This window comes from Mesobacillus maritimus, from assembly GCF_044803185.1.
Taxonomy (GTDB): Bacteria; Bacillota; Bacilli; order Bacillales; family Cytobacillaceae; genus Mesobacillus_B; species Mesobacillus_B maritimus_B.
Genome location: NZ_CP085225.1, coordinates 980,416 through 1,038,086 on the forward strand (window position 1 = coordinate 980,416; position 57,671 = coordinate 1,038,086).

Sequence of the window (57,671 nt, forward strand, 5' to 3'; positions counted from 1 at the left end):
CCGATTATCATCGCATCAAATGGGGGAGAAAACCCGGGAAATGCGATGATTGGGGCAATCGCAGTAGGGATTACGTACGGAATTGTATCATTAATCATCTGGAAAGCGGGGTACAAATGGCTAATGCGGCTTTTACCGCCAATAGTAGTCGCACCGGTCATTATGGTTATAGGTTTAGGCCTTGCGGGAACAGCAGTTGACATGGCTATGAATGTTAATGGAGAGTATAATTTCTTGCATTTCTCCGCAGCACTGGTTACTTTATTCTCAGCAATCATCTTTACGGTTTATTTCAAAAATATCTTAAGTGCTATGCCTGTCCTGTTAGGATTAATTATTGGTTATATCTACTCTAGTTTAATCGGAATCGTCGACTTCACTGCTGTCAATGAAGCTAAGTGGTTTGCGATGCCAGAGTTCTTAATTCCAGGCATTCATTATGAGTTTAATATTACCTCAACCATTTTACTAGCAATGGTGCCGATTGTTTTCGTAACAATATCCGAGCATATTGGTCACCAATTAGTACTAGGAAGAATCGTGAACAGAAATTATATTAAAGATCCAGGGCTTCACCGTTCGATTTTAGCAGATGGGTTAGGAACTTTTATCAGTGCATTTATGGGTGGACCACCAAAAACAACTTATGGTGAAAACATCGGTGTTCTCGCAATTACCAGAGTTTACTCAGTATATGTCATCTTAGGTGCAGCTGTGATTGCGATTCTATTCTCCTTTATCGGAAAGGCGATGGCATTAATCCAGACGATACCAACGGCTGTACTTGGAGGAATCTCCATCCTTTTATTCGGAATCATTGCCTCTAGTGGATTACGGATGTTGGTTGAACAGAATATCGATTTTGGGAATAATAGAAACTTGGTCATTTCATCCGTCATCTTAGTTATTGGGATCGGTGGGGCCGCATTAAAGGTAACAGAAGCATTTTCTATCGAGGGGATGGCACTTGCAGCAATTATCGGGGTCATTCTAAATATAGTGTTACCAGGAAGAGAAAAAGTAACTGACGAAGAGTTTGAAAACAACTAAAACTATAACACCTTTTAATGAAGTCCAGAGAGATTTGCAAGGGTGGGTAAATGAGTTAGCTCTATTTAACTGTAAAAGAGTGTATCTTTTACATGGCTAGCTATCCCTTAAACACCCTGACCTTGTTCAGGGTGTTTTTTTTAGAAGGCTATGGTAAAGGTACATTGTTGATTTTTCACACGTTGATTGGAGCGGAAGGCACGAAGACTCCTGCGGGAGTACGGGGCAGGGGAGCCCCCCCAGGCGCTCAAAGCGCCGAGGAGGCTCCCCGGCACGCCCGCGGAAAGCGAAGTGCCTGGAGCGGAAATCAACATTCATGTGAAACAGAGCCTTTTTAGAAAGTCAGAAGCAATAAGGGATGAGATTAGATATTTTAACCAAAGGGGGCTTTTACGAATGAACCATTTGTTAACTACGACAGCATTAACCATTGAGGAAATCAATGACATCCTAGAGGATGCACAGAGGTTCTCAACAGGAGAGATATGGCAACCAAAGAAACAAACATTTGTAGCTAATTTATTCTTTGAACCTAGTACTCGTACAAAGTCTAGTTTTTACATGGCCGAGAGAAAGCTTGGATTAGATGTAATCCCCTTTGAAACCGAAACATCAAGTGTTCAAAAGGGAGAAACCCTTTATGATACGGTGCGAACACTAGAGGCAATTGGACTTGATGCCGTGGTTATTCGCCATCATGAGGATCAATATTTTGATGAATTAGTAGGGAAAATTAATATTCCGATTTTAAATGCGGGAGATGGCTGTGGACATCATCCGACTCAATCTCTTCTAGATTTATATACGATAAAATCTGAGTTCGGACACTTTCGCGAACTTAAGGTGGCCATCATCGGTGATCTTCGACATAGCCGGGTAGCAAGGTCAAATGCCGATGTCTTGCAAAGATTGGGAGCAGAAGTGGTATTTTCTGGACCAGAAGAATGGTTCGATGAGAACTTACTGAAATATGGGCGTTATCAGCCTGTCGATGAGGCAATGGAAACTGCAGATGTTGTGATGTTGTTACGTATCCAACATGAGCGCCACGAAAACGGAGGGCGCGATTTTTCTGGTCAGTACCACCAAGCCTTTGGCTTGACTGTTGAACGAGAAAGAAGAATGAAACCTAGAAGTATCATTATGCATCCTGCACCAGTCAATCGGGATGTTGAAATTGCTGATTGTTTGGTAGAGTGTGAGCGGTCGAGAATCTTTCAACAAATGGAAAATGGAGTTTATGTTCGGATGGCTGTTTTAAAGAGATCAATCATTCAAGGGGGAGTTAACCATGTCAATCATCATCAAAAATGGTCTGTTGCTAACTAATGAAGGGGAATTAAGAAAAGCTGAGCTTTATATAGCGGATGGAAAAATCAAAGAAATCAATGACGAAATTACCGAAACTGCAGATGAAACGATTGATGCAAACGGAAAAATTATTGCACCAGGTTTTGTAGACCTTCATGTTCATCTCCGTGAACCAGGAGGCGAAAAGAAAGAAACAATTGCCACCGGAACGATGGCAGCAGCAAAAGGTGGTTTTACAACCGTTGCAGCGATGCCTAATACTAGACCGGTTCCTGATTCTAAAGAACAGCTTGAAAAGATTCAGGAGAGAATCAAGGAAACCGCAGCAGTAAGGGTTCTGCCATATGCCTCCATTACGGTTCGAGAATTAGGGCAGGAATTAACGGATTTTGAAGGGTTGAAAGAAGCAGGTGCATTTGCTTTTACTGATGATGGTGTAGGAATCCAAGAAGCTGGAATGATGCTAAAAGCGATGAAGAAGGCAGCGGCATTAGATATGGCCATCGTAGCACACTGCGAAGACAACACTTTAATCAATCAAGGCTCTCTCCATGAAGGAAAGAAATCAGCAGAATTAGGTATTAATGGAATCCCTTCCGCATGTGAAAGTGTACATATTGCGCGGGACGTACTTCTTGCTGAAGCAGCAGATTGTCATTATCATGTTTGCCACATCAGTACAAAAGAGTCGGTTCGAACAGTTCGGGATGCGAAACGCCATGGCATTCATGTAACAGCAGAGCTTACTCCTCATCATTTATTACTTAATGAAGAACATATAACAGGAAATGACGCTAATTTTAAAATGAATCCTCCATTACGAAGCAAGGAAGATCATCAAGCTTTAATTGAAGGTCTTTTAGACGGCACGATCGACTTCATTGCGACTGACCATGCTCCCCATACTAGTCAAGAAAAGGCGGAGGGGATTGAGTTAGCTCCTTTTGGGATTGTCGGTCTCGAGACAGCTTTTCCACTTTTATATACAGAAATGGTTGAAAAAGGCATCCTGACTCTAAAGCAATTGATTGATTTCTTAACCGTTAAACCGGCAGAAGCATTTGGTCTACCTTATGGAAAAATAGCTGTAGGCGAAATGGCAGACTTAGTTCTTTTGGATCTTACTCACGAAGAAAAGATTGACCCGGCAACATTTTTATCAAAAGGAAATAACACTCCGTTTGCAGGTTGGAACTGCAAGGGATGGCCAGTAATGACGATAGCTTCCGGTAAAATTGTTTGGAGCAAAGAGGAGGTAACAGCATGAAGAGACAGTTAATTCTTGAAGATGGCACGGTATTTAAAGGGGTAGGCTTTGGCAGTGAAAAGATGGTAACTGGAGAAGTGGTGTTTAACACGGGGATGACAGGTTACCAAGAAATTCTTTCCGACCCATCTTACTGTGGTCAGATTGTGACGCTTACCTACCCTCTAGTTGGGAACTATGGAATAAACAGAGATGATTTTGAATCAATTAACCCAGCTTTTGCTGCTTTTGTTGTAAAAGAAGTGGCAGACTTCCCTTCTAATTGGAGAAGTGAATTAAGTCTTGATGAATATATGAAAATGAAAAACATCCCTGGCATTTCCGGAGTGGATACGAGAAAATTGACAAAAATCATTCGTCAACATGGGGCACTAAGAGGGGCCATTTGTAGTGGAGACGAGAACCCATTGGAAATGGTTGAAAAATTGCGGGCCACTAAGCTACGTACTGACCAAGTAAAGCAAGTTTCAACAAAGAGTGCGTTCCCTTGTCCTGGAAGGGGGCATCGAATTGTCCTTGTTGATTTTGGAATGAAGCACGGAATCCTTCGTGAGTTAAATGACCGTGGCTGTGATGTGGTCGTCGTTCCTTATCAAACAACTGCGGAAGAAGTCTTAGCTTTGAGTCCAGATGGAATCATGCTTTCGAATGGACCTGGGGATCCAAAGGATGTTCCAGAAGCAATTGACATGATCAAAGGAGTACTCGGAAAAGTGCCAATGTTCGGGATATGTTTAGGGCATCAACTATTCGCCTTAGCTTGTGGAGCTGATACAGAGAAAATGAAGTTTGGTCACCGCGGTTCGAACCACCCAGTGAAAGATTTGAAGACAGGTAAAGTAGCACTTACTTCACAAAATCACGGTTATACGGTTGAAGAAAACTCAATTGCTGGAACTGAATTAGTCATTACGCATATCGCATTAAATGATGGAACCGTTGAAGGACTTAAGCATAAAAAAGCAGCAGCTTTTACCGTTCAATACCACCCAGAGGCTTCACCTGGTCCGGAAGATGCAAATGGATTGTTTGATGAGTTTTTAAGTTTAGTAGAATCAGTAAAACAGGAGGATACAAATTATGCCAAAGCGTAAAGACGTCAAAAGTATTCTAGTCATCGGATCTGGTCCAATTGTCATTGGTCAGGCTGCGGAATTTGATTATGCAGGAACGCAAGCTTGTATCGCCCTTAGAGAAGAAGGCTACAAAGTGATTCTAGTGAACTCAAATCCGGCAACGATTATGACAGATACAGAAGTTGCAGATGTCGTTTATATTGAACCGATTACACTCGAATTTGTTAGTCGCATTATTCGTAAAGAACGTCCAGATGCCTTATTGCCAACACTAGGGGGGCAAACGGGTTTGAATATGGCAGTAGAACTTGCAAGATCTGGGATTTTAGAAGAATGTGAGGTTGAAATCCTTGGTACGAAGCTTGAAGCGATTGAGCAAGCAGAGGACCGTGAACTTTTCCGTAATCTAATGAACGAATTAGGACAGCCAGTTCCAGAGAGTGAAATAATTCATAATCTTGAAGAGGCCTATCGTTTTGTTGAACAAGTAGGCTATCCAGTTATTGTGCGCCCTGCCTATACGCTTGGAGGTACAGGAGGCGGGATTTGTAGCAACGAGGAAGAACTTATTGAAATCGTAACAAGTGGGTTGAAATACAGTCCTGTTACTCAATGCCTGCTTGAAAAGAGTATTGCTGGGTATAAAGAAATCGAATATGAAGTCATGCGCGATGCAAACGACAATGCGATTGTCGTCTGTAATATGGAAAACTTTGACCCAGTTGGGATTCATACGGGAGACTCTATTGTTGTCGCGCCGAGTCAGACTTTGAGTGACCGCGAATATCAACTGCTACGTAATGCGTCTTTAAAAATTATCCGTGCACTAAAGATTGAAGGCGGCTGTAATGTTCAGCTTGCACTCGATCCGGATAGCTTTAACTACTACGTGATTGAAGTAAATCCGAGGGTAAGCCGTTCCTCAGCGCTAGCTTCAAAGGCAACAGGATATCCAATCGCGAAGTTAGCAGCAAAAATTGCCGTGGGACTTACACTTGATGAAATGATTAACCCTGTAACTGGAAGCTCTTATGCTTGTTTCGAACCTGCCCTCGACTATATCGTGACAAAAATTCCACGCTGGCCGTTTGACAAGTTTGAATCTGCGAACCGAAAGCTGGGCACGCAAATGAAGGCAACAGGAGAAGTAATGGCGATTGGCCGGACATTTGAAGAATCGCTATTAAAAGCAATCCGTTCACTTGAGGCTGGCATTTACCACTTTGAGTTGAAGGACAATGTCAATTTCAATGATAATCTAATTGAAAAAAGAATTCGTAAAGCTGGTGACGAGCGCTTATTTTATATCAGTGAAGCTCTTCGGCGCGGCGTAACGATTGAAACCATTCATGAATGGAGCAAGATTGACCTTTGGTTCCTTCATAAATTAAATAAAATGATTCAATTTGAAGAGAACTTGAAGCAACAACCATTTGAGGCTGAAATCGGAAGAAAAGCGAAAGAATTAGGTTTTTCTGATAAAGCACTTGCAACCATTTGGAGTTCTGATGAAAAGACGGTTTATCAATGGAGAAAAAGTACAGAAATCATTCCGGTGTTTAAAATGGTCGACACGTGTGCGGCAGAGTTTGAATCACAAACCCCTTATTTCTATAGCACGTATGAAGAAGAAAATGAATCAATTAAAACAGATCGTGAAAGTGTAATCGTTCTTGGATCGGGACCAATCCGAATTGGTCAAGGGGTTGAGTTCGACTACGCGACTGTCCATTGTGTAAAGGCCATTAAAGAAGCGGGTTATGAAGCCATTATTATCAACAATAATCCAGAGACCGTATCAACTGATTTCAGCATTTCTGACAAGCTTTATTTTGAACCACTGACTGTAGAAGATGTCATGAATATTGTCGACCTCGAACAGCCAAAAGGTGTCGTTGTCCAGTTTGGCGGACAGACCGCGATTAACCTTGCGGAGGGGCTATCGGACTTAGGGGTTCAGATTTTAGGTACATCCCTAGAAGCTGTAGATCGTGCTGAAAACCGTGATAAGTTTGAGCAGGCAATGCTTGAACTTGATATCCCACAGCCAATGGGGAAAACGGCTATGTCTGTTGAGCAGGCAGTTTTAATAGCGACAGAAATTGGCTATCCAGTTCTTGTTCGTCCATCCTACGTGCTGGGCGGCCGCGCAATGGAAATTGTCTATAAGGAAGAAGAGCTTCTCCACTATATGGAAAATGCTGTGAAAGTGAATCCTGAACATCCCGTTCTCGTAGACCGCTATTTAACTGGAAAAGAAATCGAAGTTGATGCCATTTGTGACGGGGAAACAGTTGTTATCCCAGGAATCATGGAACATATCGAGCGTGCAGGTGTTCACTCTGGGGATTCCATTGCGGTGTATCCACCACAAAGTTTAACTGCTGAAGTAAAGACAAAGTTAATCGACTATACGAAGAGACTGGCAAAAGGGTTGAACATTGTCGGGCTTCTCAACATTCAGTTTGTTGTATCAAAAGGGGAAGTATTTGTTCTAGAAGTGAATCCTCGCTCAAGCAGGACCGTTCCTTTCTTGAGTAAGATTACCCATGTTCCAATGGCAAGCATTGCCACAAAAGTAATTTTAGGTCAAACGCTACAACAACAAGGCTATGAAACGGGCCTTGTACCTGAGCAAGAAGGAGTCTATGTTAAGGTACCTGTGTTTTCGTTCGAGAAACTAAGAAGAGTGGATATTACCTTAGGACCTGAAATGAAATCAACTGGAGAGGTAATGGGGAAAGACATTACCCTTGAAAAGGCTCTATATAAGGGAATGATTGCTGCCGGAATGAAGTTTAAAGAATATGGCACTGTGCTTCTAACCATTGCTGATAAAGATAAGGAAGAAGCGTTGTCTTTGGCAAAACGTTTTGCAGATATTGGCTACCAGCTTGTAGCGACGAGCGGGACAGCAAGTTACCTAGAATCAGCTGGTGTCAAAGTGAAAACGGTCGGGAAGATTGGTTCTGAAGGGCCTGATTTAATTGACCAAATCCGTGGAGGAAAAGCACAACTTGTCATAAACACATTGACGAGAGGGAAACAGCCAGAACGAGACGGCTTCAAAATTCGTAGAGAATCTGTGGAGAATGGTGTACCATGTCTTACTTCCCTTGATACTGCAGAAGCAATTTTAAGAGTCTTAGAATCTATGACCTTCTCTGCAGGAGCACTTATTTCTCCGGCTTCTAGAAAAGATGGTGTTTTAGTATGAAAAAAGAACTTTGTGAGGTAGTCAGCCATTTTCCTATTGCAGACTCCATCTACGAACTAACACTATCAGGTTCTATGGTTGAGGAAATGAATGAACCAGGTCAATTCGTCCATATAAAGGTCTCGAGTGGCCTTGATCCAATGCTTAGAAGACCCATATCGATTGCGTCTATAAATAAAGAACAAAATGAATTCACGATTATTTACCGTAAGCAGGGGAGGGGAACCTCCCTTCTTGCTGAGAAGAAGCAGGGGGAGCTTATTGATGTTTTAGGGCCACTAGGCCACGGCTTCCCTGTTGAACAGGCAGGAACCGGCGCAACCGCCATTCTTGTCGGCGGAGGAATTGGGGTTCCTCCACTTTATGAATTAGCCAAACAGCTAGTGAATAAAGGGGTAAAGGTTATCAGTATCCTCGGCTTCCAAAATGAAAGTGCTGTTTTCTATGAGTCTAGGTTTTCTGAATTAGGTGAGACCTATATTGCAACAGCGGACGGTTCATATGGAACAAAAGGTTTTGTAACGGACGTAATTAGTACCCAGAATATTAGTGGGGATATCCTCTATTCTTGCGGGCCAACGCCGATGCTAAGAGCCATTGAGACGGCTTCCTATGCGCCAAAAGTATATCTTTCATTAGAAGAGCGAATGGGCTGCGGAATTGGTGCATGTTTCGCTTGTGTATGCCATGTGAAGGATGATCCAGATGGTCATACTTATAAAAAAGTTTGCAGCGACGGACCGGTCTTCCGTGCTGGGGAGGTGGCGATATGAGATCATTAACAGTAGAGCTACCTGGTTTATCTTTGAAAAATCCAGTAATGCCTGCTTCAGGTTGCTTTGGATTCGGGAAAGAATACAGTCAATTATTTGATTTAAATGTGCTTGGCTCGATTATGGTCAAGGCAACCACACCAGAGCCTCGTTTTGGAAATCCAACACCTCGTGTAGCGGAAACACCAGGCGGAATGCTGAATGCGATTGGTTTGCAAAATCCTGGTCTTGAAAAGGTCGTGACGGAAGAGCTTCCTTGGTTAGAAAGGTTTGATGTGCCGATTATTGCCAATGTGGCTGGCTCCACGGAGGAAGACTATGTACGAGTGGCTGAGCGAATTTCTCAAGCTCCGAATGTGCATGCGCTAGAATTGAATATTTCTTGCCCGAACGTGAAAACAGGCGGAATTGCTTTCGGTACGGATCCAGAAATGGCGAAGGAGTTAACGAAAAAAGTAAAAGCTGTCTCCAAAGTACCGGTTTATGTAAAGCTTTCACCGAATGTCACTGATATTGTTAAAATTGCCAAAGCTGTGGAAACTGGCGGTGCGGACGGATTGACCATGATTAACACCTTAGTTGGGATGAGAATAGACCTTCAATCAGCGAAACCGATTCTTTCCAACCGTACAGGTGGACTATCTGGCGCAGCTGTAAAGCCTGTGGCTCTTCGCATGATTTATGAAGTCAGTCAACAAGTGGATTTACCGATTATTGGGATGGGTGGCATTCAATCAGCGGAAGATGTCATCGAATTCTTTTATGCAGGAGCAAGTGCAGTTGCTGTTGGTACACAGAACTTTGTTGACCCATTTGTTTGTCCGACCATCATCGAGGAGCTTCCGGTACTACTAGAAAAGCTAGGATTCGACCATATTTCTGAATGTACAGGAAGGAGCTGGAAGAAACATGAAAAACTCGCTTATCATCGCGCTTGATTTCTCAGATAAACAGCAAGTCGTAAATTTCTTGCAGCCTTTTAAACACGAAAAGTTAATGGTAAAAGTAGGGATGGAACTGTTCTATGCTGAAGGTCCTGCCATTGTTCAATCTATTAAAGAAGCTGGTCATGATATTTTCCTGGATTTGAAGCTTCATGATATTCCGAACACTGTAAAAGGTGGAATGAAAAGTTTAGCAAGGCTTGGAGTAGATATGGTGAATGTCCATGCTGCAGGCGGTCGTGAAATGATGGAAGCAGCTCTCGAGGGACTTGAATCTGGGATTATTGCCGGTGTGAAACGGCCGTATTGTATCGCAGTCACTCAGCTTACAAGTACATCAGAAAACCAAATGCAAACGGAGCAATTAATTGGAGTTCCACTTCAGGAGTCCGTTCTACACTACGCAGAGCTTACAAAACAGGCGGGGCTTGATGGAGTTGTTTGCTCTGCTCAAGAGGCGGGATTGATTCTCTCAAGTATTGGAAAAGACTTCTTAACCGTTAGTCCTGGTATTCGTCCAGCAGGAAATGTCGTCGGTGATCAAAAACGTGTAGCAACTCCTCAATTTGCTAGGGAGCAGGGAGTCTCCGCAATCGTGGTTGGTCGACCAATCACTCTAGCCGAAAACCCTATAGAAAGCTACGTATCAATCAAACAAGAATGGGAAGGTGTTTTATTATGAAAAAAGAGATTGCAGGCAGCCTATTAGAAATTGGAGCTGTATCATTAAAGCCAAATGAGCCATTCACTTGGTCATCAGGTTTGCAATCCCCGATTTATTGTGATAATCGTCTTACTCTTTCTTATCCGGAGGTTCGTGGGAAAATTGCTGAAGGGTTGCAAGGACTAATCGAGGAGCATTTTCCTAGGGCTGAAGTTGTGGCTGGGACCGCTACGGCTGGGATTCCACATGCAGCTTGGGTGAGCGAAAGAATGTACTTGCCAATGTGCTATGTTCGGTCTAAAGCAAAAGGCCATGGGAAAGGAAATCAAATTGAGGGAAAAGTGAAACCAGGTCAAAAGGTCGTTGTAGTTGAGGACCTGATTTCTACTGGTGGTAGTGTCATTAATGCAGTGGAAGCGTTACGCGAAGCAGGTTGTGAGGTTCTTGGAGCAGTTGCCATTTTCACCTATGAGCTTGAAAAAGGGGAAGAATTGCTTCGTGAAGCCGGAGTTGAAGTCCACTCATTAACCAACTTTACAACGTTAGCGGAAGTGGCGCGTGAGCGTGATGAAATTTCTGCAGAAGATTTAGCGAACCTCGCAGCTTGGCGTAAGAACCCAGCAGAGTGGGGACTTGTGAAAGAGAAGAAGTAATCACCCAAGGAAATGAGATGCATCAAGAAGGCAAGTTTTGTCCATGACAGGTAGTCTCCATGAAGCTTTCATGATGACCAAAATGTCGTTTGACAATCGAAAATGGTCTCCATGAAGCTTTCATGATGACCAAAATGTCGTTTGACAATCGAAAATGGTCTCCATGAAGCTTTCAAGATGACCAAAATGATGTTTGATAACCGAAATCGGTCTCCATGAAGCTTTCATGATGACCAAAATGTCGTTTGATAATCGAAAATGGTCTCCATGAAGCTTTCAAGATGACCAAAATGTTGTTTGATAACCGAAATCGGTCTCCATGAAGCTTTCATGATGACCAAAATGTCGTTTGACAATCGAAAATAGTCTCCATGAAGCTTTCATGATGCCAAAATGTAGTTTGATAATCGAAAATGGTCTCCATGAAGCTTTCAAGATGACCAAAATGTCGTTTGACAATCGAAAACGGTCTCCATGAAGCTTTCATGATGACCAAAATGTCGTTTGACAATCGAAAATGGTCTCCATGAAGCTTTCATGATGACCAAAATTACCCACCACAAAGGTAAACTCTCAAGGACATTTCTAGCATACCGAAAGGGAGAAGTACTCTCAAGGTCATTGGAAGAAGCATGAAGGAGAATATTGTCCATTACGACTGCTCTAATAAACATTTGGAGTTTAGCATACATGTTTGACCTCTAGGTCCCTACTGGATAGGCTAAACAGCCCCCGAATGGAAAACAAAAAGACTTAGTTCTGAAAAATAGAACTAAGTCTTTTTGGTAGGCTCTTTTCTCAAACTTTGTTTTTTTTTCTTACACGGAATAAACAACACCAACAGTGATAATGAGTTATAATAGATTTATAAATTATATAGGTTGGTGTTTATTTATGCGTACTAAAAACCGGTTAAATCCAATCGAGTCTATCTATTATAGTCCTGAAATTATAAATTGCCCTAACTGCGGCACGAAATTAACTTATTGTCATCCTGTTTGGCGAAAAACCATCTCTACTCTAAAAGGGGAATTTAAAGTTATCAATCTGGGTTATCGCTGTGAAAATAACGCTTGTGAAAACAATACTGTTTACCGTTCTGCAGAAGCAGAACGGCTTAGTATGAAACACATCACCTATGGCATGGATGTCATTGCACACATTGGACACTTGCGCTTCAAAGAACATAAAACCCGTTCGGAAATCGCCACTATCCTGTCTGAGAAGCAGGTGAAAATATCTGAAAGGCAAGTTCAAAAACTGTACGAACGATACGCCTTACTTCTTAGATCAGCAATTCAGGATAATATGAAAGATACTCTGAACGAAGTGGTTGAACAAAACGGTGGTCTTATCTTATCCATTGATGGTGTTCAACCTGAAAAAGGAAATGAAACATTGTATGTCATACGAGAGGTCTTAAGTGGCACCATTTTGGCAGCACACAATTTAAAGAGCAGCGCCTCTCAAGAATTGATTGGAATCATTCAACCAATCCTTGATTGGGGATACCCTATCATAGGTTTTATCAGTGATGGCCAACAGTCGATCCGTTTAGCAATTGAGAAAATAGCACCTGACATTCCTTATCAATATTGTCAGTTCCATTACTTCAAAGATATCGCGAAACCATTGGTAGAAAAGGACCGAAAGTTAAAGACAAACATCAAAAAGAAGTTAAGGGGAATCCGAGAAATCGAAAGAAAAATAGAAGAATCACCTTCAGGATTGGAAGAAGAAATCGCGAGTGATTATGTCGCAGCGATTCGATCCGTCCTTTTGGAAGATGGAAAGCCACCGTTTGAATTGCCAGGTACCCGAGTTTTTGAGCGAACAAAATCAATCAAGGACTCGATTGAAAAATGCCTGGATAAAAAAGGGGACTCCTCTACTTAAAAAGTTGTTCAGAATAGTCAGTAATGTTGATAACTATAAAACGGATTATCAGCTCATAAAACGATGGGACCGACGTTTTAAACGGATTGCCACAATCATGGAACCTTCTGAAAATAAATCAAGTTCTTGGGTTGAATCTAGGTTGAGAAGATATTTGATCCAAATAGAAAAAGAACTAAACCGTGAAGATGATTTAGCCTTTGTGGACAATCTGATGAGATATAGTAAAGGATTTTGGAAAGGTCTCTTTACATTTTATGATTTCCCACTCTTGCCAAGGACAAATAATGATCTTGAACTTTTCTTTAGAAGAACAAAGGTAAGGCATCGTAGGATTACAGGTAGCCGAACTTGGAATCGTTACATTGTTCGTCATGGCGAAAATATCGTATTCGTTGAAAATGTTAAAAATGAGCAGGATGGACTGCAAAAGATTAAGAGTGCCACCTATTCTGCTTATAAAAAGGAATCCAAAAAATGGGATAGTAGAATATATGAGCACACAAAACAGAGACGGTTTAAACAGGACCCAGATGCATATTTAAACATTATTGAAAGCAAATGGAAACGGCACAACTAACCAATTGTGTTAGTTATGCCGCGTAAGTTTTTTTTAGCTGATAAGGTTAAGGCTTATTAATTCTTCAATGCCAGCACAAGATCTTCATCTGGTGTTACATACACCGTTTGTTGTTGCTCATATATAACAAAACCAGGTTTTGCGCCTGAAGGCTTTTTCACATGCCGCACCTTGGTGAAATCAACGGGCACTGAGCTAGAGCTGCGTGCTTTACTATAATAAGCAGCAATGGTTGCTGCTTCAAGAATGGTTTTGTCAGCAGGCTCTTTGCTCCGTATCACGACATGTGATCCTGGAATGTCTTTTGTATGCAACCAAATATCATCTCGAGCGGCAGCCTTGTTTGTCAGATAGTCATTTTGCTTGTTATTTTTCCCAACAAGAATTTCTGTTCCATCTGATGAGGTATACCGTTCAAGGACGACTTTCATTACCTGATTTTTCTTATTCCCGCGCTTTTGTCTTTGCCTAATATACCCGCCTTCAACCAATTCATCTCTAATTTCTTGGATGTCCTTAGGGGAAGCGGCTTCAACCTGTTGTTGCAGCCCTTCAAAATAGGTGACTTCTTCCCTTGCATGAATGATTTGTTGCTCAACAATTTTCAGGGCGTTTTTGGCTTTTTGATATCGAGTGAAATATTTTTGGGCATTTTCAGAAGGTGTTTTTCTCGCATCCAGCGGAATGGTTATGTTTGAACTGTCCTCAGAATAATAATTTAAAACACTAACTTCTTTCATCCCTTTTTCGACAGCATAAAGGTTTGCCGTTAATAATTCTCCATACAGCTGGTATTGATCTGCATTTTGAGCTTCTACTAGAGTGCGCTCAAGCTTTATAATCTTTTTCTCATTTTTTTCTTTTTCGTTTAAAATAAACCGCTCTAAGTCGTTGGATTGTTGTTTTACGCGATCTCGTTCTGCTTTTCCAAAATAGTACCGGTCAAGTAATTCCCCAGTTGATTCAAAAACGCGCGCTTCTTCACTTAAGTGCTTAAGCGGAAATAGGTAAAAGAATTCCTTGCCCTTAAAGGTAGTAATAGCAGGCTGATAGTGATGCTTTTTAACATCATTCATTAAAGCTAAAAAGGCCTTCGGGAGGGTTGACCGATTCGCGAGTCCTGCCTGATATAAGATTTCCTTAGCCATAAGTGGAGAGATTCCTGCAAAATGCTGAACAAGCTGTTTATCCAGGAGACCAGCATTGAAATCTATATGACGTAAAATTTCTTGCTCATCTATCTCAAATGGATTTTTCTTATCCTGAGCAGGAGGCATGATGTATTCTTGTCCAGGTTGAATGGCCCGGTGTGTGTTAACAGCAAAGGAAACATGCTTAATGCTGTCTAGAATCATATTTCGCCCTTTGTCAACAAGGACGATATTGCTATGTCGGCCCATAATTTCCACGATAAGTTGTTTATAAGAAAGGTCGCCAATTTCATTTCGCCCTTTTACTTCAAACACGATCATTCTGTCGAGCCCTACTTGATGAATATCCTCAATGATATAGCCTTCAAGATGTTTTCTTAGCAACATGCAAAACATTGGTGGCTCACTTGGATTATCATATTGGTCGTTTGTTAACTGTACCCTAGCATAGCTAGGATGAGCGGAAAGGAGGACTTTGTGGTTGACTCCACCAGCTCGAATGACCATGATGATTTCATTTTTGAAGGGTTGGTGTATTTTATTCACACGTCCACCTTTTAACAGTGTGGACAGTTCGTTCGTCACGGCTCTGGTAAATAATCCGTCAAATGACATCGGCAAAACATCCTTTTCATTTTCTTCTCTATCATAATAGCATTTTTTTGGACAGGGCTGAATAAGCTTTCACTATAGATTACGACAGATATGAACAGTCGCTGAAAGGGGAAGTGAGTTGGCCCGATGAAGTTCCATGAAATGAATGAGAAAGAGATTGTAGAAGTCCTAAACACTGATTTTACAGAAGGACTTACAGAAAAGGAAGTAAAGAATAGGCAAAAGCAGCACGGGCTTAATGCACTAGAGGAAGGGGAAAAACCCTCCGCATTACTTCTGTTTTTTAATCAATTTAAGGATTTTATGGTTTTAGTTTTACTGGGAGCCACTTTGATTTCTGGTCTTCTTGGAGAAGTGGTAGATGCGATTGCTATTATTGCAATTGTAGTAATCAATGCATTCCTGGGCTTCTTTCAGGAGCGAAAAGCAGAAAAATCACTAGATGCGCTCAAGGAACTTTCTGCACCACAGGTGATGGTGTTAAGAGATGGAAGTTGGGTTAAAGTCCTATCTAAGGAGGTAGTCCCAGGAGATATTATAAAATTTTCCTCGGGTGACCGAATTGGTGCGGATGTTAGATTGATTGAATCAAATAGCTTGGAAATTGAAGAATCTGCTTTGACTGGAGAATCGGTTCCAGTGCCAAAGTATACAGGTAAATTAAGTATTGCGGATCCTGGTATTGGTGATATGGAAAACATGGCCTTTATGGGAACACTCATAACAAGAGGGAACGGAGTCGGTGTCGTTGTCGGCACAGGGATGAAAACAGCTATGGGCCAAATTGCTGGTTTGCTTCAATCGGCAGAAACAATGGAAACCCCACTCCAACGAAGACTTGAGCAGCTTGGGAAGATTCTGATTACCGTTGCGTTGTTCCTTACTGTACTTGTTGTCGGTGTCGGGGTCTTACAGGGGCATGACTTATATACAATGTTCCTTGCTGGGGTATCCCTTGCTGTGGCAGCGATTCCCGAAGGATTGCCAGCTATCGTAACTGTTGCGTTGTCGCTTGGTGTGCAGAGGATGATTAAGCAAAAAGCCATTGTTCGTAAGTTACCAGCCGTCGAAACACTGGGATGCGCCTCGGTCATTTGTTCAGACAAAACAGGTACGTTAACACAAAATAAGATGACTGTTACCCATGCTTGGAGTGGTGGGAAAACTTGGACAATTGATGGTGTTGGCTATAATCCAAGGGGAGAATTTTACTCCGAGGAAAGAACCGTAAATCCTAATTCGGTAAAACCACTTCAACAGCTCCTGACATTTGGAATGTTATGTAATCATGCGGAGCTCATTGAGAAAGAACAGGAATATGTCGTAGATGGAGATCCGACGGAAGGTGCTCTCTTGGTTGCAGCAATGAAAGCAGGAATAACACGTTCAGGATTACTGAAGAACCAATTTGAGATTGTAAATGAATTTCCTTTTGACTCACAGCGTAAGATGATGAGCATCATCGTCAAAGATAAACATGGTCGTCAGTTTGTCGTAACAAAAGGTGCTCCAGATGTATTGATTGGCTTAAGTCGTTCGATTCTATGGGATGACCGACAGCAACATTTAACCAAAGAACTGTCGGAGAAGGTACAAGTCTCGATTGATGGTCTCGCCGAAAAGGCTTTAAGGACGATTGCCATTGCCTTTAAACCACTACCAGCTAATACGGTGGTACTAAGCGAGAAGGAAGCAGAACGGGATTTAACCTTTATTGGGCTTCAAGGGATGATCGACCCGCCAAGACCTGAAGTTAGAAATGCCGTCAAGGAATGCCGTGATGCAGGAATTAAAACAGTGATGATCACAGGCGACCACCTCATAACAGCTAAGGCGATTGCGACTGAGCTTGGCATCCTTACAAAGGGGAGTCGTGTAATGGATGGAGCTACGCTATCTAGTTTATCTGTGGAAGAATTAGAAGAGGTAGTCGAGGAAGTATCCGTTTTTGCTCGTGTTTCACCAGAACATAAATTGAAGATTGTAAAAGCTCTACAAAATAAAGGACATGTTGTGGCAATGACAGGGGATGGCGTAAATGATGCCCCTGCGATTAAGGCGGCTGACATTGGTGTAGCCATGGGAATCACCGGAACGGATGTTGCCAAAGAAGCTTCCTCACTTGTTTTATTGGATGATAACTTTGCGACGATTAAGGCTGCGATTAAAGAAGGTAGAAACATCTACGAGAATATTCGAAAGTTCATCCGATATCTTCTTGCTTCGAACGTTGGTGAAATTCTGGTCATGTTGTTTGCGATGCTTCTAGCATTGCCGTTGCCACTCGTCCCCATTCAAATCCTTTGGGTAAACCTTGTGACAGATGGTTTGCCAGCAATGGCACTTGGACTAGACCAACCAGAGGATGATGTCATGAAACGAGGGCCTCGTCATCCGAAAGAAGGAGTGTTTGCAAGAGGTTTAGGTTGGAAGGTTGTTTCTCGTGGATTCCTAATTGGGATAGCAACGCTGATTGCGTTTATGACAATCTATTACCGAAATCCTGATGATTTGGCCTATGCACAAACTATTGCCTTCGCAACTCTAGTTTTAGCACAGTTAATTCATGTGTTTGATTGCCGAAGTGAAAAGTCAATCTTTGCACGCAATCCTTTTGGCAATAAGTATCTTGTTTGGGCCGTTATTTCGTCATTAGTTCTTGTTTTAGGGGTCATCTACTACCCACCGCTTCAGCCAATTTTCCATACAGTCTCCATTATTCCGAGGGACTGGTTGCTAATCATTGGAATGGCTTCTTTACCGACTTTTTTACTAGCTGGATCATTTTTAGCAAGTAAAACAAAGAAGAATATGATATAATCCGTAAGGTAATAGAGATCTCTCTATTGCCTTTCTTTTTTACCTTGGAAGGTTATACATAATGAGGAATTACTAGTATAGGAATAAACGACTCTAAGAGAATGGATGTGTTCTGGATGGTCGTAAGCATGACCGGCTTTGGTCGAGGCAAGGCGGAAGCAGAGCAGGTTGGGGTAACGGTAGAAATTAAAACGGTTAACCATCGCTTTTGTGAATTCCATATTCGCATGCCAAACCAACTTTTAAAGATTGAAGCCAACTTAAAAAAAAGCCTCGCCAACCATATAAAGAGAGGGAGAGTTGAGGTTTATGTAACGCTTGATGGTCAAGCGGCTGTCAACCGAGGAGTTAAGATTGACTGGGAGCTTCTCGATCAATATTTCGGCTACATAACTGAGGTTAAAGATAAATACGGTCTTTCGGGTGAGGTAACACTGAGTGAATTGGTTAACAGACTAGAGCTAATTCAAATTGAAGAGAAAGAAACAGAAAATGAATTTATTGAATCCCTTGTTTTACAAGCACTATCACTAGCTATTGATGAACTTGTACAAATGCGAATTCGTGAAGGGAAAGCTCTTGAATTAGATGTGAAAGGGAATATTGAACGTCTAGAAGCTCGAACCCAGCAAGTTAAGCAATTTGCTCCTATTGTGGTTGAGCAGTATCGCGATAGGCTTACGAAGAAAATGGACGAATTCATAGGTGGCCAACTAGAGGAAACTCGGATATTAACGGAAGTAGCAATCTTTGCTGATAAGGCTGATATAAATGAAGAGCTTACGAGGCTAGAAAGCCATATCGAACAGTTCTATAAAATCCTTCAGCTTAATGAACCAATTGGCAGAAAGCTTGATTTCTTAGTTCAAGAAATGAATCGAGAAATTAATACCATTGGTTCTAAGGCAAACGATTCAAAGATTGCCATGGAGGTTGTAGAAATGAAGAGTTTGCTTGAAAAGGTTAAAGAACAGGTTCAAAATATCGAATAGAGTTTAGGAAGCTATGTACAAGGGCAAAATACAAAAATGATGAGTGGGGGAACATCATGGGAATCAAGCTTATTAATATCGGTTTTGGCAATATTGTATCGGCTAATAGAATTATTTCGATTGTAAGTCCAGAATCCGCGCCAATTAAACGAATTATCCAAGATGCCCGAGATAGAGGCTCGTTAATTGATGCAACCTACGGACGGCGTACACGTGCCGTGATTGTAATGGATAGTGATCATGTTATTCTTTCCGCAGTTCAGCCTGAGACAGTGGCTGCGCGCTTAAATGACCGTGATGATATAACGGATGAAGGGTAGGATTTTATAAATGCAAGAAAAAGGATTATTGATCGTTCTTTCTGGTCCATCAGGTGTTGGAAAAGGAACGGTTCGAAAAGAAATCTTTTCCCAACCAGATACCGCTTTTGAGTACTCGGTTTCAGCAACAACGAGGAAACCTAGGGAAGGGGAATTGGATGGCGTCGATTATTTCTTTAAAACAAGAGAAGCATTTGAGGAAATGATTGAAAACGATCAGTTGCTTGAATATGCAGAATACGTAGGCAATTATTATGGCACTCCTGTTGATTATGTGCGAAAGACGCTCGATGAAGGCAAGGATGTCTTCCTAGAAATTGAAGTTCAGGGTGCTGGCCAAGTTCGTAGAAAGTTTCCAGAGGGGTTGTTTATATTCCTAGCACCACCGAGCCTTTCCGAATTAGAGAATCGGATCGTCACTAGAGGAACAGAAACCGAAGACCTCATTAAAGGACGAATGAAAGCAGCCCGTGAAGAATTGGAAATGATGGAACTATATGATTATGTGGTCGAAAATGATAAAGTGGAATTAGCGTGTGAGCGTGTAAAATCCATCGTCGTTGCCGAGCACTGTCGTAGAGAACGAGTTCAGTATCGTTATAAAAAAATGTTGGAGGTTGATTGATTTGCTTTATCCATCCATAGATTCACTATTGACAAAGATTGATTCAAAATACTCATTGGTATCCGTTGCAGCAAAGCGTGCGAGAAACATGCAAATTCAACAAAACAGCTTGCTTGATAAATATGTTTCTCACAAGTTTGTCGGCAAAGCCCTTGAAGAAATTCATGCCGAAAAGCTTCACTTTAAAACAACAGCTGGTCAGGAAGACACATATGCAGCCAAATAACAACCTACTCTAGGTTGTTATTTTTATTTTACGAGGTAAATGATAATAAATTTAAGAAATTAACCAGTTTTAATTGATGAAAAAATAAACATCTTCAATCATAATGAAACTAGAAGTCAAGTTAGCTATTGGGGGTACTATGAATGCTGAACGGGAAAAAAGTCTTGCTATGTGTGACCGGGGGAATTGCTGTCTACAAGGCGGCCGCGCTTACGAGCAAATTGACCCAAGCCGGTGCAGAAGTAAAAATCATTTTAAGTGAATCTGCTGCAAAATTTGTCACGCCTCTAACCTTTCAAGCGATGTCTCGTAATGAGGTTTATACAGATACATTTGATGAAAAGAATCCAAAGGTCATCGCCCATATCGATTTAGCTGATTGGGCCGATTTCATTCTCGTTGCCCCGGCAACAGCGAATACGATTGGAAAACTCGCGAATGGAATCGCTGATAATATGATAACTACCATTCTCCTTGCAGCAACCTGTCCAGTTTGGATTGCTCCTGCCATGAATGTACATATGTACGATCACCCTGCAGTTATTAAAAATATGAAGGTACTTTCTAGTTTCGGCTATCAATTCATTGAACCTGGGGAAGGGTATCTTGCCTGTGGATATGTTGGGAAAGGCAGGCTAGAGGAACCTGAAACCATTGTGGAATTGCTCCAGGAAAAACTTAAACCTGTTCAAACACCATTAGCTGGAAAAACGATTGTGATCACAGCAGGTCCAACTAGGGAAAAAATCGATCCTGTCCGTTTTTTAACCAATCACTCAACAGGAAAGATGGGGTATGCGATTGCGGCTGAAGCAAGGAGATTAGGTGCAAAGGTCTGTTTGGTAAGCGGACCAGTCACGCTAACGCCTCCGGCGGGTGTGGAGACTACTAACGTAGAAAGCGCCGAAGATATGTATCAAGCCGTTGTTGAAAAGTTTAATGATGCTGATGTTGTCATTAAAACAGCGGCGGTCGCAGATTATCGTCCAAAAAAGACCTATGATAGCAAGATGAAGAAGCAAGAAGGTGGACAAAGCCTTGAACTAGAGCGAACTAAGGATATTTTATTTGAACTTGGGCAGAAGAAGAAGCATCAGCTATTAATTGGATTTGCAGCTGAAACCGATCAGGTAGAAGAATATGCTCGTAAAAAATTAATCAAAAAAAACGCCGACATGATTGTGGCCAACAATGTCAAACAGGAAGGTGCAGGATTCGGAACAGATACCAATATTGTCACCATTTTCAAAAAGGATGGGAGTCAGGTGAACCTCCCATTAATGACGAAAACAGAGGTGGCCACCTATTTGTTGAATGAGGTAGCGAATCAACTTAAGAAGGAAGAGTTGAAATGAGAATTGCCAGTGTCATTGTAGATGTACCGGCAAAACAGACAGACAAAACGTTTGATTATCTTGTACCTGAACATTTTGAAAATGTAATCGTTCCAGGGGTTCGAGTGAATGTTCCGTTTGGCCCCCGTAATATTCAGGGCTTTGTCACGGACCTGAAAACAGAATCAGATTTTAAAAAGCTAAAAGCAATCGTTGAACCGCTTGACTTAACGCCGGTATTAAATAAAGAGTTGCTAACTCTCGGTGATTGGTTAACAGAGCATACGCTTTGTTATAAAATTTCCGCTTTTCAAGTAATGCTTCCAGCTGCTTTAAAAGCAAAATACGAAAAAAAAGTGGTTTTGGCTGCACCTGCTAGATGGGAAGAGCTTCAAGAGGAAACCAAGTCATTGTTTCTTGGCGGGAAGGAAGCAACATGGCAAGAGGTCGTTGATAGAGGGTTTGTTTCAATTTTAAAACAAGAAGCCGAGAGAGGTTTTGTTGAGGTTGCTTACCATGTAAAGGATCGAGTTCGAAAAAAAAAGTTAAAACATATCCAGTCTCTTTTGAATCGTCAGCAGCTTACATCTGAAATGGAGAATCTATCCTTGCAAGCTAAAGGGCAGAAGCAGGTATTAGAATTTTTCCTCGACCACACAGGACCTATTGAATTGAAGACCTTATTGGGAGATACAGGTGTTTCACAAGCATCTGTGAAAGCGTTGGTGAAAAAGGGAATCCTAAGTGAGGAGTACATGGAGGTTTACCGTGATCCATATGCGGAAAGAGAGTTTAAGCGTCAAGGGCCCTTACCCCTTACTGCTGCTCAAGAAAAGGCGATAATGCCAATCCTCTCTTCTATCGAAGATGAACGTCATGAAGTTTTTTTACTCTATGGCGTTACCGGGAGTGGCAAGACAGAAGTTTATCTGCAGTCCATTCAAAAGGTCCTTGAAAAAGGAGAAGAAGCAATCGTCCTTGTACCTGAAATCGCGCTAACTCCGCAAATGGTCAAGCGGTTTAAAGAACGGTTCGGGGACTTGGTCGCAGTCATGCACAGTGGGCTTTCTGCAGGTGAAAAGTATGATGAATGGAGAAAAATTCAGCGACGTGAGGTCAAGGTCGTTGTGGGCGCACGTTCGGCGATTTTTGCTCCTTTTGAGAATCTTGGAATTATCATCATTGATGAAGAGCATGAAACAAGTTATAAGCAGGAGGAAAATCCCCGATACCATGCGAGAGATGTTGCGATTAAACGGGCCGCTACTCATCGTTGCCCAGTAGTCCTCGGGAGTGCTACACCTTCACTTGAGTCCTTTGCGAGGGCTCAAAAAGAAGTATATACCTTGCTTAACCTTCCATTCCGAATGAATGAACAGCCGTTGCCTTCTGTTGAAATTGTCGATATGAGGGAAGAATTGCGCGAAGGAAACAGGTCAATGTTTTCACGTGTGCTATTTGAAAAACTTCAAGATCGGCTTGAAAAGGGCGAACAAACCGTTCTATTTCTAAATAAAAGAGGGCACTCCTCATTTGTCATGTGTAGGGATTGCGGATTTGTGGTGAACTGTCCGAATTGCGATATCACCCTTACCTATCATCGTTATCAAGAGCTTATGAAATGTCATTATTGTGGCCATGAAGAACGGGTACCAACGATTTGTCCAGAATGTAACAGCGAGCATATTCGCTATTTCGGGACAGGTACGCAAAAAGTTGAGGAAGAGCTCACAAAGCTACTACCTGAGGCTCGTGTCATCCGAATGGATGTAGATACAACTGGACGAAAGGGATCGCACGAAAAGCTGTTAAACGCATTTCAAGAAGGGGAGGCAGACATTTTATTAGGAACGCAAATGATTGCCAAGGGGCTGGATTTTCCAAATATTACTCTTGTTGGGGTTCTGAGCGCTGATACCATGCTCCATTTGCCAGATTTGCGCTCTTCAGAAAAAACGTTTCAGCTTTTAACTCAAGTGAGTGGGCGGGCCGGTCGGCATGAGCTACCTGGCGAAGTGGTGATTCAAACGTACACACCAGAACATTATAGTATTGAACTAGCAGGTACTCAGGATTATGATCGTTTTTACAATCAGGAGATGGTGGCAAGGAAAATCCATAAGTACCCACCCTTCTATTATCTTACACTTGTAACGGTTAGCCATGAAGAGCTGATGAAGGCTGTTTCCGTAACGGAAAAAATCACCCGCTTTGTGACCGCTAGGCTATCCCAGGAGGCTGTTGTCCTTGGACCTGTTGCTTCGCCTATCCCTAGGATCAAAAATAGATATCGCTATCAATGTTTGATAAAATACAAAAAGGAACCAGAGCTAAAAACAGCTTTAAAAGCCATTCTTGATCATTACCAGCAGGAAACCGCAACTGGAAGTCTGCAAATTTCAATGGATTTAAATCCGTATATTTTAATGTAATAAGGCTGACTTCGTAAAGATTGTTGTTAAAATTGTAAAAATCTTAAAGCCGATTTTTACTACCTAAAGCCGATTTTAACGCAAGGTAAGCTATTTTGTACGTTATAGTAAGTTTGCAAGCTCTTTTCTCATAATTAAAAACAATTTTGCAGTGAAACGAAGCTTCATCCCTCCTATTTTGGCTCGAAAAGCAACCAAGTTTGAGAAAAGAGCCTAATGTAATAGTATGGGATTCATTTGTTTTGTGGAAATATGAAAGATGAAGGCAAGTAATTGAATATTGGAGGAACAAAATTGGCAATTCGTAAGATAGTAACCCATCCAGCAGAGATTTTGGAACAGGAATGTAAACCAGTAACCCAATTTGATAAAAAGCTAGGGAAACTCCTGGATGATATGTATGAAACAATGATTGAATTTGATGGAGTAGGGCTAGCTGCCCCACAAATTAATATAGATAAACAAATTGCGATTGTTGATGTGGATGATCATCACGGAACAATCGAATTGATTAATCCGGAAATTACAGAAAGTACTGGAAATCAAACAGGCCCAGAAGGCTGTCTGAGTTTTCCGGGGCTTTTTGGTGAAGTGACTAGAGCCTTTAAAATTAAAGTACGTGCCCAAAATCGAAAAGGGAAATACTATGAAATGGAAGCTGAAGATTTTTTAGCGAGAGCCATTCAACATGAAATCGATCACCTCCATGGCATTTTGTTCACTTCTAAAGTCAGCAAATACTTAGATGAAAAAGAATTAGAGGAGTTGAACAAAGAATGACCAAAATCGTATTTATGGGTACCCCTGATTTTTCAGTCCCTGTCTTGCAGCAGCTTATCCAGGATGGTTATGAAGTGATTGCTGTCGTAACTCAACCTGATCGCCCGGTTGGACGGAAGAAAGTGTTGACTCCCCCACCAGTAAAAGTGGAAGCAGTAAAACAGGGGATTCCTGTCTTTCAGCCAGAAAAAATTCGACAGAAAGACGAGTTGGAAAAGATTTTATCATTAAAGCCAGACCTTGTTGTCACAGCGGCTTTTGGGCAAATTTTACCAAAGGAACTACTTGAGGCTCCAAAGTTTGGTTGTATTAACGTTCATGCTTCCCTTCTACCTGAACTCCGTGGTGGAGCACCGATTCACTATGCGATTATCAATGGTCATGAGAAAACAGGGATTACGATTATGTACATGGCCGAAAAACTAGATGCCGGTGATATTTTAACACGGGTAGAGGTTCAGATTGAAGAGAACGATAATGTTGGAACCCTTCATGACAAATTAAGTAAAGCTGGAGCACAGCTATTGTCCGAAACTGTCCCCAAGCTTTTAAATGGTGAACTTACTCCTATAAAGCAGAACGATGATGAAGCGACCTTTGCATGGAATATCAAACGCGAGCAGGAGAAAATTGATTGGAGCAAAGATGGTGAAGAGATTTACAATCACGTAAGGGGGATGAATCCTTGGCCGGTAGCGTACAGTACTCTTAACGGATCTGTTTTAAAAATCTGGAAAACAGAAAAACTAAAAGTATCTGTTGGTGCAGAGCCGGGCACAATCCTTTCGATAGAAGATGACGGATTTGTGGTCGCTAGTGGGAATGATATAGGTATTAAAGTTATAGAGCTTCAACCTGCCGGAAAAAAACGGATGGATGCAGGACAATTTCTCCGTGGGGCCGGTTCTCAGATTGAAGCTGGTATGAAGTTAGGAGAGAGTCATGGCCAGTAAAAAAAATGTTCGGGAGGTTGCACTTTACCTTCTGGAAAGCATTGAAAAGAATCAAGCCTATAGCAATCTTTTGCTCAATGATTCGATTGAAAAAAATAAAATAGATAAGAAAGATATTGGGCTGTTGACGGAACTTGTTTACGGAACACTACAACGTAAACTGACCCTCGATTATTTTTTAAAGCCCTTTATTAAAAACAGTCGGAAACTAGAAGGCTGGGTTTTACAGTTATTGCGGTTGACCTTATATCAAATGGTGTATTTAGATCGGATCCCCGAAAGGGCAGCTATCTATGAAGCCGTTGAAATTGCTAAGCGTCGTGGCCATAAAGGGATCGCCGGTGTTGTGAACGGGGTGTTAAGGAGTGTTCAAAGGGAAGGACTTCCTTCATTGGAATCCATTGAAGACCCTAGTGAAAGACTGGCAATTGAAACAAGCCATCCTGAATGGCTTGTCAAAAGATGGGTCAGTCAGTTAGGCTTGGAAAAGACAAGAGAAATGTGTGAACTGAATTTGACTGCACCATTGCAAACTGCGAGGGTGAATGTGACGAGAATCTCAGTGGAGGAATGTCTCACGTTATTAGAAGAAGAAGGCTTTGCTGTTGAGCCAAGTCCAATCATTCCAGAAGCAATTAAATGCCTCCGTGGCAATCTTGCATCTTCTACACCTTTCAAGTATGGAATGTTAACGATTCAGGATGAAAGTTCGATGCTTGCTGCCTATGCTCTTGGTGCTGAAAAAGAGGAGAACATTCTTGATGCCTGCGCAGCTCCGGGGGGAAAATCTACACATATAGCAGAAAAACTAGCCAACTCAGGGAAAGTCATCTCGCTTGATTTACATGATCATAAAGTGAAATTAATCATGGATAATGCATCTCGTCTCGGTCTTGAAAACATTGAAGCGAAAAGCTTGGATAGCCGGACTGTACAGAAGCATTTTGAGGCGGAGTCGTTTGACCGAATCCTACTGGATGCGCCTTGTTCGGGATTAGGTGTCATGCGACGAAAACCGGATATGAAATATACAAAAAAGGAAGAAGACTTAACGAGACTTCAAGAAATCCAGTTGTCTTTACTTGAAGCAGTTGCCCCGTTGGTCAAAAAAGGTGGCACCCTTGTTTATAGCACATGCACCATTGATCGTGAAGAAAATCAAGAAACCGTGAAATTATTTTTACAAAAACAGGCTGAATATATAGGAAATCCTTCGTTTTCGGAAAGAATGCCTGAAGCCGTTCGTCCTTTGATTAAGGACTTTGAACTGCAAATTCTCCCACAGGATTTCGGATCCGATGGCTTTTATATCGCTTGTTTAAAAAGGAAGGTGGACTAAAAATGGAACAACCAGCAACGAAGAAAAGAAAAACAACAGCATATGAACCTGATAAGCCTTCCATTTATTCACTACGGCTTGAAGAGCTTAAGGAATGGCTCGTGTCTAAAGGTGACAAGGCCTTTCGAGCAGAACAAATATATGATTGGCTGTATAAAAAAAGAGTAGGGTCATTTGAGGATATGACAAATCTTTCTAAATCACTTCGAGATGAACTAGAGAATAGCTTTGTCTTGACGACCCTAAATACCATAATTCAAAAAACATCAACAGACGGTACAATTAAATTTCTGTTTGAGCTTCAAGATGGAAAATCAATTGAAACGGTGTTGATGAGGCATGAATATGGAAATTCAGTCTGTGTTACAACCCAAGTAGGTTGCCGAATTGGCTGTACATTTTGTGCATCCACACTTGGAGGGTTAAAAAGAAACCTAGAGGCTGGAGAAATTGTCGCTCAAGTTGTGAAGGTTCAGCAGGTTTTAGATGAAACCGATGAGCGAGTAAGCTCTGTTGTCATCATGGGAATAGGGGAACCATTTGACAATTATGATCATATGCTTTCTTTCTTGAAAATTATTAACCATGAAAAGGCACTAAACATTGGGGCCCGCCATATTACGGTGTCTACAAGCGGCATTATTCCAAAGATTTATCAATTTGCTGATGAGGATATGCAGATTAATTTCGCCATCTCGCTTCACGCCCCGAATTCCGAGTTGCGTAGTCGTCTTATGCCAATTAACCGGGCATATAAGCTCCCGGATCTCATGGAGGCTGTGCGCTACTATATTGAAAAGACAGGAAGAAGGATCTCTTTTGAATACGGCCTGTTCGGCAATGTAAATGATCAGGTTGAACATGCAGAAGAGCTCGCTAATTTAGTAAAAGGGATTAAGTGCCATATCAATTTAATTCCTGTCAATTATGTCCCAGAACGTGATTATGTCAGAACGCCAAAAGCACAAATTTTTAAATTTGAAAAGGCCTTAAAGGACCGTGGAGTTAATGTTACCATCCGTCGTGAACAAGGTCATGATATTGAGGCTGCGTGTGGTCAATTACGGGCGAAGGAACGGCAGGAAGAGACGAGGTGAGAGGATGAACGCGGTTTTCATTACAGATAAAGGAAAGGTTCGGCTTCATAATGAAGACAATGGTGGGATTTTTGCGAACAAAGAAGGTCAGCGCCTTGCCGTCGTAGCAGATGGCATGGGCGGCCATCGCGCTGGGGATGTCGCAAGTGAAATGACCATTAATTTCTTGAAGACTGAATGGGAAAATACAGAAAAAATCGATACTGCAGAAGCAGCAGAAAATTGGCTAAGAACCAAAATAGTCGAAGTCAATAAGAGAGTATTTGAACACTCTAAGCAAAACAGCGAATGTGAAGGAATGGGGACGACTGTGGTCGCAGCTGTTTGCACAAATCTTTTTGCAACCCTAGCAAACATTGGGGACAGTCGGGGTTATATCTTAAATGAGTCCGGATTTCAGCAATTAACTGAAGATCATTCGCTTGTCAATGAATTAGTTCGTACGGGGCAAATTTCAAGGGAAGATGCTGAACATCACCCGCGAAAAAATGTGTTATTAAGAGCGCTTGGCACAGAAGAAACGGTGGCCATGGATACGAAGACCATTATTTTTGAGGGAGGGGATTTTCTTTTTCTTTGTTCGGACGGACTTTCTAATAAAGTAACAGAAGATGAAATCAAAGGAATTCTCACTCAGAGTGGAAGCTTAGATGAAAAGGCGTCAGAATTGGTTACACTTGCCAATCAAAATGGCGGAGAGGACAATATCACTCTCGCAATTGTAGAACACTCAGATGTCGTCATAGAAGGCAGGTGAGCACATGATGATTGGTAAAAGAATTAGCGGTGGCCGATACAAAATCCTCAGCACAATCGGTGGTGGGGGCATGGCAAATGTTTATCTTGCTCATGACATGATTCTTGATAGAGATGTTGCTGTCAAGATGTTAAGGCTAGATTTTGCTAATGACGATGAATTTATCCGGAGATTTCATCGGGAGGCCCAATCGGCAACAAGCCTTGCTCATCCGAATATCGTCAGTATTTATGATGTCGGAGAAGATGACAATTTATACTATATTGTTATGGAGTATGTTGAAGGGCAGACATTGAAACAATACATACAGCAAAAGGCTCCTGTTCCAGTGGAAAAAACCTTGGATATTATGAGGCAACTAACATCGGCGATTTCTCATGCCCATCAAAACCACATCATCCATCGTGATATTAAACCTCATAATATATTAATGGATGATTTTGGTAACGTAAAAATTACCGATTTTGGGATTGCAATGGCTCTTAGTGCAACAAGTATTACCCAGACAAATTCTGTGCTAGGTTCGGTCCATTATCTATCACCTGAACAGGCCCGGGGCGGAATGGCCAATAAAAAATCGGATATTTATTCTCTCGGAATCGTCATGTTTGAGCTACTAACAGGAAGGCTGCCATTTTCAGGTGAGTCGGCAGTATCCATTGCCCTAAAGCATTTGCAATCCGAGACACCATCTATAAAAAGGTGGAACCCAAATATTCCGCAAAGTGTCGAGAACATCGTCTTAAAAGCAACGGCAAAGGATCCCTTCCACCGATACAATGATGTTTATGATATGGAAGAGGACTTAAGATCTGCTCTTGATGAAGATCGTCAAAACGAGAGCAAATTTGTCATTCCTGAAGATGATGAAGCAACGAAGGCGATTCCAGTCATAACGAATGACCGCCCTTATCGGAATTTTGATAAAACAAAGGTTCATGGGGAAGAAGAGGAAGAAGAGTCAGAACAGGACGAAGATGAAAGTGTAAGTAAAAAGCAGAAAAACAAGAAGAAAAAGCCAAAGAAAAAGAGTAAAAAGAAATGGCCGATCCTTTTAACCTTTTTGTTTGCTATCCTTGTTATCGCTGGCTTTTTATTGGTGACGAAGGGACCTGAATGGTTTGGTCCAAAAGAAGTAATGATTCCGGATATTGAGGGAATGGAGATTGATGAGGCTGTATCAGAACTTTTGGCTTCAGATTTTCTCATTGGGGATAAAATAGAAATCAGTGATGAAAATATTGAAGAAGGCTTAATCATCAGAACAAATCCACAGGCGGGGAAAGTCGTTAAAGAAGGCACAGAAATTGATTTGTATATCAGTCTCGGGAAGGAAAAGTATGAGCTTTCTGATTATCGTGGTAGGATGTTTGAGGATGCTGTTCGCAGACTTGATAATCAAAACTTTAAAGATATTATTAAGATTGAGAAATACGACGAAAGCGAGCCGGGAACAATCATTGACCAATACCCGGAAGACGGTGAAGCGGTTGTTCCAAGTGAGACTGTTATTGAGTTTACGGTTAGTCAGGGACCAGAATTAATAACATTGATTGATTTAAACGGGTATACCGCCAGAAGTTTTGAAGACTACGCAAAAAACAATAATCTAGTGCCTGAGATAACCGAGGAGTTCAACGAAAGTGTCGACAAGGGTCAAGTATTTTCACAGGAACCTAAGGCGGGTGCCCAATTAAAGGAAGGAACCATAGTGAAGGTAATTATCTCTAAGGGGAAGAAAGAACTTCCACCTAAAGAGGTTACTGAAGAAATTGGGATTGTCTATGATGAAGAAAACTCAAATGGAGAACCGCAGTTGGTTCAAATCTTTATTGAAGATATGGATCGTAGCATAAACGTACCTGCAGACGAGTTTGAGATTACTCAAACCACCACAAGGGAATTAACATTTAGGATTGCTCCGGGTGAAAAAGCTGTATTTCGTGTTATGGTCAATGGGGAAGTAACCCTTACAGATGAAGTGCTTTATCCGGAAAGTGAATAAAAGTTAGTGCATCGTTGGGAATATAGCCTTTAAGATTAATGACTTAGGGAGTGATGCTATGCCGCAGGGCAAAATTATCAAAGCTTTAAGCGGTTTCTACTATGTTTTAGGAGAAGAGGGAATCGTGCAGTGCAGAGGAAGGGGGGTATTTCGGAAGAATAAAGTAACTCCTCTAGTCGGTGATGAAGTCGTTTACCAAGCAGAAAATAAAACAGATGGGTACATAATGGAAGTGAAGGAACGGAAAAATGAACTAGTCCGTCCGCCTATTGCCAATGTAGACCAAGCCATACTCGTGTTTTCGGCTGTTGAACCAGAGTTTAGTACAGCTCTTCTCGATCGGTTTTTGGTACTTGTTGAATATAATCAAATTCGTCCATTAATTTGTATAACAAAAGTTGACCTTCTACAGGATGGACTTACCAAACTTGAACAGTATGCTGAGGACTATCGAAATGCAGGTTATGAAGTAATCTTTACGTCTTCTGAGACAGCTGTAGGTCTTAAGGAGCTTTCTCCTTATATCGAGGGGAAGATTTCCGTTTTTGCCGGTCAGTCTGGGGTAGGAAAATCTTCACTTTTAAATGCATTAAAACCAGAGTTGGAATTGAAAACAAGTGGAATCTCTCATCATCTGGGGCGGGGGAAGCATACGACCAGGCATGTGGAATTGATTAAAATCGGAAACAATGGATTGGTTGCAGATACTCCTGGATTTAGTTCGTTAGAGTTTACCGAGATTGAACCGGCAGAACTAAATTACTGCTTTCCTGATTTTGCTAGGATAAGTGAAGATTGTAAATTTCGCGAATGTCTGCATGTTAGTGAACCAAAGTGTGCCGTAAAAGCGGCTATCGGAGCGGGGGAACTTCCGGAGTATCGCTACCAACACTACAAAGATTTTTTGCAGGAAATTAAAGATAGAAAGCCGAGGTATTAGGTATGGTTAAAATAGCGCCTTCGATATTATCAGCTGATTTTTCAAAACTGGGACAGGAGATAACCGATGTAGAACATGGGGGAGCGGACCTTATCCATATCGATGTTATGGATGGCCACTTTGTTCCTAATATTACCATTGGCCCACTAGTTGTACAGGCAGTTCGTCCAATAACGGAGCTTCCGCTAGATGTTCATTTAATGATTGAAAACCCCAATCAATATATTGATGCCTTTGCTAAGGCAGGGGCTGATTATATTACTGTCCATGTTGAGGCTTGTAGGCATCTGCATAGAACCATCCACCATATTAAAGAACTTGGAGTAAAAGCAGGGGTCGTACTCAACCCGGCTACACCCGTTGAGTCTATTCTTCCGATTATTGATGATGTTGACATGGTGCTATTAATGACGGTCAATCCAGGCTTTGGTGGGCAAAAGTTTATCCATTCTGTTTTGCCTAAAATTAGGCAGGTAAAGGACTTGGCTCTGGCACGTAACCTTAATCTTGAGATTGAAGTAGATGGTGGAGTAAACGAGGAGACGGCAAAACTATGTATCGAAGCAGGTGCAAGTGTTCTTGTTGCGGGGTCTGCCGTTTATAATAAGAAAGATAGAGGCCAGGCAATTACAGCATTAAAAGGGTAAACATAAATGGGGACTGACTTATTTGTTCAGTTCCTTTTTTGTGTTGCGAGAGAAACCAAACTAGAAACATATTGAAGACGTGAATGAGGTGTTTTATTTGATTATAAATATATTAGGCGGAGGGCCAGTTGATGCTCTTCCGGATCTTCAGCCTTTTGATGGAAAGGAATGTGTGTGGTTAGGAGTCGACAGAGGGGTATTCACGCTCATTTCTTTAGGTATTAACCCCGACTATGCCTTTGGCGATTTCGATTCCGTTTCACAGGAGGAATGGGAATTAATTGAAAAAAAGGTCGAAAATTTACACCGATATAAACCGGAGAAGGATGAAACAGATATGGAGCTTGCCCTTAATTGGGCACTTACAAAGGAGCCAACTATAATTCGAATGTTTGGGGCTACTGGAGGTAGGTTGGACCATTTCTTAGGTAATGTCCAAATGCTGTTAAAAGCTGAGCAAAATCATTTAACCACCCACATTGAAATCATTGACTGCCAAAATATTCTATATGTGAAAGGTCCGGGGCGTCATCAGATTGAGAGACTACCTGAAAAAAAATATATTTCTTTTATTCCAATCACCCTCGATGTTAAGGGTTTGACGCTTGAAGGGTTTAAATACTCACTGACCAATAGGCATATTTCGCTTGGTTCCACACTATGTATAAGTAATGAACTCCTGAGTAGTTCTGGTACTTTTTCTATTACAGAAGGCATATTAATGGTGGTAAGAAGTAGTGATTGAAATGTCTTCTGCGTTAAGCAATTATTTCTCTTTCCTGAATATAATGTAAAGGCGAAAATTCTTCAGCTTGGTTTTAAGGACAGTGAGGAGGGACAGTATGAAATTCTATACCATTAAACTGCCAAAGGTATTAGGTGGTCTAGTCAAGGCGATGTTAGGTGCTTTTAAAAAGGGATAAAAATAGAGAAAAAGAAATGATTTAAATGGAGCACCCACAAACCGGGTGCTTTATTTATTGCCATAAGAAAGGCTGTGTTAACCATGGTTGTTGATTTCCACACCAAACAACGCTGGAACAATACAGCTAAAATTAAAAAAGCACCCCTTGAAGGATGCTTTTTTAATAAAAACTTCAACGCTTTGCTTTTGGCAAGCGATGAAGTTTTTCATAATTAAACGCGCTCTACTTTACCTGATCTTAAAGCTCTTGCAGATACCCAAACACGCTTAGGCTTTCCGTCAACAAGAATGCGAACTTTTTGTAGGTTAGCACCCCAAGTACGCTTGTTAGCGTTCATTGCGTGAGAACGAGCATTACCAGAACGAGTTCCTTTACCAGTTACAACACATTTACGTGGCATGTTTATTTCCCTCCTTACTTACGTAAGCTAATACTATTTCGATGCAAAAATGCATTTTTTCGTCAGAACAGCTAAACTTTTTTGTGGTACCGTGTTTCTGACAGTCAAACATACTTTAATAATTTATCATACAAATATTTGGATTGCAATACTATTGATAAAAGGATATCAAGAAAAAAACCTTGACATATCCTTTGAAATCTTGCTCTATAATAAGGGTGGGATGGAATGACTTTTAAAATGATCGCGGTTATAGTAAAATAGCTATAGTCTATTAGCAATATTCCAAAGGGGGAACGACCATGTCCATAGAGTTACAAACAAAGTTCGGACAAATCGATATATCAAATGATGTTATCGCTACAATTGCAGGTGGTGCCGCTGTTGATTGCTACGGCATTGTTGGAATGGCTTCTAAGCACCAACTTAAAGATGGAATTGCTGAAATGCTTCGCAGAGAGAACTTTTCGCGTGGAATCGTCGTTCGTCAGGAAGACGAAGAAGTACATATCGATATGTATATTATTGTAAGTTATGGAACGAAAATATCTGAAGTTGCCCATCAAGTTCAATCAAAAGTAAAATACACGCTTAACCAAACGGTTGGACTGGCGGTTGACTCGGTTAATATTTACGTTCAGGGAGTTCGAGTAACGAACCCGTAAGTTCGTGAACGACCTTAGTGAGGAGGAAAGATTTGTGTCAATTAAAGCTCTAGATGGAAAACGCTTCGCAGAAATGGTCATTCAAGGAGCGAATCACCTATCAGCCAATGCTAAAATGGTGGATGCGTTAAATGTTTTCCCTGTTCCTGATGGCGATACCGGTACAAACATGAATTTATCAATGACATCCGGTGCCAAGGAAGTTAAAAATAATGTCCAGGAACATATCGGTAAGGTAGGTTCCTCCCTCTCAAGAGGCCTTTTAATGGGGGCAAGAGGAAATTCAGGGGTTATTTTATCCCAGCTATTCCGTGGTTTTTCGAAAGCCATCGAACAAAAAAGGAATATAACTGCTAAGGAATTTGCCCAAGCTCTTGAAGCTGGAGTAACAACTGCTTATAAAGCCGTTATGAAACCTGTTGAAGGGACAATCCTAACAGTTGCAAAAGATGCGGCTAGAAAAGGGGTTCAAGTTGCCAAGAATCAAGATGATTTAGTCATCTTGATGGAGGAAGTCTTGAAAGAGGCACGTGCATCTTTAAACAGAACTCCTGATTTGCTTCCGGTTTTAAAGGAAGTAGGGGTTGTTGATAGTGGCGGACAGGGACTTGTTATTGTTTATGAAGGATTCTTGGCTGTTCTTAAAGGTGAAGAGCTTCCAGAAGGACCTTCTGTAATCGAAACAATGGATGATATGGTAAATGCAGAACATCATAAAAGTGTCCAAGGACATATCAATACAGAGGATATTGAATTTGGCTATTGTACTGAATTCATGGTTAAGCTTGAGGGGAAACGATCATTTTCCGAGGATGATTTCCGTCAGGACTTAAGTGAATATGGAGATTCTCTTCTCGTTATTTCTGATGATCAAGTTGCCAAAATCCATGTGCATACGGAGCGTCCGGGTGAAGTATTAACCTATGGACAGACCTATGGAAGTCTTATCTCCATGAAAATCGAAAATATGCGTCAACAGCATACAGACATTGTTGGGGAGCCTGCACAGACTTCTAAACCTGTATCCAAAGAGAAGAAAGAGTATGGGGTTGTTACGGTCTCCATGGGAGCTGGTATTGGGAATCTGTTCAAGAGCATCGGAGCTAGTGTGGTAATTGAAGGCGGCCAAACGATGAATCCAAGCACCGAAGATATCGTTAAAGCTGTAAAAGACACAAATGCGAAGAAAGTTATTATCTTGCCTAACAATAAAAATATCATTATGGCAGCTGAACAAGCAGCTGAATTGGCTGAAGAAGAAGTTGTGGTTATCCCTTCTAAGACGGTTCCACAAGGGATGTCTGCGCTATTAGCATTTAATCCATCAGCAGATTTACTGAATAACCAAGATGTTATGACGGATGCGATGCAACATGTAAAAACGGGGCAATTAACCTATGCTGTTCGTGATACGAGCATTGATGGTCTTGAGATTGAAAAAGGCGACTTTATGGGCATAGCTGAAGGGAAAATTGTCTTAAAGGATAAAGATAAAGTGAAAGCGGCAACCGCATTATTGGAAAATATCCTTGATGAGGATTCGGAAATTCTCACCATTCTCAAAGGGGAAGATGCGACGCAGGATGACCTTGATATCCTAGTTGAATTCCTTGAAAAGCAATATGAAGATGTTGAAGTAGAGATTCATGATGGTGGTCAACCGCTATATCCATTTATCTTTGCAATTGAATAAATGAAAAATAGAAGGGGGACCCCCTTCTTTTTCTTGTTTTAAGAAAAGAAAGTATATAAGTTTTTATTTTGAGAATTGTCTAGCTCCAGCACCTAGCGGCTAGTGTCCTTCGCTCTCCGCCCTACGATAAGTTTATTAGGGATAGGTATGGAGCTATATCAATCCAAAATTGGAGAATCGGCAAGGAGGGCTGTGGCATCCCGACAGCAAAGGAGCTGCATTAGAAAAGTCGGTTGTCGCAAAAATATCGTGAGTGATTTAGGTAACCAATCTGTAACATCTGTCAAAGGCATAGGCGCAGAAATGGGTAATTCACTAGCGGAGATGAATATCCTAACGATTAAAGATTTGCTAGAACATTTTCCTTACCGCTATGAAGATTATCGACTCCGGGATTTAGCAGAGGTAAAACATGAAGAAAAGGTTACGGTCGAAGGGGTGGTTCATGGGGAGCCTTCCCTTATGTATCATGGGCGAAAAAAGTCGCGCCTCACGGTTCGGCTGCTTGTGGATCGTTACTTAATCAAAGTGGTGTTTTTTAATCAACCATATTTGAAACAGAAATTCAAGGTGAATGAAACGGTGACTGTAACGGGTAAATGGGATCAGCACCGACAAACGATAACGGCTAATGAAATGACAGCAGGTGGCTATCAAAAAGAGAAAGAGTTTGAACCTGTATATGCGGTAAAGGGGAAAGTAACGGTAAAAGTCATACGTAGGCTCATTCACAATGCTTTTGTTCAGTTTGGACATGAAATCGAAGAGAACCTTCCAGAGGAACTATTACAGCGTTATAAGCTGATGGGGAGAGGCGAAGCCTTAAAGGTAATGCACTTTCCTTTAGGGGCTGACGATGTCAAACAAGCTAGAAGAAGGTTTGTTTACGAAGAATTCCTCTTATTTCAGTTGAAAATGCAGGCATTGAGGAAGTTTGAACGTGAACAATCCCTAGGGATTGCTCTAAACTATCATCTATCAAAAGTAAAGACGTTTATTGAGGACCTTCCATTTCCGTTAACAAATGCGCAAAAAAGAGTGGTCAATGAGATTCTAGCAGATATGAAAACACCCTATCGGATGAATCGTTTACTTCAGGGAGACGTTGGGTCTGGAAAAACAGTGGTTGCGGCCATCGCTTTGTATGCAGCGATTACGGCAGGATACCAAGGTGCTTTGATGGTCCCAACGGAAATTCTTGCAGAACAGCATGCCGAATCATTGACAGCTTTGCTTACTCCTCTTGGTGTTCAATGCCGACTTTTAACAAGCTCGGTTAAAGGAAAACGGCGCCGAGAGGTTTTAGCGGAAGTAGGGGAAGGAACGGTGGATGTCCTTATCGGCACACATGCACTGATACAGGACGAAGTGAGTTTTCACCGGCTAGGGCTTGTCATTACAGATGAACAACATCGCTTTGGCGTTGAGCAGCGAAGGGTTCTTAGGGAAAAGGGTGAGAATCCAGATGTTTTATTTATGACGGCAACGCCGATACCAAGAACACTTGCCATTACTGTTTTTGGTGAGATGGATGTGTCGGTCATTGATGAGATGCCAGCTGGGCGGAAAACAATTGAAACCTATTGGGCTAAACATGATATGCTCGATCGTGTACTTGGCTTTATGGAAAAAGAGTTAGCTCAGGGAAGACAAGCCTATGTTATTTGCCCGCTGATTGAGGAATCTGACAAAATCGATGTGCAAAATGCTATTGATGTTTATCATACTTTAAGTGTTTATTTTGGGAACAGGTATAAAGTTGGGTTAATGCATGGAAGGCTGAGTTCCGCAGAAAAGGATGCGGTTATGCAAGAATTTACTGCGAACGAGGCTCAAGTGCTAGTGTCAACAACGGTGGTTGAAGTAGGTGTGAATGTTCCAAATGCGACTTTTATGTTGATTTATGACGCAGAGCGCTTTGGTCTCTCCCAGCTCCATCAGCTTCGTGGACGTGTTGGGAGGGGCAGTGAGCAAAGTTACTGTATATTGCTTGCTAATCCTAAAAATGAAGTAGGCAAGGAACGGATGAAAATTATGACAGAGACAAACGACGGCTTTGCCTTAAGTGAAAAGGATTTGGAGCTTAGAGGTCCAGGAGATTTCTTTGGCAGGAAGCAAAGTGGAATGCCAGAGTTTAAGGTGGCAGATATGGTTCATGACTATCGGGCTCTTGAAACTGCTAGAAATGATGCTGCTATCTTAGTTCAGTCTGATGTTTTTTGGAAGTCTGATAAATATCTGAGCTTGAGGGAGTCTTTAAAAGACAGTGGTGTTCTAACTGGAGAAAAACTTGACTGATAAAAGTACTGAAAGATAGAAATGAACCCGAAATCGGCCAGGAAATTGTTCTGAAACCCGCTTCATAAGGTGGATGAACCCGAAATCGGGCTGAAAAATAGAGAGAAACGCGCTTCATAGGGCGGATGAACCCGAAATCGAGCTGAAAAGAGAGAGAAACCAGATTCATAGGGCGGATGAACCCTAAATCGAGCTGGAAAAGAGAGAGAAACCCGCTTCATAGGGCGGATGAACCCGAAATCGAGCTGGAAAAGAGAGAGAAACCCGCTTCATAGGGCGGATGAACCCGAAATCGAGCTGGAAAAGAGAGAGAAACTCGCTTCATAAGGTGGATGAACCCGAAATCGAGCTGGAAAAGAGAGAGAAACCCGCTTCATAGGGCGGATGAACCCGAAATCGAGCTGGAAAAGAGAGAGAAACCCGCTTCATAGGGCGGATGAACCCGCTTCATAAGGTGGATGAACCCTGGATCTCTCGTTCGTTTTTATAAAGGAATAATAAGCGCCTACTGAAAGAAATATCTAAAAGCAACTTCTTTCGGTACTCGTCTAGACTAATGGGTGGGGATGAACGAGGCGCTTCCACTTTTTCTACTTGCAATTTGTGTTTCTTTTATTTATATTACTATTAGGACCTAGTCATAATACTGCGGATGTGATGATTGATGAAACGAAATAAACGGGAACGGCAGCAGATGCTCGTTGAGACGATTGCGGAGAATCCGTTCATAACAGATGAAGAACTGGCTGAACGTTTTTCTGTCAGTATTCAAACCATTAGGCTCGACAGACTAGAACTCTCTATTCCTGAGTTACGAGAAAGAATAAAGCATGTTGCCGAAAAGCGTTTTGAAGATGAAGTTCGCTCCTTGCCACTTGAAGAGGTAATTGGCGAAATCATTGATATTGAATTAGATCAAAGTGCTATTTCGATTTTAGATATAAAGCAAGAGCATGTTTTTATAAGAAACAAGATTGCCCGCGGACACCATTTATTTGCGCAGGCGAATTCCCTAGCGGTTGCTGTCATAAATGATGAGTTGGCGCTAACTGCAAAAGCAAATATTCAGTTCACCCGTTCAGTAATGGAGGGGGAGAGGGTTATCGCAAAAGCTCGGGTAATCAATATTGATGAACAAACAGGTAGAACCGTTGTAGAAGTAAGGAGCTATGTGAATAATGAGCTTGTTTTCAACGGTGAATTTAAAATGTACCGCTCGCAAAAAAATACTAAAGGATGAAACATATGAGACTAGCAATCGATGCAATGGGTGGCGATAATGCCCCAAAAGAAATCGTCCTTGGAGCTATGAAGGCTGTAGAAGCCTATAAAGATATACATATTGTTCTTGTTGGAGATGAAAGCAAGATTCGCGAACATCTCTCAAACGAGGAAAGAATCGAAATCATTCATACAGAAGAGGTCATTCTTGGTACAGATGAACCGGTCCGGGCTGTCCGTCGTAAAAAGGATGCTTCAATGGTTTTAGCAGCAAGACAAGTGACGGAAGGAAATGCAGATGCTTGTCTTTCTGCCGGGAATACAGGAGCTTTAATGGCGGCAGGACTATTTGTGGTTGGACGAATTGAAGGGATTGAACGTCCTGCGCTTGCTCCAACCCTCCCGACAATAGGGGGCGAAGGGTTTCTCTTGTTGGATGTAGGAGCGAACGCCGATGCCAAACCAGAACATTTATTGCAATATGCACTCATGGGCTCTATCTATAGTGAAAAAGCTAGAGGATTAAAGAATCCTAGGGTTGGTTTGCTCAATATAGGGACTGAAGAGAAAAAAGGGAATGAACTAACTAAAAACACCTACTCACTCCTGAAGGAAGCCGATATTAATTTTATCGGCAATGTAGAGGCAAGGGATTTACTAAACGGAGTTGCCGATGTGGTTGTGACAGATGGATTTACCGGGAACATGGTCTTGAAAACGATTGAAGGTACGGCAATGTCAGTTTTCAAAATGCTAAAGCAAACATTGATGTCTAGCGTTAAAACGAAGCTTGCAGCAGCCGTCCTTAAGCCTGACTTAGCGACCATAAAGGGGAAAATGGATTACACCGAGTACGGTGGTGCAGGATTGTTTGGGCTTAAGGCCCCTGTAATTAAGGCGCATGGGTCTTCAGATGCCAATGCCATCTACAATTCGATTCGTCAAGGTAGAGAAATGGTGGCAAATGATGTCGCTGGCACAATAAAAAAGGCGATTGAACAGTATGATTCACAAACCCAGAAATAATACTAAAGGGGGATGAATATGGGCAAGATTGCATTTCTGTTTCCAGGACAAGGTTCACAACAGGTTGGCATGGGAAAAGAACTAGCAGAGACTAGTGAACAAGTTAAAGGTTTTTTTAATAAAGCAGATCAAGTTCTAGAAGAAAGCTTAAGTGCAACGATTTTTGAAGGTCCACAAGAAAAATTGACCTTAACGGTTAATGCTCAGCCGGCCCTACTTACAACCAGCATCGCGATTCTCGATTATTTCAAGCAATCAGGAATTGAGCCTGATTTTGTAGCGGGTCATAGTTTGGGAGAATATTCGGCACTTGTTGCGGCTGGTGCCCTACGTTTTGAAGATGGGGTGTATGCGGTCCGTAAACGGGGCGAATTAATGGAAAAGGCTGTACCAAATGGGGAAGGGACAATGGCGGCCGTGCTTGGTTTGGGTCGTGATCCTTTAAATGCTGTATGTGAGACTGTAACAGCAGCTGGACATCCAGTTCAGTTGGCAAATTTAAATTGTCCTGGTCAAATTGTCATCTCAGGTTCTAAAAAAGGGGTCGAAGAGGCTTCAGTTAAGGCAAAGGAAGCAGGGGCAAAGCGTGTTCTTCCACTGAATGTTAGTGGTCCTTTCCATTCGGAACTGATGAAACCGGCAGCGGTCGAATTTAAGGGAATTCTAAACAGTATCGAAATCAATTCTGCACAAATCCCAGTGATTGCGAATGTAACAGCGGAGCCAATGCAGAAAGCTGAGGAAATCAAAGAGAAATTAATTGAACAGCTGTATTCACCAGTTCTATGGGAAGATACAGTTGGCAAAATGCTCGAACTCGGGGTCGATACTTTTATTGAAATCGGTCCAGGCAAGGTATTAGCTGGGTTAGTCAAAAAAATTGATCGTTCTGTTAAAACCTATGCTGTATATGATTTAGAAAGCTGTGAGGCAGCAATTTCCGCCTTAAAGGAGTGAAATTAACATGAAATTAGAAGGAAAAGTGGCACTTGTTACAGGTGCATCCCGTGGCATCGGCAGAGAAATTGCTCTTGAATTGGCTAGAGAAGGTGCAAATGTCGCAATTAATTATGCTGGAAGTGAAGCAAAGGCCTTAGAGGTCGCAGAAGAAATTAGAACTATGGGGAGAGAGGCCATCACCATTCAGGCTGATGTTTCTAGCTCAGAATCAGTAGAATCCATGGTTAAACAAACGATTGAAGCTTTTGGAAAACTAGATATTCTTGTGAATAATGCCGGCATCACGAAGGATAATTTATTGATGCGAATGAAGGAAGCAGATTGGGATGATGTAATTAACATTAACCTAAAAGGTGTATTCCTTTGTACAAAAGCGGTCACGAGGCAGATGATGAAACAGCGGAGAGGTCGAATCATCAATATTTCATCGATTGTTGGTGTAAGCGGAAATGCTGGACAAGCTAATTATGTTGCGGCTAAATCCGGTGTCATTGGTTTGACGAAGACCACGGCAAAAGAGCTTGCGACAAGAGGAATTACGGTTAATGCTATCGCTCCGGGCTTTATTACCACAGACATGACGGACAAACTAAATGATGAAACAAAGAATGAAATGTTAAAGCAAATTCCATTGGCCCGTCTAGGAGAGCCAACTGATATTGCGAAAACGGTACTATTCCTTGCTTCTGATGATAGTCGTTACATGACGGGGCAGACCCTCCATGTGGATGGCGGTATGGTAATGTAAAAAGCGGAAGCGCCTTGGTCAGCCCCGACAGGTATAAGACGAGCATCGAAAGAAGTTGTTCTTTAACTTCTATCGATGATTGTTCGAAAAGTGGAGGCGACTGTACAGGGACGACAAGCATAAGACGCGCCCTGTAAGAAGGTGTACTTTACCTTCTGAAAGGGAGTGGCTTATGACTCGAGTCCCTAGGAGCCGCAACTAGACAAGCTTATGACCCGAGGGGCTAGGCGCTGGAGCTGGATTCGTAAAAAGCGGAAGCGTTGAAGCTAATTTTGTAAAATATGATATACCCTTTATTTATCATATGCTATCATCTATAATGACTTGAGGGGAGGTGACAAGCATGGCAGAAGTTTTAGAACGCGTAACAAAGATTATTGTTGATCGTTTAGGTGTAGATGAAGCTCAAGTTTCACTAGAGGCATCTTTTAAAGATGATCTTGGTGCTGATTCTCTTGATGTAGTTGAACTAGTAATGGAACTTGAAGATGAGTTCGACATGGAAATCTCTGATGATGATGCTGAGAAAATCGCTACAGTTGGTGACGCTGTAAATTACATAAATAGCAAAAAATAAACTGTTGGATTTGCTCTAAAGCTCCGTTTTTTAACGGGGCTTTCTTCTATATAGTAGACACCCTGTGGGGGCTTAATTTGTTTTTTTGGGGGGCTTTGTTAAAGTACAATGTTGATTTTCACAACGTTGATTGAAGCGGAAATCAACAGCCTAGATTAGCAAAGCTATTTTTTAGAAAAAAATTCAAGGTTTTTTTGCCTTTAATGGGTTCTTTTTTGTAAACTAGAACTAGTGTGTAAATTTTGAGCAAGGTGGAATTAGAAAATGCGCCATACCGGTAGAGAAAAGGATAAAAGATATTTTCGGGCTAAGGATCAAAAATTCAAAGAGTTTCAAGCGGTAATTGGAATACAATTTCAAAACGAAAAGCTTTTAAAGCAAGCATTCACCCATTCATCTTATGTGAATGAGCATCGCAGAAAGCCCTATGAAGATAATGAAAGGCTTGAGTTTCTAGGAGATGCTGTTCTTGAATTGACTGTTTCTCAGTTTTTGTATAAGAAATATCCAATGATGAGCGAGGGCGAGTTAACAAAGCTTAGAGCGGCTGTTGTTTGCGAGCCTTCTCTAGTGGAATTTGCCAATCAGCTGAATTTTGGTGAAGTGGTACTTCTCGGTAAAGGGGAGGAAATGACCGGTGGACGTACAAGGCCGGCGCTACTGGCTGATGTATTCGAAGCCTTCATTGGTGCCTTATACCTTGACAAGGGAATCGAAACAGTCACTACTTTTTTAGAGAAAGTGGTATTTCCGAAAATTGATGCAGGTGCTTTTTCTCATGTGATGGATTTTAAAAGTCAGCTCCAAGAACTCGTTCAAAGGGATGCTGCAGGAACGATTGAGTACAAGATTTTATTAGAAACAGGTCCAGCGCATAATCGTGAATTTGAGTCTCTTGTTTCCCTTAACGGGGAGAGTCTTGGAACTGGCAAAGGCCGTTCCAAAAAGGAAGCAGAACAGCACGCAGCCCAAATGGCTCTTGGAAAATTAAAAGCACATATGGAAGCTATCTCGAAGCAAAATGACATCATGAGTAAAGAATAACCGAAAGGGAGAGCTTGGTAGTGTTTCTAAAACGTTTAGATGTGGTGGGCTTCAAGTCCTTTGCAGAGCGAATTGGCGTTGAATTCGTTCCCGGGGTGACAGCCGTTGTGGGTCCGAACGGTAGTGGGAAAAGCAATATTACAGACGCCATTCGCTGGGTACTGGGAGAACAATCAGCAAAATCACTACGTGGTGCAAAGATGGAGGATATTATTTTTGCTGGCAGTGATACAAGAAAAGCCTTAAACTTCGCTGAAGTTACACTCACCCTAGACAATGAAGATCAGTCCTTACCAATAGACTATAGTGAGGTCAGTGTCACAAGACGAGTTTACCGCTCAGGTGAAAGTGAGTTTTTAATCAATAAGCAAAATTGTAGGCTAAAGGATATTGTTGATTTATTTATGGATTCAGGTCTTGGAAGAGAAGCTTTTTCAATTATTTCTCAAGGGAAAGTTGAGGAGATTTTGAACAGCAAGCCTGAAGATAGAAGAACAATCTTTGAGGAAGCAGCAGGTGTTTTAAAGTACAAAAACAGGAAGAAAAAAGCAGAAGCAAAGCTATTTGAAACACAGGAAAACCTGAACCGTGTTGCTGACATTCTCTATGAGCTAGAAGGGCAGGTTGAACCATTAAAAATCCAAGCTTCAATGGCACGAGATTTTCTTGAGAAAAAGGGAGAATTAGAAAAAATCGAGGTGGCTTTAACCGCTTTTGAAATTGAAGAACTACATGGAAGATGGGAAAAGCTTACAAATGATTTAGAGCTTCATAAGGAAAAAGAAATAAAAATGTCGGCAACCCTTCAAAAAAAGGAAGCCGACATCGAAATGCTACGAGATGAATTGACCGCATTAGATGAATCTATAAGTAGCTTACAAAATGTCCTGCTTCATGCAAGTGAAGAGTTAGAAAAGTTAGAAGGTCGTAAGGAAGTATTAAAAGAACGGAAAAAGAATGCTGCGCAAAACCAAGGTCAACTGGAAAAAGCAATCTCGGAACTCTCAGCACGAATTGCGGAGCTCGAAGAAACAAGAGTGACACAGGAACAAGCTGTTGCTCACCTAACTGATGAGGCAGCAGAACTTCAAAGCGGATTAAATGAACGTCAGCAGCAACTGAATCTATATAATGAGGATATTGAGGGTAAAATTGACTCGTTAAAAAGCGATTATATTGAATTGTTAAACCAACAGGCTAGTGCTAAAAATGAGCTGAACTATATAGGACAGCAATTATCTCAGCAAGCAGTAAGAAGTACAAAGGTGCTTGGAGAAAATGATCGTTTTCTCCAACTACGTAAAGAAGTCAAACAAAAGAAGGCTGCAGCAGAAGAGCAACTAAAAAATATCAAACAATCCCTGGAAACTGAGGTGCAGCAATTTTTACAAGCACAGCGTAAGCTAGAAACGCTAAGAAATAATGTTGAAAAACAGGAAAAAACGCTGTATCAAGCCTACCAATATGTTCAACAGGCAAAGTCAAAAAAAGAAATGCTTGAGGATATGGAAGATGAGTACACCGGGTTCTTCCAGGGAGTGAAAGAAGTTTTAAAAGCTCGGGGAACTAAGTTACAAGGAATTGAAGGTGCTGTTGCGGAACTGATTAGGGTGCCTAAGACCTATGAGATGGCAATGGAGACTGCCTTGGGGGCCGCAATGCAGCATATTGTTGTGTCCAATGAGGAAAATGGACGAGCTGCAATCCATTTCTTGAAAAAAAATTCCTACGGGCGTGCTACTTTCCTGCCCCTAAGTGTCATAAAAGGGAAAAGCATTGGTATCCAACTACTAAAGGCGATTGAAGGACATAGCTCATATGTCGGAACAGCCGTTAGCCTACTAGAATTCGATGAAAAATATAAAGATATTATTCATAATCTCCTTGGAAATGTGGTTATCGCTAAGGATTTAAAGGGTGCAAATGAATTGGCGCGAAGCCTTCAATATCGAAGCAGAATTGTCACACTTGATGGAGACGTGGTGAATCCTGGGGGATCCATGTCTGGTGGGGCAGCGAAAAAGAATGCTTCTTCCCTTCTAAGTCGTAAAGGTGAGCTAGAGGAGTTAAAGCTAAAGCTTTCCGAAATGGAGAAAAAAACGGAGCAGCTTGAGTCTCGTGTTAAATCAATGAAGGCTGAGCTCCTGTCGGGCACTGAAAATCTTGAGGATTTACGGAAGCGAGGCGAGGAGCTCCGTTTAAAGGAACAATCTATTAAAGGTGAACTTCGTGAAATTGAGATTGAAGAACGAAATATAAATGAACGGCTTGCCGTTTATGATTCAGAGCAATCCCAATTCAACGAAGAACGAGTGAGGTTAACCAACAGAGAAGTCGAGCTTGTGAAGCAGAATGAACAACTAAAAGTGGATCTTGAGAAATTAGATTTAGAGATTGCTGATTTAACGAATCGAAAAAATTTGAATCTGACATCAAGGGAAACGCTTGTTTCAGAGATTGGTGAATTAAAGGTTGCTTTGGCTTCTAAAAAGGAACAACTGCAATTTGCGAAGGAAAGATTTGAAAGTGCTGTAAGGGACATCCGCGAACATTCAAGTCGCTTAGTTGCTACGAAAGAGGATTTAGCTCTTCTGTCCTCGGAGATGACCGATAGCTCTTCGGGTGAAAACCAGCTTGAGGAAGCCTCACGTAAAAAGCTTGAAGATAAAAATGCCACATTGGCGCTTATTTCTGCTCGACGTGAGGAACGACTCAACAGACAAGCCAAGCTTGAGGACCTTGAGTTGGAGACGAAGGAATTAAAACGGCAGCATAAAGGAATAAATGAAGTCGTAAAAGATGAAGAGATTAAGCTCAATCGATTGGATGTCGAATTGGATACTAGGTTAGCTCATCTTCGTGAGGAGTATCTTTTATCCTTTGAAGCAGCAAAGAGTCAGTACCCTTTACAGATTCCCGCTGAGGAAGCACGAAGAAAAGTAAAATTAATCAAGTTGGCTATTGAGGAACTTGGAACTGTGAATCTTGGCGCAATAGATGAATACGATCGAATTTCAGAGCGGTATGAGTTCTTGAATGAACAACGAAGTGACCTTCAGGAGGCAAAGGATACACTGTTCCAGGTTATCGGTGAAATGGATACTGAGATGAAGAAACGCTTTGAAGAGACGTTTGTCGCCATTCGTTCCCACTTTGAGCCGACGTTCCAAGCTCTTTTTGGGGGGGGACGCGCGGATATCAGACTAACCTCCCCAGAGGATTTGTTAGCTACTGGTGTAGACATTCTTGCGCAACCGCCTGGGAAGAAACTCCAAAATCTTGGGTTGCTATCAGGTGGAGAGCGTTCTTTAACAGCGATTGCCCTGCTGTTTTCCATTTTGAAGGTTCGTCCAGTTCCATTCTGTATTCTGGATGAGGTGGAAGCGGCTTTGGATGAAGCGAATGTCATTCGTTTTAGTCAGTATTTAAAACAGTATAGCTCTGAGACTCAATTCATCGTCATTACGCACCGCAAAGGTACGATGGAAGAAGCAGATGTTCTCTACGGGGTCACAATGCAAGAATCAGGAGTATCTAAGCTTGTTTCTGTAAAGCTTGAGGAAACAAATAATCTGGTGAAATTGCAATAGGAGGCAAAAACGGTGAGCTTTTTTAAAAAATTAAAAGAAAAGATTACAAAGCAGACCGAAACCGTTAGTGAAAAGTTTAAAGATGGTTTAACGAAAACAAGGGATAACTTTTCAGGTAAAGTCAATGATTTAGTTGCACGCTATCGTAAAGTGGACGAGGACTTTTTTGAGGAACTTGAAGAAATCCTGATTGGAGCTGATGTTGGCTTCGAAACGGTAATGGAATTGATTGAAGAGTTGAAACTAGAAGTGAAACGTAAAAATATCCAAGACCCAGCGGAGGTCCAATCAGTTATTTCAGAAAAGTTGGTCGAGATTTATGAGAATGCAGGAAAAGAAGAACAAAGTGGATTGAATATCCAATCTGAGGGTCTTACTGTCATTCTATTTGTCGGCGTCAATGGCGTCGGTAAAACAACGACGATTGGCAAGCTTGCACATAAATTTAAAACAGAAGGGAAAAGTGTGTTGCTAGCTGCTGGGGATACGTTCCGTGCCGGTGCAATCGATCAGCTAGAGGTTTGGGGCGAAAGAGTCGGTGTAGATGTCATCAAGCAGGGAGAAGGCTCAGACCCAGCTGCTGTCATGTATGATGCGGTGCGCGCAGCAAAATCCCGAGGAGTCGATATTTTATTATGTGATACAGCAGGCAGATTGCAAAATAAAGTGAACTTGATGAAAGAATTGGAAAAGGTAAAACGCGTCATTGAACGCGAAATTCCTGGAGCTCCTCATGAAGTATTGCTTGTGCTTGATGCCACAACAGGACAAAACGCACTCATTCAAACAAAAACATTCAAAGAAGCCACGGATGTTAGTGGGATTGTTCTAACAAAACTAGATGGAACCGCCAAGGGTGGAATTGTACTAGCTATCCGGAATGAACTGAATGTCCCAGTAAAATTTGTCGGTCTCGGAGAAAAAATGGACGACCTTCAAGAATTTGACTCAGAGAAATATGTCTACGGACTATTTGCAGACTTAGTAGAGAAAGAAGAGATTCAATAGGAATTTTATAAATAAAGAAGGTCATTGTACGTTCATGGCCTTCTCTTATTGACATGGAGAGTCTTACTGTGTAAACTATTCCTATGTAAAGGCTTTTCACTTAACACCTATGGGGGGATGAAAATGCTTGAAAAAACAACCCGCATGAATTATCTATACGACTTTTATCAAGCCTTATTAACTCCCAAACAGCAAAGCTACATGTCCCTCTACTATCTAGATGATTACTCTCTTGGTGAAATTGCAGAGGAATATAATGTCAGCCGCCAGGCGGTCTATGACAATATAAAAAGAACGGAAGCAATGCTTGAAGAGTATGAAGAAAAGTTATTGCTTTTTGAAAAATTTCAGGAACGCAAACTTCTGATTACCAGAATGAAAGAATGCTTGACTGGAGAACCAGAACTTCAAACTCTTTCTGATTACGTTGCAGCGATTGAGAAATTAGATTAGGAGGCGGCACAAAATGGCATTTGAAGGATTAGCCGACCGACTGCAAAATACGATGCAAAAAATCCGTGGGAAAGGCAAGGTTTCCGAAGCGGATGTCAAAGAAATGATGCGTGAGGTCCGTCTTGCTTTACTTGAGGCAGACGTTAACTTTAAAGTAGTAAAGGACTTTGTCAAAAAGGTAAGTGAACGATCGATTGGCCAGGAGGTCATGAAAAGCCTTACTCCAGGTCAACAAGTAATAAAGGTCGTTAAAGAAGAATTAACAGAGTTAATGGGTGGAGAAGAAAGTAAAATTGCGGTTGCGAATCGCCCGCCAACCGTCATTATGATGGTGGGTCTTCAAGGTGCTGGTAAAACAACCACTACTGGTAAGCTAGCTAACCTTTTACGGAAAAAGTATAACCGCAAACCAATGCTAGTAGCTGCTGATATTTATCGCCCTGCTGCAATTAAGCAACTCGAGACTCTCGGTAAGCAATTGAGTATGCCAGTTTTCTCACTTGGCGATCAGGTGAGTCCAGTTGAAATTGCCCGTCAAGCAATCGCGAAGGCAAAGGAAGACCATCATGATTATGTCTTAATTGATACGGCAGGTCGTTTGCATATTGATGAAAAGCTGATGGACGAGCTTAAAGAAATCAAAGAGATATCTAACCCTAATGAGATTTTCCTTGTGGTTGATGCGATGACAGGTCAAGACGCTGTTAATGTCGCTCAAAGCTTTAATGAGCTCCTTGGTTTAACTGGGGTCGTTCTAACCAAGCTTGATGGCGATACACGTGGAGGGGCAGCGTTATCGATTCGTGCTGTCTCGAATACCCCAATCAAATTCGTTGGTCTCGGTGAAAAGTTAGATGCGTTGGAAACCTTTCACCCAGAACGAATGGCATCCCGAATTCTTGGAATGGGCGATGTCTTAACATTGATTGAAAAGGCTCAAGCGAACGTCGATGAAGAAAAAGCCAAAGAGCTAGAGAAAAAAATGCGTACGGCATCCTTCACATTGGACGATTTCCTTGAGCAGCTAGGACAGGTCCGCAATATGGGCCCACTAGATGAACTGTTAAAAATGATGCCTGGGGCCAATAAGATTAAGGGATTGGATAATCTACAGGTTGATGAGAAGCAAATCTCCCATGTAGAGGCGATTATCCAATCGATGACCAAGGAAGAAAAAGAGCATCCAGAAATCATTAATGCTAGCAGACGTAAACGGATTGCCAAAGGGAGTGGACGAACCGTTCCTGAGGTAAACCGATTGCTTAAGCAATTTGAAGATATGAAAAAAATGATGAAGCAAATGACTGGAATGCAACAAAAAGGAAAGAAAAAAGGCGGTTTCAAGCTTCCTTTTAAGCCGTTCTAATATTGGCTTTGTCACCAAAATTAACCTGTAAAGAAAAAAACCTTTACAACTAAAAAACAATTTGTTATCATTCTATCTTGTGTGAAACTATTCGGAGGTGCTTATTTAAAATGGCAGTAAAAATTCGTTTAAAGCGTATGGGAGCTAAAAAGTCTCCTTTCTATCGTATTGTTGTAGCAGATTCTCGTTCTCCTCGTGACGGACGTTATATTGAAGTTGTAGGAACTTACAATCCCGTTACTCAACCGGCAAAGGTTGACATTAACGAAGAGCTTGTTCTTAAATGGCTTCAAGATGGTGCAAAACCATCTGACACAGTTCGTAACCTGTTCTCAAACCAAGGCATCATGGAAAAATTCCATAATGCTAAATTAAGCAAGTAATCATGAAAGAATTAATCGAAACAATCGTAAAGCCTCTAGTTGATTTTCCTGAAGACGTTCTTGTGAACGTTGAGGAAGAGGATAATCGTATCACCTATAAACTATCTGTCAATAAAACGGATATGGGAAAAGTGATAGGAAAACAGGGGCGTGTTGCAAAGGCTATTAGAACAGTCGTCTATGCAGCAGGATCATCACAACAAAAGAAGATCTTTTTAGAGATTGTTGAATAAGTAAGGTAGGAGGGGCTTGATTAAAGGATCATAAAGGATCTTTTGGTCAGCCTCTTTCTTATTGATGTACATGCTTCTCAGATATGCTAATTTCTCTTTAATACCTTGATTCATATATAATAAAAATAAATAAATGGTTGTTCTCGTAAAGATTGTTGCTAAAATCCTAAAGCCGATTTTAGCGTAAGAACAGCTAGTTATTAGGTTTTTAATATGTTAGCAAGCTCTTTTCTCAAAATTCAAGCTTCCCTGCTGGTCAGAAATGAACTCAGAGAAGCTGTCTTTGGTCTTCAAAAGCAACAAAGTATGAGAAAAGAGCCAAATAAATAGATGAAGTCGAGAGGGTGGAGCGCTGTGAAGCTAATCCAGACGGTGGTTGTTAAACAGGTTTTAACTGAGACGAGTAAGGACAAACTCCTTACTAACTATGAAACAAAGAAATTCCAGCTGCAAAAAGAAAGTGACCAGTTGAAATTCGAGATGAAAAAACAGGAAAAAATGAAAAAGTTCCCCCCAGAGATGCTAAAAAAACAGTTTGAGAAAGAAATTACCGTTCGTAATGAAAAAATAAAACTCCTTGATTTTCATATCGAGCAATTACATATTCTACCGATAGGAAGCGAATTAAAAGAGTCTGAGCATGAGGCCCTTGTCGAGGTTAATGAAGGAGACCGCTGGGATGACTTTATTGCAGAAAAGACGATTGTGGTGAAAGACGGAATCGTGGTTGAAATACGCGAGAGGTGATGGATGATGGAAAAATGGTTTAATGTAGGAAAAATTGTTAATACACATGGAATTCGTGGTGAAGTAAGGGTAATTTCTCGGACAGACTTTCCTGAGGAAAGATATAAGGTAGGGAATCACCTTTTCCTCTTCAAGCCTGGATCAAAAGAACCATTGGAGCTTGTTGTGACGAGTCATCGAACTCATAAAAATTTTGATTTACTTACTTTTGAAGGGTATGACAATGTTAATCAAGTAGAAGCCCTACGGGATGCTATTATAAAGGTTCCCCAAAGTCAAAGAGGGGATTTACAAGAAGGGGAATATTATTTTCAAGATATTATCGGATGCCTCGTTGCTACCATTCATGGAGAGGAAATTGGCAAGGTTGTTGAAATCTTGACGCCTGGTGCCAATGATGTATGGGTGGTGAAAGGTAGCCGCGGAAAAGAAGTTCTAATTCCTTACATTGAAGACGTAGTCAAAAAAGTGGACATTAAGGATCAGGTGATTTTAATCGAGCCGATGGAAGGGCTCTTGTCATGATGAAGATTGATGTTCTCTCTATCTTTCCAGAAATGTTTACCGGAGTTCTTGGGCATTCGATTCTGAAAAAGGCTTCTGAAAAACAGGCTGTAAGCTATCAGGTAGTGAATTTCCGTGATTATGCGGACAACCGTCATCAGACTGTGGATGATTACCCTTATGGGGGCGGAGCTGGCATGGTATTAAAGCCGCAGCCCATCTTTGATGCAGTAGAGGACTTGGTTCAAAAGGCGGAGACTAAACAACCTAGAGTAGTCTTGATGTGCCCTCAAGGTGAACGGTATACACAAAAGAAGGCGGAGGAGCTTTCAAAGGAAGAACATCTAATTTTTATTTGCGGCCATTATGAAGGATATGATGAGCGGATTCGTCAGCACTTAATCACCGATGAAATTTCGATTGGGGACTATGTTCTGACTGGTGGTGAGTTGGGAGCAATGGTGGTCATTGATAGTGTGGTTCGCCTTCTCCCTGGCGTGTTAGGAAGTGAGGAATCTCATATTCAGGACTCGTTTAGTACAGGACTTTTAGAACATCCCCACTACACTAGACCGGCTGACTTTCGTGGTATGAAGGTGCCAGATGTACTCGTATCTGGTAATCACCGTTTAATTGAGGAATGGCGTCAAAAAGAATCATTGCGAAGAACACATTCTCGTCGCCCCGATTTGCTAGAGAAAAAAGAACTTCCACCAGAAATGCAAAAATTATTAGATGAAATTAAAAATCAATCTGAATAATTATTGCAGTGGGCGGTTCAATATGTTATGATATTTCTTGTGACTTGAGCGAAAGAGCAAGTCTTTATAACGATGTTCCGCTGTACCAAGAGTAGTAAGAGCATCTGTGGGAGGAGTTGAAAACGATGCAAAATCTAATTGCAGAAATTACAAAAGAACAACTTCGTTCTGATTTACCTACATTCCGTCCTGGTGACACTGTACGTGTACACGTTAAGGTTGTTGAGGGAACTCGTGAGCGTATTCAGATTTTTGAAGGTGTTGTAATTAAGCGTCGTGGTGGTGGAATCAGCGAAACTTTTACAGTTCGTAAGATTTCTTACGGTGTAGGCGTTGAGCGTACATTCCCTGTACACACACCAAAAATTGCGAAGCTTGAAGTAATCCGTCGCGGTAAAGTACGCCGTGCGAAACTTTACTACCTACGTCAATTACGTGGTAAAAAAGCTCGTATTAAAGAGATTCGATAAGAACATTAGTAAGATTCAAAAAAGAGCTTGTCTGACAAGCTCTTTTTTCATAGATATAAATGGATAGTGGTCTCTATTAAAGAATATTACTGATTTTCTGAAACGTTGATTGGAGCGGAAATCAATATCTTTAGTAGACTTTTATTAATAAGATATGAAATAAATGTTAAAAAAACACTCCCATCGTGTTTAAAGCGAAAGACTTATGTAAAATAGAATATATATGTAAACTGATCTTGAGAATGGTGGGGAAAGAATGGCAAAGAATAAGAATGAATTATGGGAATGGATAAAAGCACTTATAATTGCAGTATTACTTGCGGCATTGATCAGATACTTCTTATTTGCTCCAATCGTAGTAGATGGGTTATCGATGATGCCAACCCTTCATGATCAGGATAGAATGATTGTAAACAAGTTTAGCTATAAAATTGGCGAACCTGATCGGTTTGATATTGTCGTGTTCCATGCACCAGAAAACAAGGACTACATAAAAAGAGTGATTGGCCTACCTGGTGATACAATCGAATACCGAAATGATACACTCTATGTGAATGGAAAAGCCTATGAAGAGCCATACTTGGAAGAGTATAAAAATCAAGTAATTGATGGCCCGCTAACAGATCCATTTACACTTGAAGAGAAGATAGGTAGTGAGACGGTACCAGAGGGGCATATCTTCGTAATGGGAGACAATCGCCGCTTCAGTAAAGACAGCCGACATATCGGGGCGGTCCCAATTGAAGAAGTACTCGGAAAAACCAACTTTATTTATTGGCCAGTAGAAGACATACGGTTTATTGAGTAAAAAATTTTTAAAAACGCCTTGTTCATCCCCTGCTCGCAGGGCGTCAACAAGGCGTTTAATTGTGTTTAGGAGGTTTTTGCGATGACAATACAATGGTTTCCAGGCCATATGGCAAAGGCGCGTAGGCAAGTCACTGAGAAACTCAAGCTTGTCGATATTATTTTTGAACTAGTAGATGCCAGAATCCCTCATTCTTCTCGTAACCCGATGATAGATGAAATCATTCAGCACAAACCGAGAATCGTTTTATTAAATAAGGCGGACATGGCAGATAAAGAAATCACTGCTGAATGGATTCGCTATTTTAAAGCTCAGGGTGTCACAGCACTGGCGATTAATTCCCAAGCTGGCACAGGGTTGAAGCAAATTGTGAATGAGGCTAAAAAGCTGCTGAATGATAAATTTGAACGACTCATAGCAAAAGGAGTTAAACCAAGAGCGATTCGTGCGATGATTGTAGGGATACCTAATGCTGGAAAGTCAACACTTATTAATCGTCTGCATGGGAAAAACATTGCCAAGACAGGGAATATGCCTGGTGTCACAAAGGCTCAGCAATGGATAAAGGTTGGAAATGAGCTTGAGTTATTAGATACCCCGGGAATCCTTTGGCCTAAATTCGAGGATCAAGAAGTGGGATTGAAATTGGCTGTGACTGGGGCAATTAAAGATGCGATTTTAAACTTGGACGATGTAGCTGTATATGCATTGCGTTATCTCGGAAGTAGGTATCCTGACAGAGTAAGGGAAAGATTCCATTTGGAAGAAATCCCAGAGGATATCATTGAAATGTTTGATAAAATTGGTCTAGCTAGAGGATTCAAACAAGGCAAAGAAATCGACTATGATAAGGTAGCAGAAACGGTTATTAGAGAAATCCGGGGAGAGAAGCTAGGACCCCTATCCTTCGAACGACCAAGTGATTTAGATAAGATAGAAGGCTCTGATAGTCAATGATATTGATTTTATTTAAGAATCGCTGTAATAATACTTACCGTTGATTGTAGCGGAAGGCACGAAGACTTCTGCGGGAGTGCAAGGCCAGGGGAGACCTAGGTTGAATTGGTCCGCGTGAGGGACCAATTAACCCCGCAGGAGCGAAGCGACGAGGAGAAAGCGGAAGCGCCTTGTTCAGCCCTGACAAGCGCTGGAGGGCCGACAGATGAAGTCGTTCTTTGACTTCAACTGACGGACCGAAGCGACTCGAAGGGCTAGGCGCTGCAGCTAGCCAGGCTCCCGGACTGCCCGCGAACCGCTCGTGCCTGGAGCGGAAATCAACAGCCAACTTAAAAAGGACTAAACAATTTGGGAAAGCGACCGATTTTGATGAAAAAACTGACAATACAAGAAATAGAACAACAGTTACTTGTAACTGGCGAGGACATAAAAGAACTTGTTCAAACGTTACGACAGGATGAAAGAAAAGGAGTTCAACGAATTCTCGACAAGTGGGAGCGACTTCAGGAGAAAGAGCAAGTACTACATAAGAAGTTCTTAGAGATGACTTCTTTCGAGGAAGATTTGAGACACCAGGGCTTCCAATTTATTGCTGGTATTGATGAGGCAGGTCGCGGCCCTCTGGCTGGACCTGTCGTAGCCGCCGCCGTTATCCTACCAAAAGATTTCTACCTGCCAGGAATAGATGACTCTAAAAAGCTAACTGAGCAAAAAAGAGAAGACTACTATGAACGCATTAAAATGGAGGCAATCTCGGTTGGTGTCGGGATCATTGATACAGCTGAAATTGATCGAATAAATATTTTGGAGGCTGCTAAAAAGGCGATGCTTGAGGCGGTGACTCAGCTTGCCCCTAAGCCGGATTATTTGTTGGTCGATGCGGTCAAACTTGAAACACCTTATCCTAGCGAATCGCTCATTAAGGGAGATGCGCGCAGTATAACCATTGCAGCAGCTTCCATAATAGCAAAAGTGACCAGGGATCGTATGATGATAGAAATAAGTAGGAAGTATCCTGAGTATGGATTTTCATCTAATATGGGCTACGGGACTGCGGCACATCTTGAAGCGATAAAACGGTACGGAGTAACGCCGTACCATCGCAAAAGCTTCGCTCCGGTTAAGGACTATATTTAATATTTTACTATAATAAATAAAGAACTATCCCATTATACGGTTTCTTTGTAAAAGCACAGCTAAGGCAACGAATGGTCAGGCTGTGCTTTCGTTTGTCAACTGTTTTTGTAATTTTTAAAAAGGCGAAATATTTCAATCATAATGGTAGACAAGTAATTTATCATTATATACAATGAAAGCGTTGGTTTATTATTTGAAACAAATGTAGTGTAAAAAAATCTTTGCAATTTAGCGTGAATTATTTGAATCGTTTTTGTTTGCGCTTACTTGTAGAGGTTGATAGGAGGATGGGAAAATGAATATCCATGAGTATCAAGGGAAAGAGGTCCTCAGACAATATGGGGTATCGGTACCTAATGGGAAAGTCGCATTTACAGTAGAAGAAGCTGTTGAAGCTGCGAAGGAATTGGGAACCCAAGTTTGTGTTGTAAAAGCACAGATTCATGCTGGCGGCCGCGGAAAAGCGGGCGGAGTTAAAGTTGCAAAAAATCTGGATGAAGTCCGTACATATGCGAGTGAAATCTTAGGGAAAACTCTAGTCACTCACCAAACTGGACCAGAAGGCAAAGAAGTGAAACGTCTGTTAATTGAAGAAGGCTGTGACATTAAAAAGGAATACTATGTAGGTCTTGTTCTTGACCGTGCGACTTCACACGTTGTATTAATGGCTTCAGAAGAAGGCGGAACTGAAATTGAAGAAGTAGCTGAGGCAACTCCAGAAAAAATCTTCAAAGAGCAAATTGATCCTGTTGTTGGTTTGACTGCTTTCCAAGCACGTCGAATTGCGTTTAATATCAACATCCCTAAAGAGCTTGTGAACCAAGCTGTTAAATTTATGATGGGCTTATATAACGCTTATGTCGAAAAAGACTGTTCAATCGCGGAAATTAACCCACTTGTGGTAACAGGCGATGGAAAAGTAATGGCACTAGATGCTAAATTAAACTTCGATTCAAACGCTCTTTACCGTCATAAAGATATTCTTGAGTTCCGTGATCTTGATGAAGAAGATCAAAAAGAAATCGAAGCTTCTAAATATGATTTAAGCTACATCTCCTTAGACGGAAATATCGGCTGTATGGTCAACGGTGCTGGACTAGCTATGTCTACAATGGACATTGTTAAACACTACGGCGGCGACCCGGCTAACTTCCTTGATGTTGGGGGCGGTGCCACAGCTGAAAAGGTTACTGAAGCATTTAAAATCATTCTATCCGACAAAAACGTTAAGG

55 protein-coding genes (2 of these 55 only partly in view) are annotated in these 57,671 nt (G+C 41.5%); 51 read left to right on the forward strand and 4 right to left on the reverse strand.

All coding sequences use genetic code 11. From position 1 onward, the window contains the following. The 9 genes from LG336_RS04845 to pyrE form a co-directional block, all read left to right on the forward strand. Nucleotides 1-1,050 carry the 3' portion of a solute carrier family 23 protein gene (locus LG336_RS04845; RefSeq protein ID WP_404331442.1) on the forward strand. 231 nt of this gene lie to the left of the window's left edge, so the window shows 1,050 of its 1,281 coding nt (coding positions 232-1,281); its start codon lies beyond the left edge, outside the window; the stop codon is at nucleotides 1,048-1,050. Nucleotides 1,051-1,446: 396 nt separating this feature from the next. Further along, complete coding sequence (locus LG336_RS04850) at nucleotides 1,447-2,379, forward strand: aspartate carbamoyltransferase catalytic subunit (protein WP_404331443.1); 933 nt, start codon at nucleotides 1,447-1,449, stop codon at nucleotides 2,377-2,379. Further along, nucleotides 2,342-3,628 carry a dihydroorotase gene (locus tag LG336_RS04855; protein ID WP_404331444.1) on the forward strand — a complete coding sequence of 429 codons (1,287 nt, stop codon included), beginning with the start codon at nucleotides 2,342-2,344 and terminating at the stop codon, nucleotides 3,626-3,628. Before LG336_RS04850 ends, LG336_RS04855 begins: the two co-directional genes overlap by 38 nt. After that, entirely contained in the window at nucleotides 3,625-4,722 is a 1,098-nt protein-coding gene (locus tag LG336_RS04860; RefSeq protein WP_404331445.1) for a carbamoyl phosphate synthase small subunit, read from the forward strand. Before LG336_RS04855 ends, LG336_RS04860 begins: the two co-directional genes overlap by 4 nt. Beyond that, on the forward strand, nucleotides 4,709-7,921 hold the full coding sequence (gene carB, locus LG336_RS04865; protein WP_404331446.1) for a carbamoyl-phosphate synthase large subunit: 3,213 nt from the start codon (nucleotides 4,709-4,711) through the stop codon (nucleotides 7,919-7,921). The genes LG336_RS04860 and carB overlap by 14 nt, the downstream gene beginning before the upstream one ends. Beyond that, nucleotides 7,918-8,694 carry a dihydroorotate dehydrogenase electron transfer subunit gene (locus LG336_RS04870; RefSeq protein WP_404331447.1) on the forward strand — a complete coding sequence of 259 codons (777 nt, stop codon included), beginning with the start codon at nucleotides 7,918-7,920 and terminating at the stop codon, nucleotides 8,692-8,694. The genes carB and LG336_RS04870 overlap by 4 nt, the downstream gene beginning before the upstream one ends. Continuing rightward, nucleotides 8,691-9,632: a dihydroorotate dehydrogenase gene (locus LG336_RS04875; RefSeq protein WP_404331448.1), complete on the forward strand. Its 942-nt coding sequence runs from the start codon at nucleotides 8,691-8,693 to the stop codon at nucleotides 9,630-9,632. The genes LG336_RS04870 and LG336_RS04875 overlap by 4 nt, the downstream gene beginning before the upstream one ends. Next, a complete protein-coding gene (pyrF, locus tag LG336_RS04880) occupies nucleotides 9,604-10,320 on the forward strand; it encodes an orotidine-5'-phosphate decarboxylase (protein WP_404331449.1) in 717 nt (238 codons plus the stop codon). Before LG336_RS04875 ends, pyrF begins: the two co-directional genes overlap by 29 nt. Beyond that, on the forward strand, nucleotides 10,317-10,955 hold the full coding sequence (pyrE, locus tag LG336_RS04885) for an orotate phosphoribosyltransferase (protein WP_404331450.1): 639 nt from the start codon (nucleotides 10,317-10,319) through the stop codon (nucleotides 10,953-10,955). The genes pyrF and pyrE overlap by 4 nt, the downstream gene beginning before the upstream one ends. Nucleotides 10,956-11,179: 224 nt before the next feature. On the opposite strand, the gene LG336_RS04890 is transcribed toward pyrE, so the two are convergent. Beyond that, nucleotides 11,180-11,311, reverse strand: a complete 132-nt coding sequence (locus tag LG336_RS04890; protein WP_404331451.1) for a hypothetical protein — start codon at nucleotides 11,309-11,311, stop codon at nucleotides 11,180-11,182. A gap of 75 nt (nucleotides 11,312-11,386) precedes the next feature. Continuing rightward, entirely contained in the window at nucleotides 11,387-11,647 is a 261-nt protein-coding gene (locus LG336_RS04895; protein WP_404331452.1) for a hypothetical protein, read from the reverse strand. A gap of 202 nt (nucleotides 11,648-11,849) precedes the next feature. Between LG336_RS04895 and LG336_RS04900 the strand changes: the two genes are divergently transcribed. Together LG336_RS04900 and LG336_RS04905 are read left to right on the forward strand one after the other, a co-directional pair. Then, nucleotides 11,850-12,851, forward strand: coding sequence for a transposase (locus LG336_RS04900; RefSeq protein ID WP_404331453.1), 1,002 nt, complete (start codon nucleotides 11,850-11,852; stop codon nucleotides 12,849-12,851). 154 nt (nucleotides 12,852-13,005) lie between these two features. Continuing rightward, nucleotides 13,006-13,431 carry a hypothetical protein gene (locus LG336_RS04905; RefSeq protein WP_404331454.1) on the forward strand — a complete coding sequence of 142 codons (426 nt, stop codon included), beginning with the start codon at nucleotides 13,006-13,008 and terminating at the stop codon, nucleotides 13,429-13,431. 56 nt (nucleotides 13,432-13,487) lie between these two features. On the opposite strand, the gene LG336_RS04910 is transcribed toward LG336_RS04905, so the two are convergent. After that, nucleotides 13,488-15,197, reverse strand: coding sequence for an NFACT family protein (locus LG336_RS04910; RefSeq protein ID WP_404331455.1), 1,710 nt, complete (start codon nucleotides 15,195-15,197; stop codon nucleotides 13,488-13,490). A gap of 126 nt (nucleotides 15,198-15,323) precedes the next feature. Here LG336_RS04910 and LG336_RS04915 point away from each other — a divergent pair, with 126 nt between their 5' ends. From LG336_RS04915 to spoVM, 17 genes are all read left to right on the forward strand, one after another. Then, nucleotides 15,324-18,017, forward strand: a complete 2,694-nt coding sequence (locus LG336_RS04915; RefSeq protein ID WP_404331456.1) for a calcium-translocating P-type ATPase, SERCA-type — start codon at nucleotides 15,324-15,326, stop codon at nucleotides 18,015-18,017. Nucleotides 18,018-18,133: 116 nt separating this feature from the next. Continuing rightward, nucleotides 18,134-19,009 (forward strand): YicC/YloC family endoribonuclease, encoded by an 876-nt coding sequence (locus LG336_RS04920; RefSeq protein ID WP_404331457.1) that lies wholly within the window; start codon nucleotides 18,134-18,136, stop codon nucleotides 19,007-19,009. Between the two features lie 56 nt (nucleotides 19,010-19,065). Then, complete coding sequence (gene remA / locus LG336_RS04925; RefSeq protein ID WP_221873856.1) at nucleotides 19,066-19,329, forward strand: extracellular matrix/biofilm regulator RemA; 264 nt, start codon at nucleotides 19,066-19,068, stop codon at nucleotides 19,327-19,329. A gap of 10 nt (nucleotides 19,330-19,339) precedes the next feature. After that, the gene (gene gmk / locus LG336_RS04930; RefSeq protein ID WP_221873855.1) at nucleotides 19,340-19,954 is read left to right on the forward strand and encodes a guanylate kinase; all 615 of its coding nucleotides are present in this window, start codon (nucleotides 19,340-19,342) and stop codon (nucleotides 19,952-19,954) included. A 1-nt stretch (nucleotide 19,955) separates the two neighbouring features. Then, complete coding sequence (gene rpoZ / locus LG336_RS04935) at nucleotides 19,956-20,180, forward strand: DNA-directed RNA polymerase subunit omega (RefSeq protein WP_404331458.1); 225 nt, start codon at nucleotides 19,956-19,958, stop codon at nucleotides 20,178-20,180. 143 nt (nucleotides 20,181-20,323) lie between these two features. Further along, nucleotides 20,324-21,535 carry a bifunctional phosphopantothenoylcysteine decarboxylase/phosphopantothenate--cysteine ligase CoaBC gene (coaBC, locus tag LG336_RS04940; protein ID WP_404331459.1) on the forward strand — a complete coding sequence of 404 codons (1,212 nt, stop codon included), beginning with the start codon at nucleotides 20,324-20,326 and terminating at the stop codon, nucleotides 21,533-21,535. Beyond that, entirely contained in the window at nucleotides 21,532-23,946 is a 2,415-nt protein-coding gene (priA, locus tag LG336_RS04945) for a primosomal protein N' (RefSeq protein ID WP_404331460.1), read from the forward strand. The genes coaBC and priA overlap by 4 nt, the downstream gene beginning before the upstream one ends. A gap of 294 nt (nucleotides 23,947-24,240) precedes the next feature. Further along, on the forward strand, nucleotides 24,241-24,726 hold the full coding sequence (gene def, locus LG336_RS04950) for a peptide deformylase (protein ID WP_404331461.1): 486 nt from the start codon (nucleotides 24,241-24,243) through the stop codon (nucleotides 24,724-24,726). Further along, nucleotides 24,723-25,679 carry a methionyl-tRNA formyltransferase gene (gene fmt, locus LG336_RS04955; RefSeq protein ID WP_404331462.1) on the forward strand — a complete coding sequence of 319 codons (957 nt, stop codon included), beginning with the start codon at nucleotides 24,723-24,725 and terminating at the stop codon, nucleotides 25,677-25,679. Before def ends, fmt begins: the two co-directional genes overlap by 4 nt. Beyond that, nucleotides 25,669-27,018, forward strand: a complete 1,350-nt coding sequence (rsmB, locus tag LG336_RS04960) for a 16S rRNA (cytosine(967)-C(5))-methyltransferase RsmB (RefSeq protein WP_404331463.1) — start codon at nucleotides 25,669-25,671, stop codon at nucleotides 27,016-27,018. The genes fmt and rsmB overlap by 11 nt, the downstream gene beginning before the upstream one ends. A gap of 2 nt (nucleotides 27,019-27,020) precedes the next feature. Next, nucleotides 27,021-28,115, forward strand: coding sequence for a 23S rRNA (adenine(2503)-C(2))-methyltransferase RlmN (rlmN, locus tag LG336_RS04965; RefSeq protein ID WP_404331464.1), 1,095 nt, complete (start codon nucleotides 27,021-27,023; stop codon nucleotides 28,113-28,115). Between the two features lie 4 nt (nucleotides 28,116-28,119). Continuing rightward, on the forward strand, nucleotides 28,120-28,872 hold the full coding sequence (locus tag LG336_RS04970) for a Stp1/IreP family PP2C-type Ser/Thr phosphatase (RefSeq protein ID WP_404331465.1): 753 nt from the start codon (nucleotides 28,120-28,122) through the stop codon (nucleotides 28,870-28,872). Nucleotides 28,873-28,876: 4 nt separating this feature from the next. Next, the gene (pknB, locus tag LG336_RS04975) at nucleotides 28,877-30,877 is read left to right on the forward strand and encodes a Stk1 family PASTA domain-containing Ser/Thr kinase (RefSeq protein WP_404331466.1); all 2,001 of its coding nucleotides are present in this window, start codon (nucleotides 28,877-28,879) and stop codon (nucleotides 30,875-30,877) included. A gap of 58 nt (nucleotides 30,878-30,935) precedes the next feature. Then, the gene (rsgA, locus tag LG336_RS04980) at nucleotides 30,936-31,817 is read left to right on the forward strand and encodes a ribosome small subunit-dependent GTPase A (RefSeq protein WP_404331467.1); all 882 of its coding nucleotides are present in this window, start codon (nucleotides 30,936-30,938) and stop codon (nucleotides 31,815-31,817) included. Nucleotides 31,818-31,819: 2 nt separating this feature from the next. After that, on the forward strand, nucleotides 31,820-32,464 hold the full coding sequence (gene rpe / locus LG336_RS04985; protein WP_404331468.1) for a ribulose-phosphate 3-epimerase: 645 nt from the start codon (nucleotides 31,820-31,822) through the stop codon (nucleotides 32,462-32,464). A gap of 97 nt (nucleotides 32,465-32,561) precedes the next feature. Then, on the forward strand, nucleotides 32,562-33,209 hold the full coding sequence (locus tag LG336_RS04990; protein WP_404331469.1) for a thiamine diphosphokinase: 648 nt from the start codon (nucleotides 32,562-32,564) through the stop codon (nucleotides 33,207-33,209). A gap of 97 nt (nucleotides 33,210-33,306) precedes the next feature. Further along, nucleotides 33,307-33,387, forward strand: a complete 81-nt coding sequence (spoVM, locus tag LG336_RS04995) for a stage V sporulation protein SpoVM (RefSeq protein ID WP_034302035.1) — start codon at nucleotides 33,307-33,309, stop codon at nucleotides 33,385-33,387. 214 nt (nucleotides 33,388-33,601) lie between these two features. Here the strand turns inward: spoVM and rpmB are convergent, their stop codons facing one another. Next, the gene (gene rpmB / locus LG336_RS05000; RefSeq protein ID WP_121609299.1) at nucleotides 33,602-33,790 is read right to left on the reverse strand and encodes a 50S ribosomal protein L28; all 189 of its coding nucleotides are present in this window, start codon (nucleotides 33,788-33,790) and stop codon (nucleotides 33,602-33,604) included. A 302-nt stretch (nucleotides 33,791-34,092) separates the two neighbouring features. Here rpmB and LG336_RS05005 point away from each other — a divergent pair, with 302 nt between their 5' ends. The 23 genes from LG336_RS05005 to sucC form a co-directional block, all read left to right on the forward strand. After that, the gene (locus LG336_RS05005) at nucleotides 34,093-34,455 is read left to right on the forward strand and encodes an Asp23/Gls24 family envelope stress response protein (protein WP_221873843.1); all 363 of its coding nucleotides are present in this window, start codon (nucleotides 34,093-34,095) and stop codon (nucleotides 34,453-34,455) included. 34 nt (nucleotides 34,456-34,489) lie between these two features. Next, on the forward strand, nucleotides 34,490-36,148 hold the full coding sequence (locus LG336_RS05010) for a DAK2 domain-containing protein (RefSeq protein WP_404331470.1): 1,659 nt from the start codon (nucleotides 34,490-34,492) through the stop codon (nucleotides 36,146-36,148). Nucleotides 36,149-36,397: 249 nt separating this feature from the next. Further along, on the forward strand, nucleotides 36,398-38,446 hold the full coding sequence (gene recG, locus LG336_RS05015; RefSeq protein WP_404333098.1) for an ATP-dependent DNA helicase RecG: 2,049 nt from the start codon (nucleotides 36,398-36,400) through the stop codon (nucleotides 38,444-38,446). 664 nt (nucleotides 38,447-39,110) lie between these two features. Then, nucleotides 39,111-39,686, forward strand: coding sequence for a transcription factor FapR (fapR, locus tag LG336_RS05020; RefSeq protein WP_404331471.1), 576 nt, complete (start codon nucleotides 39,111-39,113; stop codon nucleotides 39,684-39,686). 5 nt (nucleotides 39,687-39,691) lie between these two features. Then, nucleotides 39,692-40,693 carry a phosphate acyltransferase PlsX gene (plsX, locus tag LG336_RS05025; protein ID WP_404331472.1) on the forward strand — a complete coding sequence of 334 codons (1,002 nt, stop codon included), beginning with the start codon at nucleotides 39,692-39,694 and terminating at the stop codon, nucleotides 40,691-40,693. Nucleotides 40,694-40,711: 18 nt separating this feature from the next. Beyond that, on the forward strand, nucleotides 40,712-41,650 hold the full coding sequence (fabD, locus tag LG336_RS05030) for an ACP S-malonyltransferase (protein ID WP_404331473.1): 939 nt from the start codon (nucleotides 40,712-40,714) through the stop codon (nucleotides 41,648-41,650). A 7-nt stretch (nucleotides 41,651-41,657) separates the two neighbouring features. Next, nucleotides 41,658-42,401 carry a 3-oxoacyl-[acyl-carrier-protein] reductase gene (gene fabG / locus LG336_RS05035; RefSeq protein WP_404331474.1) on the forward strand — a complete coding sequence of 248 codons (744 nt, stop codon included), beginning with the start codon at nucleotides 41,658-41,660 and terminating at the stop codon, nucleotides 42,399-42,401. Nucleotides 42,402-42,744: 343 nt separating this feature from the next. Continuing rightward, on the forward strand, nucleotides 42,745-42,978 hold the full coding sequence (gene acpP, locus LG336_RS05040) for an acyl carrier protein (protein ID WP_221873837.1): 234 nt from the start codon (nucleotides 42,745-42,747) through the stop codon (nucleotides 42,976-42,978). Nucleotides 42,979-43,242: 264 nt separating this feature from the next. Next, complete coding sequence (rnc, locus tag LG336_RS05045; RefSeq protein WP_404331475.1) at nucleotides 43,243-44,022, forward strand: ribonuclease III; 780 nt, start codon at nucleotides 43,243-43,245, stop codon at nucleotides 44,020-44,022. A gap of 20 nt (nucleotides 44,023-44,042) precedes the next feature. After that, nucleotides 44,043-47,612 (forward strand): chromosome segregation protein SMC, encoded by a 3,570-nt coding sequence (smc, locus tag LG336_RS05050; protein WP_404331476.1) that lies wholly within the window; start codon nucleotides 44,043-44,045, stop codon nucleotides 47,610-47,612. Nucleotides 47,613-47,624: 12 nt separating this feature from the next. Further along, nucleotides 47,625-48,620, forward strand: a complete 996-nt coding sequence (gene ftsY / locus LG336_RS05055) for a signal recognition particle-docking protein FtsY (RefSeq protein ID WP_404331477.1) — start codon at nucleotides 47,625-47,627, stop codon at nucleotides 48,618-48,620. Nucleotides 48,621-48,743: 123 nt separating this feature from the next. Further along, entirely contained in the window at nucleotides 48,744-49,073 is a 330-nt protein-coding gene (locus LG336_RS05060) for a putative DNA-binding protein (protein WP_404331478.1), read from the forward strand. Nucleotides 49,074-49,086: 13 nt separating this feature from the next. Continuing rightward, nucleotides 49,087-50,439: a signal recognition particle protein gene (ffh, locus tag LG336_RS05065; protein WP_404331479.1), complete on the forward strand. Its 1,353-nt coding sequence runs from the start codon at nucleotides 49,087-49,089 to the stop codon at nucleotides 50,437-50,439. A gap of 110 nt (nucleotides 50,440-50,549) precedes the next feature. Then, nucleotides 50,550-50,822: a 30S ribosomal protein S16 gene (gene rpsP / locus LG336_RS05070; protein ID WP_404331480.1), complete on the forward strand. Its 273-nt coding sequence runs from the start codon at nucleotides 50,550-50,552 to the stop codon at nucleotides 50,820-50,822. Between the two features lie 2 nt (nucleotides 50,823-50,824). Then, nucleotides 50,825-51,055 carry a KH domain-containing protein gene (locus tag LG336_RS05075; protein WP_404331481.1) on the forward strand — a complete coding sequence of 77 codons (231 nt, stop codon included), beginning with the start codon at nucleotides 50,825-50,827 and terminating at the stop codon, nucleotides 51,053-51,055. Nucleotides 51,056-51,409: 354 nt separating this feature from the next. After that, complete coding sequence (locus tag LG336_RS05080) at nucleotides 51,410-51,802, forward strand: YlqD family protein (RefSeq protein WP_404331482.1); 393 nt, start codon at nucleotides 51,410-51,412, stop codon at nucleotides 51,800-51,802. A gap of 6 nt (nucleotides 51,803-51,808) precedes the next feature. Continuing rightward, nucleotides 51,809-52,327 (forward strand): ribosome maturation factor RimM, encoded by a 519-nt coding sequence (gene rimM / locus LG336_RS05085; RefSeq protein ID WP_404333099.1) that lies wholly within the window; start codon nucleotides 51,809-51,811, stop codon nucleotides 52,325-52,327. Beyond that, the gene (trmD, locus tag LG336_RS05090; protein WP_404333100.1) at nucleotides 52,327-53,067 is read left to right on the forward strand and encodes a tRNA (guanosine(37)-N1)-methyltransferase TrmD; all 741 of its coding nucleotides are present in this window, start codon (nucleotides 52,327-52,329) and stop codon (nucleotides 53,065-53,067) included. Before rimM ends, trmD begins: the two co-directional genes overlap by 1 nt. A gap of 125 nt (nucleotides 53,068-53,192) precedes the next feature. Then, nucleotides 53,193-53,537: a 50S ribosomal protein L19 gene (gene rplS / locus LG336_RS05095; RefSeq protein ID WP_404331483.1), complete on the forward strand. Its 345-nt coding sequence runs from the start codon at nucleotides 53,193-53,195 to the stop codon at nucleotides 53,535-53,537. Between the two features lie 256 nt (nucleotides 53,538-53,793). Next, on the forward strand, nucleotides 53,794-54,345 hold the full coding sequence (gene lepB, locus LG336_RS05100; protein ID WP_404331484.1) for a signal peptidase I: 552 nt from the start codon (nucleotides 53,794-53,796) through the stop codon (nucleotides 54,343-54,345). Between the two features lie 81 nt (nucleotides 54,346-54,426). Continuing rightward, nucleotides 54,427-55,302, forward strand: a complete 876-nt coding sequence (gene ylqF / locus LG336_RS05105; protein WP_404331485.1) for a ribosome biogenesis GTPase YlqF — start codon at nucleotides 54,427-54,429, stop codon at nucleotides 55,300-55,302. Nucleotides 55,303-55,671: 369 nt separating this feature from the next. Continuing rightward, nucleotides 55,672-56,439 (forward strand): ribonuclease HII, encoded by a 768-nt coding sequence (locus LG336_RS05110; RefSeq protein ID WP_404333101.1) that lies wholly within the window; start codon nucleotides 55,672-55,674, stop codon nucleotides 56,437-56,439. 295 nt (nucleotides 56,440-56,734) lie between these two features. Beyond that, nucleotides 56,735-57,671, forward strand: partial view of an ADP-forming succinate--CoA ligase subunit beta gene (sucC, locus tag LG336_RS05115; protein WP_404331486.1) — the 5' portion only. It continues 224 nt past the right edge of the window; 937 of the gene's 1,161 nt are visible here — the first part of the coding sequence; it begins with the start codon at nucleotides 56,735-56,737; its stop codon lies beyond the right edge, outside the window.

What these genes read in the sequence shown, in the direction of transcription:
- LG336_RS04850 (WP_404331443.1), top strand. Translation starts at nt 1,447, where the DNA reads ATGAACCATTTGTTAACTACGACAGCATTAACCATTGAGGAAATCAAT.
- LG336_RS04855 (WP_404331444.1), top strand. Translation starts at nt 2,342, where the DNA reads ATGTCAATCATCATCAAAAATGGTCTGTTGCTAACTAATGAAGGGGAA.
- LG336_RS04860 (WP_404331445.1), top strand. Translation starts at nt 3,625, where the DNA reads ATGAAGAGACAGTTAATTCTTGAAGATGGCACGGTATTTAAAGGGGTA.
- carB (WP_404331446.1), top strand. Translation starts at nt 4,709, where the DNA reads ATGCCAAAGCGTAAAGACGTCAAAAGTATTCTAGTCATCGGATCTGGT.
- LG336_RS04870 (WP_404331447.1), top strand. Translation starts at nt 7,918, where the DNA reads ATGAAAAAAGAACTTTGTGAGGTAGTCAGCCATTTTCCTATTGCAGAC.
- LG336_RS04875 (WP_404331448.1), top strand. Translation starts at nt 8,691, where the DNA reads ATGAGATCATTAACAGTAGAGCTACCTGGTTTATCTTTGAAAAATCCA.
- pyrF (WP_404331449.1), top strand. Translation starts at nt 9,604, where the DNA reads ATGAAAAACTCGCTTATCATCGCGCTTGATTTCTCAGATAAACAGCAA.
- pyrE (WP_404331450.1), top strand. Translation starts at nt 10,317, where the DNA reads ATGAAAAAAGAGATTGCAGGCAGCCTATTAGAAATTGGAGCTGTATCA.
- LG336_RS04895 (WP_404331452.1), bottom strand. Translation starts at nt 11,647, where the DNA reads ATGTATGCTAAACTCCAAATGTTTATTAGAGCAGTCGTAATGGACAAT.
- LG336_RS04900 (WP_404331453.1), top strand. Translation starts at nt 11,850, where the DNA reads ATGCGTACTAAAAACCGGTTAAATCCAATCGAGTCTATCTATTATAGT.
- LG336_RS04910 (WP_404331455.1), bottom strand. Translation starts at nt 15,197, where the DNA reads ATGTCATTTGACGGATTATTTACCAGAGCCGTGACGAACGAACTGTCC.
- LG336_RS04915 (WP_404331456.1), top strand. Translation starts at nt 15,324, where the DNA reads ATGAAGTTCCATGAAATGAATGAGAAAGAGATTGTAGAAGTCCTAAAC.
- LG336_RS04920 (WP_404331457.1), top strand. Translation starts at nt 18,134, where the DNA reads ATGGTCGTAAGCATGACCGGCTTTGGTCGAGGCAAGGCGGAAGCAGAG.
- remA (WP_221873856.1), top strand. Translation starts at nt 19,066, where the DNA reads ATGGGAATCAAGCTTATTAATATCGGTTTTGGCAATATTGTATCGGCT.
- gmk (WP_221873855.1), top strand. Translation starts at nt 19,340, where the DNA reads ATGCAAGAAAAAGGATTATTGATCGTTCTTTCTGGTCCATCAGGTGTT.
- coaBC (WP_404331459.1), top strand. Translation starts at nt 20,324, where the DNA reads ATGCTGAACGGGAAAAAAGTCTTGCTATGTGTGACCGGGGGAATTGCT.
- priA (WP_404331460.1), top strand. Translation starts at nt 21,532, where the DNA reads ATGAGAATTGCCAGTGTCATTGTAGATGTACCGGCAAAACAGACAGAC.
- fmt (WP_404331462.1), top strand. Translation starts at nt 24,723, where the DNA reads ATGACCAAAATCGTATTTATGGGTACCCCTGATTTTTCAGTCCCTGTC.
- rsmB (WP_404331463.1), top strand. Translation starts at nt 25,669, where the DNA reads ATGGCCAGTAAAAAAAATGTTCGGGAGGTTGCACTTTACCTTCTGGAA.
- rlmN (WP_404331464.1), top strand. Translation starts at nt 27,021, where the DNA reads ATGGAACAACCAGCAACGAAGAAAAGAAAAACAACAGCATATGAACCT.
- LG336_RS04970 (WP_404331465.1), top strand. Translation starts at nt 28,120, where the DNA reads ATGAACGCGGTTTTCATTACAGATAAAGGAAAGGTTCGGCTTCATAAT.
- pknB (WP_404331466.1), top strand. Translation starts at nt 28,877, where the DNA reads ATGATGATTGGTAAAAGAATTAGCGGTGGCCGATACAAAATCCTCAGC.
- rsgA (WP_404331467.1), top strand. Translation starts at nt 30,936, where the DNA reads ATGCCGCAGGGCAAAATTATCAAAGCTTTAAGCGGTTTCTACTATGTT.
- rpe (WP_404331468.1), top strand. Translation starts at nt 31,820, where the DNA reads ATGGTTAAAATAGCGCCTTCGATATTATCAGCTGATTTTTCAAAACTG.
- spoVM (WP_034302035.1), top strand. Translation starts at nt 33,307, where the DNA reads ATGAAATTCTATACCATTAAACTGCCAAAGGTATTAGGTGGTCTAGTC.
- rpmB (WP_121609299.1), bottom strand. Translation starts at nt 33,790, where the DNA reads ATGCCACGTAAATGTGTTGTAACTGGTAAAGGAACTCGTTCTGGTAAT.
- LG336_RS05005 (WP_221873843.1), top strand. Translation starts at nt 34,093, where the DNA reads ATGTCCATAGAGTTACAAACAAAGTTCGGACAAATCGATATATCAAAT.
- fapR (WP_404331471.1), top strand. Translation starts at nt 39,111, where the DNA reads ATGAAACGAAATAAACGGGAACGGCAGCAGATGCTCGTTGAGACGATT.
- plsX (WP_404331472.1), top strand. Translation starts at nt 39,692, where the DNA reads ATGAGACTAGCAATCGATGCAATGGGTGGCGATAATGCCCCAAAAGAA.
- fabD (WP_404331473.1), top strand. Translation starts at nt 40,712, where the DNA reads ATGGGCAAGATTGCATTTCTGTTTCCAGGACAAGGTTCACAACAGGTT.
- fabG (WP_404331474.1), top strand. Translation starts at nt 41,658, where the DNA reads ATGAAATTAGAAGGAAAAGTGGCACTTGTTACAGGTGCATCCCGTGGC.
- acpP (WP_221873837.1), top strand. Translation starts at nt 42,745, where the DNA reads ATGGCAGAAGTTTTAGAACGCGTAACAAAGATTATTGTTGATCGTTTA.
- rnc (WP_404331475.1), top strand. Translation starts at nt 43,243, where the DNA reads ATGCGCCATACCGGTAGAGAAAAGGATAAAAGATATTTTCGGGCTAAG.
- LG336_RS05060 (WP_404331478.1), top strand. Translation starts at nt 48,744, where the DNA reads ATGCTTGAAAAAACAACCCGCATGAATTATCTATACGACTTTTATCAA.
- ffh (WP_404331479.1), top strand. Translation starts at nt 49,087, where the DNA reads ATGGCATTTGAAGGATTAGCCGACCGACTGCAAAATACGATGCAAAAA.
- rpsP (WP_404331480.1), top strand. Translation starts at nt 50,550, where the DNA reads ATGGCAGTAAAAATTCGTTTAAAGCGTATGGGAGCTAAAAAGTCTCCT.
- LG336_RS05075 (WP_404331481.1), top strand. Translation starts at nt 50,825, where the DNA reads ATGAAAGAATTAATCGAAACAATCGTAAAGCCTCTAGTTGATTTTCCT.
- rimM (WP_404333099.1), top strand. Translation starts at nt 51,809, where the DNA reads ATGGAAAAATGGTTTAATGTAGGAAAAATTGTTAATACACATGGAATT.
- trmD (WP_404333100.1), top strand. Translation starts at nt 52,327, where the DNA reads ATGAAGATTGATGTTCTCTCTATCTTTCCAGAAATGTTTACCGGAGTT.
- rplS (WP_404331483.1), top strand. Translation starts at nt 53,193, where the DNA reads ATGCAAAATCTAATTGCAGAAATTACAAAAGAACAACTTCGTTCTGAT.
- lepB (WP_404331484.1), top strand. Translation starts at nt 53,794, where the DNA reads ATGGCAAAGAATAAGAATGAATTATGGGAATGGATAAAAGCACTTATA.
- ylqF (WP_404331485.1), top strand. Translation starts at nt 54,427, where the DNA reads ATGACAATACAATGGTTTCCAGGCCATATGGCAAAGGCGCGTAGGCAA.
- LG336_RS05110 (WP_404333101.1), top strand. Translation starts at nt 55,672, where the DNA reads ATGAAAAAACTGACAATACAAGAAATAGAACAACAGTTACTTGTAACT.